Raw genomic sequence first — 57,671 nt, 5'->3', positions numbered from 1 at the left:
CGTCCGGCCCGACCTGCTGCGCAAGCACCCAGATCAGCCACGCCGCGGTGGCGTAGACCGGGAAGGCGAGCGCGCCCTTCACGGTCTCCATCCAGGCGCCGGGCCGCGGCAGCAGGCTCAACGTGCCGGGAAACGCCGTGAGCGCCAGGAACGGTAGGGCGAGGCCGAGGCCGAGGCAGGCGAAGATCAGCAGGCCGACGCCGGCGCCTTGGGTCAGCGCGAACCCCACCGCCGCGCCCATGAACGGCGCCGTGCAGGGGGTGGCCACCAGCGTCGCCAGCACGCCGGTGAAGAACGAGCCTTGATAGCCCGCGCGCCGGGTCAGCCCGTCGCCGAGCCCGGCGAGCCGCCCGCCGACATGCACGACGCCCGATAGGCTGAGGCCCACGGCGAACAGCCCGTAGGCCAGCAAAGCCACGACGACGGGCGACTGAAGCTGGAACCCCCAGCCGATCCCGGCGCCTCCTGCCTTGAGGGCAATCAGCAGTCCGGCCAATCCCAAGAAGCTCGCCAGCACACCCGCGGTATAGGCCAGCCCATGCAGGCGCACCCGCGCCCGCGCCTCGCCGGCCTGTTTCACGAGGCTCAGCACCTTGATCGACAGCACGGGGAAGACGCAGGGCATCAGGTTGAGAACCAGCCCGCCGAGCAGGGCGAGGCCGGCGGCGCTCCACAGCGTCAGGTTTTCGGAGTCTGCAGCCGGAGCGGGCGTCGGCGCCGGCACAGGGGCGGTCGCCGCCGGGGCGGCTTCCGGCTCGGGGCCGACGGCGTAGGCCTTGCGGGTGCCGGCCTCGTCGAAGGTGAGGACGCCCCCCAGCGCCTCCGGCGCGATTTTTGAGTCGCCGGGTTTCAGGACGAGGCGCTGCGCCCCGCCCTCCCCACTCGCAAAAATCTGCTCGGCGGCGTTGTCGAGGGCGCTTTCCGCGTAGGGGAAGAAGGCCGCGTTCGTGAGCGCGGGCGCGCCGGACGGCCGCTCGAGGTGCAGGGAAAAGTTCTCGCCCTCGCGGGTCGCGCGGATCGGGAACGGAGCCGCTTCGGGCAAGGCCGCGCGGGCCTCGGTGAACAGGCGCGCCTGGGCCGGATCGGGCTCTGTCGTGGTGCCGACGGGCAGGTCGAGGGCGAGTTCGGCCGAGCCCGGAATGCAGATCTCCTCGCAGACGAGGTAGGACAGGGTGCCGGACAGGGGCACGGTGCCGCCGGCCGGCAGCGTCTCGGGCACGCGCAGCGGTACGAGCAGGGTGACCTCGCCCTCGTAGCCGAAATTCATCAGGGTCTGGACCGGGATGCGCTCCGGTGCCGGCCATTGCGTCGGCCCGACGGAAAAGCCCTCGGGCAGACGCCACGCCATCTCCGGCGGCAGGCCGGAATCGCCGGGATTGCGCCAGTAGACGTGCCAGCCCGGCTTCATCGCCATGTGGAGGCCGAGCGTCACCGTGCGGCCGGGGGCCAGCGTCGCCGCCTCCGATACGAGGCGCGCCCGCACGAGATCCTTCGGGGCCTTACCCAGCTGCGCCGCGGCGAGGCCGGGGGCGGCGAGGAACAGGACCAGAAGGAGGAGGCGGAGCATGGTTTTTTCAAAAATGGCCCCGACGCCTCGGCCGGTCGGCGCAAGGTTAGCAGAGCCGTGCCGTTGACGGGAGCCGGCCCGCCCCGCGACCCCGCGAAGCGGTCCTTTCGCTATTCGGCGTCCGCGGGCGAGTGTCCGTCCATCTGTGCCAGCCGCACCGCGTGGTTGATGATCGCCATATGGGTGAAGCCCTGCGGGACGTTGCCCCGCTGCTCGCCGGTCTCGGCGTCGATCTCCTCCGCGAACAGGCCGAGATCGTTGCCGCGGGCGATGAGACGCTCGAACAGGGCGGTCGCCTCCGCCCCCCGGTCGGCCAGCGCGAGGCAGCCGACGCGCCAGAAGGCGCAGGCCGTGAAGGTCGCCTCTTCGCCCTCCAACCCGTCGTCGAGGCGGTAGCGGTAGAGCAGGTCGCCCGCCCCCAAGGCGTCCTCGATCCGCGCCAGGGTGGCGGCGACGCGCGGCGAGCGCGCGTCGAAGGCGCGAAACAGCACCGCGCGCAGCACGGCCGCGTCGAGGTCGGGCGAGCCGTAATCCATGGTGTAGGCGCCGACCGCCTCGTTCCAGCCCTCGGCGTGGTACTCGGCGCGGATCTCCGCCGCCGCCCGCTCCCACTCGGCGATCTTTTCCGGCGGGGCGAGGCGGTGCTCGGGATCGGAGCGGGCGATCTGCGCCGCGCAATCGAGCCCGACCCAGAGCATCGCCTTGGTGTGCAGGATCTGGCGCATGTCGCCCCGCAGCTCCCAGATGCCGTGGTCGGGCTCGCGGCGGCGCGCGATGATGTGGCCGGTCAGATGCGCCAGCGCCTCGGGCAGGTGGTCGTTGACCTTTACCGGCGGGTCGAATTCGACGGCTTCGAGGTAGTGGTGGAGCGCCACCAGAAACTCGCCGTAGATGTCGAATTGGCGCTGGTCGCTCGCCGCGTTGCCGAGGCGCACGGGCGCGGTTCCGCGCCAGCCGCGCAGATGGTCGAGGATGGTTTCGTCCGGCATCGGCCCTTCGAGGGCGTACATCAGCTGGAGATGGCGGCCGCGGCTCGGGTCGGCGTTGCGCAGGAAGCGCAGGAACTCGGCGGCCTCGCGGTCGTAGCCGAGATTGACGAAGGCGGTCACGGTGAAGCTCGCATCCCGCATCCAGACATAGCGGTAATCGTAGTTGCGGTTGCCCGGCACCGCCTCGGGCAGGCCCATGGTCGCGGCGGCGACGATGCCGCCGGAGGGCGCGTGGGTCAGGAGCTTGAGGGTGAGCGCGCTGCGCAACACGGTCTCGCGGTAGGGCCCGCGATAAGTGCAGCGGCCCGACCATTCCTGCCAGTATGCTTCCGTCGCCCGGAGCCACGCCTCGGTCTGGCCGAGCCCCGCATCGCCCTCCGCCCCATGGGCGAGGACGAGGTCGGCCCCCTCCCCGGCCTCCAGCCGGAACGCGGCCTCGGCCGTCCCCTCACGGACATCGAGCGGTACGGTCGCGGTGGCCCGCATGGCGTCACCGCCGCCGCGAAACAGCACCGTGCCGTCGGGTCCGGCCTCGGCCGTAGTGGCGACGCGGGCATAGTCGAAGGTCGGCCGGACGATCCAGCGGCCGGCGACGGTGCCGGCCTCGCAGGCGAGGCGGCGCACCACGCGGGCCTCGGGCCGACCGTCCGGCCCCTCCTCCGGCACCGGCTCGCGGCGGACGAGCGGCATGAAGTCGGTGAGCCGCACCCGGCCGGTCTCGGTCGCGAAGACCGTCTCGAGGATGTTGGTGCCGGGGCGGTAGCGGCGCTCGGTCCCGATCACGCCGTCGAGGGCGAGACGGCAGGCGCCGCCCCTGTCGGCGTCGAGCAGCGCCAGGAACACCGCCGGCCCGTCATGGCGGGGCCAGCACAGCCAGTCGAGGGAGCCGTCGCGGGCGATGAGGGCGGTGGTGCAGGTATCGCCGATCACGGCGTAGTCGGCGATGGGTCTGTCCGTCACGGCCTGATTTACGACCCCTTCCCGTCTGCGTCGCGCGGCAACGCTCCGGGAAGAGGCGAAGTTGCCCCCTGCGACACCCGCGCGGGGGTCAGCGGTGCCGGCGGCGATGCGGCGCGAAGCGCCGGGCGCGACCGAAGCCCTGGCGCAGCGAGCGGCGGGCGCCATAGCCGCCGGGCCGCCGGTAATTGCCGTTATTGACGCCCGCGGAGCGGTCGTTGCCGGTGGCGCTCGCCCCCGGCGACAGCCCGCTGCCGGCATTGGCGTTGCCCTCCTGGGCGAGCGCACCGCCGCTCAGCAACAGTCCGGCGGCGAGAGCGAAGGGCAGAAGGCGGGTGAGGCGCGTCATCGGGGCGGCTCCGGGGTGCCCGATCACGGGCCTGTGATCGGGTCGGAAGGGCGAACCCCGCCTCGTTGCCGGTGTTCCCGTACCGGCATTCGCTCGCTGAGCGGTTCGGCCCTCCCCCGGGCCGGCTGAGACGCTTAATTTGCTATTAGAAGCAGTATCTTGTCGCGAAATCGCTTGTCCCGGCGAAGCGCCCTGCCCTAACACCCGCCCCGTGCCCGCGAAGGGACGCATGCGCCGAGGTCCCGATGAGCCATCACCACAAGGACGCCTCTCCCGCCGTCGCCCGGGTGATCCTCGAAGGGATGGGGCCTGCGGAGCGTGCCGAGGTCGAGAAGGAGGCGCGGGCCAAGGGCGTCGATCCGGTCGAGATCGTGCGCCTCTCCCTCGATGTGCTGATCTCGGAAACCGGGCAGGCCGCCGGCAAGCCGCAATTCGTCCGGCGTTCCGGCGGCTGAGCGCACCGGCACTCAGCCGGCCGGCGGGACGAGGACGTACTTGCCGACGAACGGCTCGCTCTGGCTGTTCACGCCGGTGCAGCCATAGGGGCGTTCGCCCGCCGCCATGGTCCGGAATTTGAGGGTCGCCTTGCCGTTCAGCTTGATCGTGTAGCCCTTCTCGCTCGCCGAATGGCCCTGGTCGCCGTCCACGTGCTGGACGAGGCCGTTCTCGAACTGGCCGTCGATGGTGAGTGTCACCGGCTGGTCGGCTCGGTTGACGACGCGCAGTTCGGCGTTGGTGTCGGCGGGAAGGCGCAACTCCGCCGGGGCGCAGGCGATCTTGCCGTCCCGCTTGTCGATGGTCAGTTCCATCACCGGCTGCCCGTCGGAGGCCGGCGGTGGCAGGGGCTTGCCCTGCGCGAGGACTGCTTGGCTCGACAGAACGAGGCACAGAGTGCCCAGCGCCCAGTGCGTGTGTCGCATGTGAGGTCTCCTCTCGGTCGAGCGGGAAGCCCGGCCGCGGGGCCTACGGTTCCAGGGCGCGACGCCGCACCCGGCCGGAGCATCGGCCCGGAGGGCGGCCGCCGGCCTTCGGAGAAAGCCGGTGCGGCACGCGGAGCGAGCGCCGCGTCAGGGCCGGGAATCCTCGCCGGGACGGCGGGATCCGAGGGCGAGGAAGGCGAGCGAGCCGCCCGCGATGAGCCCGAGGAAGAAGCCGGCACCGAAATCGTTGTCGTGCTCGTGGGTTCCGAGCCAGAGGCTGCCGGCGGCGAGCGACAGGAGGAGCGTGACGAGAGCGGGATCGATCAGCCGGCGGAGACGGTGCATCCTCGACCTCTATCACACACCCATGCCACGCGCCGAGATCGGCGCATCGGGATGCGCGTCAGCCGTGGCCGAACCCCCGGCGCAGCAGCCCGCCGACGGCGGGCATGAAGCGGGCGGTCCGGGCGATGGTGTCGCGGGGATGGGAATAGAGGGCGACGATCAACGCCCGCCGCTGCTCGGGGGTGGGATCGAGCGCGAGGCCGGCGCCGTCCGCGGCGGCGGCGAGCGCGCCGATGCCCGGAAGGTGCAGGACGAGCGGCCCGCCGATCGTCGCCGCGTCGCAGGGCTCTGCGAGGGTGGCCCGCCCCGGCGCGAGCGTCGTGAGGCGGCAGGCGCGGCTCGTTCCGCCCGCTTCGATCCGGGCGTCGGCCTCGTAGCGGAACGCGAGGTCCTCGCGCGGATGCTCGAAGCAGACGAGGAAGCAGATGAAGGTCAGCACCATCGCCACGCCGGCCCAGACGAGGTTGAAATAGTCGATGTCCGAGATTTCGGCGGGCGCCGTCGGGGCGATGAAAGCCCAGACGATGCTGAAGGCCGACAGCAGGGAGAGGCCGCCGAAGGCCGCGGCCATGCGCCAGCGCACCCGCATCTGGGTGCGGTCGCCGCCCTTCTCGGTGACCTTGAACGGGCGGCCGAACGGGCTGATCGTCGCCTGGATCAGCGTCACGGTCACGGCGAGCGCGCTGATCGCGTGGGTCACCTCCATGAAGATCGGCAGGGTGCGCGCGCGCGAGACCCAGCCGCTATAGGCCCACAGGGCGAAGAGCGGCGGCGCGCCGTAGCGCAGGAAGGACAGCACGTCCGCCTCGAAGGCCGGCAGGCCGGCGATCCAGTAGATGGCCGGCGCAAGCAGCATCAGCACGATGTAGGGCTTGCAGGCCCAGTTGAGCACGCCGTGCAGGAAGTGGATGCGCTGGACCGGGGTGTAGCCCGGACCGCGCAAGGGGCCGTCGGGCAGAAGCGCGATCTGGATCGTGCCGAGGCACCACCGGGTGCGCTGGGTGATGTATTCGGGCAGACCCTCGGCCGAGAGGCCCATGCTGAGGCGCTCGTTCAGCCAATGCGTCGCGTAGCCCCGGCGGGACATGCCGAGCGACAGGTTGAGATCCTCGCAGATGGCGGCGTCGGGGAAGCCGCCGATCTCGGCCAGCCGGTCGCGGCGCACGATGAACGAGGTGCCGACGCAGAAGGCGGCGCCCCAGGCGTCCTTGGCGGGCTGGAACACGTCGAAGAAGATGCGCTGGTCGTCGACCCAGCTGTCGGAGGCCGCGAGGTTGTGCTGGATCGGGTCGGCGTTGAAGAAGAATTGCGGCGACTGCACCACCGCCGCCTTGGGGTCGTCGAACAACCCGACCATGCGCTTGAGGATGTCGGGCTGCGGCGCGAAATCCGCGTCGAGCACGAGGATCAGCGGCGCGTCGGTGCGCCCGGCGGTGTGGCGCAGGGCGTTGTTGAGGTTGCCGGCCTTGGCACCCTTGTTGTCGGGTCGGGTGATGTACCGAGCGCCGACTTCCTCGCAATAGGCGCGCAGCCAGTCGCGGCGGGTGTCGTCGCAGACCCAGACGGTCTTGGGCCCGTAATCGATGGCGAGCGCGGGCAGGATCGACTTCTCCACCACCTCGCGCGGCTCGTTGTAGGTGCAGATGAAGATGTCGACCGCCGGCCAGTCGCCGCTCGCCTCGCGGCGGGCCTGGGCCGCGTCGGCTTCAGTCGAGCGGTCCTTGAACCGCAGCAGGATCACGATGGAGAGCAGGGTGTAGACCACCGCCACCATCTCGGCGGCGAAGAACAGGTAGGCCCAGAGCGCCCCCGCCTCCGGGGTCAGCGGCGGCAGGGTGTCGCTCCAGCGCCAGCGGGCATAGGTGGCGATCAGGGCGGCCGTCAGCGTGCCGAACAGCAGGCGGTCGAGGGCGCGGTCCGGCCGCAGCAGGCCGGCCAGCGCGAACAGCCCGAGCGCGATGCCGAAGGCGAGCGCCAGCACGGATGCCGCGTCGCCGGGAGAGGGAAACATCATCGCAAGCCGGCTCCGGTGAAGGGGTTGTGGCCGAGCGCCGCGAGCGCCCCCCAGGCGGTCGCCCCGAGATGCGGGCGGCGGAAGTAGAAGAAGTCGTCCTGCGTGCTCGCCGGGCCGATCCGCAGGCCGGTGGTCACCCGGGCCTCGCGGGTGGCGTAGAGCCAGCCCGAGGGCGCCCGCTGGCCGGCGAGCGTCGCCAGGAGCGGTCGTGCCGCGGCCTCGTCCTTGACCCAGCGATAGGTCAGCGCCGCCTGCGCCGTGCCCTCGACCCAGAGGCCGTCGCGGTCGTCGTTGAAGTCGAAGCCGCCCGGCACGCGCAGCCGCGCATTCGCGCAAGCGAGCGCCCGGCGCCAAGCCTGGGGCGGATCGGCGACGCCGAGGAGGGGCCAGAACTGCGTGTCGAGCGCCAGCGCCTCGATCCCCCGCATCGTCCCTTGCGGATCCGTCCCCATCCGGAAGCAGCCGGCCCGGCCGTCGAAGGCGGCGTCGAGGAAGCCGCGGGCCGAGGCCGCCATCGCCCGGTCGGCTTGCGTGCCGAGGCGGTTGCCGAGGGCGACGATGTCGAGGTTGTGCTCGGTCGAGGCCCAGGTCAGCGGCACCTGTTCCGGGTCGTAGCCGTCGAGTCCGCCGGTGAAGCCGGGAGCGCCGCTGCGCGCGGTGCGCGCTCGGATCCAGCCGGCGAGCCGGGCGGCCCCGGCGCCGAAGCGCGCGTCGCCGGTCGCGTCGCGCAGGGTGACGAGCGCGAGGCCGACCCAGGCGACGTTGCCGGTCGCCGTGCCGTCCTGATAGCGGTCCTCGGACCAGCGCTTGGCGGCGGCGTCCCACCAGCCCGGCAGCAGGACCGGCCGGTCGCGCACCGGGCCGGCGCGGTAGGCGTTGCGCACCCGGCCGTCGGTGAAGGTCCGGTCGTGGGCGATCGCGACGAGAAACGCTTCGCCGATCTGCCGGGCGCGACGGAGGTCGCCGCAGGCGGTGAGCGCGGTGGCGGCCAGCGCGTTGTCGTAGGCGAAGGCGGTGCTGCGCAGCGGCAGCGGCACCTCCCGTTCGCCGGGCCCCGGCCCGTAGCTCGCGAGGAAGACCGGTTCCCCACCCGGCGCCGTCCTCTCGACGGCGGCGGACAGGGCGCGGCACAGGCCGGGCCCGAGATCGTCCGCCGCCCGCGTGGGGACGGACAAGCCGAGCATCAGGCCGAGCGCGGCGAGGGCGGCCCTCAGCGGCTTGCCTCCCGACCCGGACGCGCGGGGCGGTCGAGGCTCGTCCCGCGCAGCGCGTCGGGCCGGACCGGGGGCAGCGGCGGCATCGCGATCCGGCGGCCCGGCGCGGTGGCGGAAGGCGGCGCCGGGTCCTGCGTCCGGATCGAACCCGTCCGTTCGGCCGCGTTCGGCTCGCCGGCATCCGAGGTGCTCGTCGGAGCCTGTTCCGGAGGAACGGCCTCGGGAGTGGCGGCCCCGGCTCTCGGCGCGGTCCCGAGTCCCGTCTGCTCGGCTTCGCCGCCGGCTCGCGCCGGCCCGGCGACGTCCGAGCCGGCGGTGCTGAGGGTCTGCTTCAGGAAGTCGCCCGTGGAGGCAGCCATCGAACCCGCCCGATCGACCACGCTCCGGGCGAGGTCGGGCGCCGCGGAGGCGACCTTGGTCGCGAGCCCGCCGGCGCCGTCCTCTAGGTCGCGCCACACGACCGAGGTCGAGGGCACCCAGCCGGATTCGCGCGTCACCGTCACCCAGCGGCCGACGCCGCAGGCGGTCTCCGCCGTCTTCCCCGCCGACCGATCGCCCTCGGCCGTGGCGGCGGCGAGGGGTTCGGGTTTGACCAGCACGTAGAGTTCGCGCCGCTCGGTCTGCGGGAACGGCACGGCGTAGGTGGCGTCGACGGTGTCGCTGGTCTTGGGCAGGATCTCCGTCACGATGCCCCGGCGCGGCCCGTTCGGCTCGCCCGAGATCGTCACCGCGCTGCCGACCTGCAGGTTCTGGCCCTGACGGTAGGAGAAGATCGCGACGACGAAGCTGCGCTCGCAATCGACCACCGAGGCGAGGCTGTCGCCCGCTCCCACATGGCGCCCGGTGGTGGCGTTGACGTTGAAGACGACGCCCTTGGCCGAGGCCTTGATCTCGGAGGCGGCGAGCCGGTCGAGGCGCGCATTCTCGCGGGTCAGCAGCGCCTGCTGGTCCTCCATGGCGGCCTTCAGCTCCTTCTCCTCGATGGAGAGGCGCTGGGTGTCGTAGGTGATGGACATCTGCTTCTGCGACAGCTCGGCGAGGCCGCGCAGCTCGTCGCCGAGGAACAGCCCGCGCCCCAGCCCGTCGAGCTGCACCGTCTTCTGGCTGAGCTTGGCCTCGGCGGCTTTCTTCTCCTGGACGGCGGCGTTGTAGGACTGGGTCGTGGACTTGACCATGTCGGGGCTCGCCACGTCGCGGGCGACCATCCCGACCTGGCGCTCCATCAGCACCCGCTTCTCCTCGCCCGAGGCGCTGGCCGAGGCGATCTTGGCCTTCAGCTCCTCGACCTGGGCGCGCAGCACCTCGATCATCTGCCCGGACTGGTCCCGGATGGCCCGGTCGAGGGCGGCGAGATAGGCCTCGTTCGAGCGCCGCTTGTTCTCGGCGGCGAGCGCCCGCTCCCGCAGTTCGGAGACGCGGCCGGCGAGCTGGATCGCCGTGGAGCGGTCGAGGCGGTCGTTGGCGATCCGGGCGACGAGGGAGCCCCGCTCGACCACATCCCCGGCCGAAACCGGGATGGCGCCGATATCGCCCGCGATGGGCGCGGTCATCAGCGTGACCGGGGCGTTGACCACCGCGCGGTCGGATTGGTCCGCCACGAGGGGCGGCAGCACCGAGGTGCCGATCAGGATCGCCAGTACCGAGGCAAGGCCGACGCTCGACACGCGAACGAGCCGGCCGTGGCGGTGCTCGGGCGTGGACGTGAGGGTAGGCTTGGACAAGAGGCCAACTCCCGGCGTGTGGAATGGGTCGCTCAGCGGGGGTGTGCCTCCTCGGAGAGCCGACCCGTGCGACGGGGCAGGAATTGCTGCGGTGCCGAAAGGGTTGCGATTTTTTTTCGAAGAAATGGGACTTCACACGCGTCTGTGAAGACAAGATTGGTGTTGGTCAGCGGCAGCGTGCCGCATGCCATGCGATCTGTTGACCGAAATTGGGACCGACTGATCGAAATGTGTCGGAAACTTGATACAGATGTTGAAACTTAGGCAGCTTCGCTTTGGGAGGCGGCTGCGACGGCGATTTTGCGCTGCGTGAGTCTTGCGATCCGCCCCCGTATCGAGCGCTGCGGCGGGGCTCGACCGCGTGGCACCATCCGCCGACGCTGTACCGATCGGCGATGATCCTGACGCATCGCCGATTGCCCCCGCGACGGCGGGGCGGCGGGCGTCCGCCGGACGCACGGAACAGGGCCATCGGTCCTTTTCCGTGCCGCTCGGTATTACAGGCCGAGCGCCAAGCCGTCGCTGCGGGGATCGTGGGCGCCGACGAAGCCGCCGTCGTCCTCGATCCGGATCGCGCCCGGATGGCCGGCGAGCGGGCTCTGCGCCGGGATCGGGCTGATCTCGTGCCCCCGCGCCCTGAGGTCAGTGAACACCGCCTCGCCGGCATCGAGTTCGAGCTTGAGGCTGTCGCGGCTGTCGGAAAACGTCTTTCCGAGGAGGAAGCGGGGCCGGGCCAGCGCGGTCAGCGGGTCCATGCGGTAATCGATCAGGCGCGTCAGCACCGCCGCGAGCGTCTGCGGCTGCCCGTCCGCCCCTTGCGTGCCGTAGAGCAGTCTTGGGCGGCCCTGCTCGAAATACATGCCGGGATTGAGGGTGTGGAACGGGCGCTTGCCGGGGCGGGCGGCGTTGATGTGGGCCGGATCGGCGCTGAAGGCCGCGCCGCGGTTGTGCCAGAGGATGCCGGTGTCGCCGGCCACGACCCCGCTGCCCCAGTCGAAATACACCGTCTGCAAGAGGCTGACGCAGTTCCCGTCCCGGTCGGCGGCGCCGATGAAGACGGTGTCGCCGGTCTGGAACACGTGCGGCCAGGGCGCGGCCTTCGTCCGGTCGATGCCGCGGGCCTGGGCATCGAGATGAGCGGGCGACAGCAGCCGATCGACCGGAACATCGGAAAAATCCGGGTCGGCGATGAAGCGGTTGCGGTCGATGAAGGCGCGTTTCACCGCCTCGACGACGAGATGGTAGTAGTCGGCGCTGCCTTCCGGAATCGACGCCACGTCGAAGCGGTCGAGGATGCCCATGATTTCGAGGGTGGTCACCCCTTGGGTCGGCGGGCGCAGGCTGACGAGTTCGCCGCCGCGATAGGGCACGCGCAACGCACTCTCGTTGCGCGCCCGGCAGCGGGTGAGGTCGTCCGCGGTGAGCGGCGAGCCCGCCTGCTCCAGCCCGCGGGCGATCCGGCGGGCGAGTTCGCCCTCGTAGAAGTCGCGTCCGCCGTTCTCGGCCAGCGTCGTGAGCGAGCGGGCGAGATCGGGCAGCCGGACGGTCTCGCCGACATCTGGCACGCGGCCGTCGGTGGTGAAGGCGCGCACGACATCGGGCCAGTGGCCGATCTCGTTGGCGCGGAAATTCGTCCAGAAGCGCTGCGACGGCGTCATCGGGAAGCCGTCGGTCGCGTAGGCGATAGCGCGCTGAAACAACCCCTTCCACGATTGGCGCCCGCCCCAGGCCCGCTGGCTGTAGGTGAAGGCCTGCTCCCAGGTATCGACGGCGGCCGCCGCCGTGATCGCCGAGCCGGGGCCGCGGGTCGGGATCGGCCGGCCGTCCTGCGCCACCTTGGCCGCCGCCTGGCCGATGCCCGATAGGGTGAAGGCGGCGCCGTTGCGGTCGCTGACGATCATGAAGGCGTCGCCGCCGAGACCGCAGAAATGCGGATAGGTGACGCAGAGCGTGGCGTTGATGGCGATGGCCGCCTCGATGGCGTTGCCGCCCGCCCGCAACACCTCCCGTCCGGCCTCGCTGGCGAGTTCGTGCGGGCTCGTCACCATGCCGGTGGCGGACCGGGCGAGGGCCCCGCGGGTTTCAGCGAACAGAGAGGTCGGCATGGTCGAGGCCCCCAGGGCCGCCGCGGAGGTCAGGAGAAGCGCGCGCCGCGACGGGGCCGGCGCTCGATGGGCTTCGCGGCGATCCATGGCGGCTACTCCATGATCCGAGCGGCATGGGCCGCGATGGCGCCCGCGGTGGTGAGCCAGACCGTGTCGCGTTCCGCGGCGATCCGCTCCAGCACCCGGCGCAGCGGGCGCAGGCGGTGCGGCTGGCCGACGATGTAGGGATGGAGCGCGATGCCCATGACGAGGGGCGCCTTGCGCGATTGCTCCAGCATCTCCTCGAAGCCGTCGAGGATGGCCTCGGCGAAGGCCCGTCCCGTGTCCTTGCGGGCGACGACGGCCGGGATGTCGTTCAGCTCTTGCGGATAGGGCAGCGACAGGATGCGCCCGCCGCCGCGGGTCGAAAACCATGTCGGCTGGTCGTCGTGGCACCAGTCGAGCAGGTAGCGGTAGCCGGCCTCCGCCAGCAGGTCGGGCGTGACCCGCGACTGCGAGATCCAGGGGCCGAGCCAGCCCGCGGGCGCCCTTCCCTCCTCCCGCGTCAGCACGGCGGTCGCCTCGGCGATCAGCGCCCGCTCGTCCTCTTCCGGCATGTCGCCCTGGCGCTCGGCGTTGGTGCGCCCGTGGCCGACGATCTCGTCGCCCCGCGCCCGGAACGCCTCGATCAGGCCCGGGCAATCCCGATAGATGCGGCTGTTGACGAGGATGCTGGCCGGCAGGCCCAACGCGTCGAGCAGGTCGCGCAGGCGCCACGCCCCGACCCGGTTGCCCCAGTCGCGCCACGCGTAGTTCAGCACGTCCGGCTGCGGCCCGCCCGGCGCCAGCTCGGCGCCGAGGCCGGAGCCGAAATCGAAGGTCTCGAAGTTCAGCGCGAGGTAGACGGCGAGCCGCTTGCCCTCGGGCCAGTCGTAGACCGGCCGGTCCGGCAGGGCGGAATAGGCGTAGCGGCCATGGCTCGGCGCGGATGTGGTCACGGTCTGGGTCTCGGTCCTGTGGTGGAGGGGGGCTTACGCCGCCCCGAGATAGGCCGCCTCCAGGGCGGCGTCCGCCTTCAGTTCGGCCGCGGTGCCCGATGCGGCGACGCGCCCCTGCTCCAGCACGTAGCCGCGATCCGCCACGGTCAGCGCGAGTGCGGCCATCTGATCGACGATCAGGATGGTGGTGCCGGCATCGCGCAGTTCGGCGACGGTGGCGTAGAGGCTGTTGATGATCGCGGGGGCGAGCCCGAGCGAGGGCTCGTCAAGGAGTAGGATGCGTGGGCGCGCCATCATCCCGCGGGCGATGGCGAGCATCTGCTGCTCGCCGCCCGAGAGCAGGCCGGCGCGGCTGCCGGCCCGCTCGCGCAGGCGCGGGAACCGGTCGAGCAGGGCCTCGACCTCGGCCGGATCGACGCGGCCACCCCGACTCCACGCGCCGAGGCGGATGTTCTCGACCACGGTGAGTTCGGGGAAGACCTGCCGCCCCTCCGGCACCAAAGCGAGGCCGAGCCGGGCGATCCGGTGCGCCGGCAGCGCCGCAATGGCCTGATCGGCTAGCACGATCGAACCCTCGACCGGGCGCAGCAGCCCGGCGAGCGCGCGCATCGCCGTGGACTTGCCGGCCCCGTTCGAGCCCAGCAGCGCCACGGTCTCGCCGGGGCGCACCGCCAGCGCCACGTCGTCGAGCACGGGCGCGGCGCCGTAGCCGGCGGTGAGGCCGTGGGCGGCGAGCACCGCGTCGGCCGGGCCGCTCCAGGGGGCGGCGCGCGGCCGGGCCGGGGTCTCGGCGGCGCCGAGATAGGCGCGCAGCACGGCCGGGTTCCGGCGGATCTCACTGGGCGTGCCGAGGGCGATGGGGCGGCCGGCATCCATGACGAGGATGCGGTCGGACAGGCCCATCACCAGCGGCATGTCGTGCTCCACGAGGATCACGGCGATGCCGCGGCTCGCGATCCGCCGCAGCAGCGTGCCGAGGCGGTCGGTCTCGGCGCGGGACAGGCCGGCGGCGGGCTCGTCGAGGAGGAGAACGCGCGGGCCCCCGGCGAGCGCGCGGGCGATCTCGACGAGGCGCCGGTCGACATGGGGCAGTTCGGAGGCTGGACGGTCGAGGGGGCCGGCATAGCCGACGAAGGCGAGCAACGCCGCGGCGTCCTGCCGGTCTTCGGTTTGCGCCCGGCGCAGCAGGCGTCCCGGGGCGCGGGCCAGCGTCACGTTCTCGATCACGCTGAGCGAACCGAACAGCCGCGTGGTCTGGTAGGTGCGGGCGATGCCGGCGCGGGCGATGGTATGGGCCGCCCGCCCGGCCAACTCCCGATCCCCGAGGCGGATGCGGCCCGCACTCGGCCGGTAGAAGCCCGAGATCATGTTGAGGACGGTGGTCTTGCCCGCCCCGTTGGGCCCGATCACGCTAGTGACGGCGCCGGGCTGGGCTTCGAACGCGACCCCTTCCGCCGCGCGGATGCCGCCGAAGGCGATGCCGAGGCCCTCGACCGCGAGCCCCTCGCCCTCGCTCCGGTTCAGGAAGTCCGGCGGCTCGGCCCCCGCGTCGGGCCGCGCCCCGCCGCCCCGCGGCAGGAGGCGCGCAAGGCTGCCGACGAGGCCGGCGGGCACGAGCCAAAGCACCACCAGCGTCGTCAGGCCGAAGAACAGCAGGCGGTATTCGGCCAGCCCCGCGAGCGCTTCCGGCAGCAGCACCGTCACCAGCGCCCCGAACAGCGGCCCGAGCACGGTGCCGGCCCCACCGACGACGACCGCCAGCACGAACAGGATCGACTGAGTGAACGGGAACGAGCTCGGCGCGATGAACAGCATCAGCGGCGACAGCACCGCGCCAGCCAACCCGGTGAGGGCCGCCGAGATCGCGAAGGCCGCGGTCTTCACCCGCACCGGATCGAAGCCGAGGGACGCTGCGGCGACGTCCGCGTCGCGTACGGCGCGAAGCGCCTGCCCGAGACGGGCGTGGCGCAGCCTGTGGAAGCCGTAGAGGCTCAACCCCGCCAGGATCACGGCGAGAATCGCGAGATCGCGCTCGCCGAGGGCCACGCCGAACAGGCTCGGGCCGGTGGCGACCACGAGGCCGTTCTGCCCGCCGGTGAATTCGCCGCCCTCGATCAGCGCGTGCTCGACGAGAAAGCCGAAGGCGATCGTCACCATCGCGAGATAGGGCCCGCGCACCCGCATCGCCGGCACCGCGAGCGCCGCGCCGACCAGCGCCGAGAGGGCGGCGGCTGCGGGCAACGCCAGCCAGAAGCTGAACCCCTTGAGCGTCAGGATCGCGCTGGCATAGGCGCCGAGCGCGTAGAACCCGGCATGGCCGAACGAGATCAGACCGCCAAGGCCCAGGAGGACGTTGAGGCCGGTGCCGGCCAGCACCGTCAGCGCCACCAGCGCGATGACGAAGTGGCTGTAGCCGCTCGTCAGCCCGACGAGGCCGAGGCCCGCCAGCGTCAGGCCCAGGATGGCGAGCGGCATCGCGGCCGGCGCCCGGAGAAGCGCGCGCATGGTCAGACCTTGTTGACGGCCGCGCGGCCGAGCAGCCCGTTCGGGCGCAGGGCGAGGGCGAGGATGATGACCGAGAACACCACGATCTGGGTCGCGCCGGAGCCGAGCGTCGCGGTGACGCCGGCCTCGACCACGCCGTAGAGCAGGCCCGCCAGCACGACGCCGGTGGCCGAGCCGATGCCGCCGAGGATCGCCACCGCGAACGCCTTGATCCCGAACAGCGCCCCCATTTCGGCCGAGACGGAGAAGAGCGGCGCGATCAAGAGGCCCGCCGCACCCGCGAGCATCGCCGAGAGCGCGAAGGCGCAGGCGACGGTGCGGGCGACATCAATCCCCATCAGCCGCGCGGCCTCGGCGTTCTGCGCCACAGCGAGCAGCACGCGGCCGAGTTCGGTCCCGCGGAACACCGCCCGGATCGCGACCGCTGCCGCGATGCCGACCACCGGAATCACGAGCTGCAACGGATAGATGCCGGCGCCGAGCACCTGCACGGGCGCCGCGACCAGGGCGGAGGGCAGGCCGCGGGGCTCCTTGCCGAAGGTGAACAGCAGCACGTTGTCGAGGATGATGCCGCCGGCCACGGTGGCGAGCAGCCACGCATCGGAGCCGCGCACGACGAAGGGGCGCACCAGCAGGCGCTCCACCGCGAGTCCGAGCAGCGCGCAACCCGCGAGCGCGGCGGCGGCCGCCAGCGGCATCGGCCAGCCGAGCTGCACCGCGAAGACGTAGCCCAAAACAGCGCCCAGGGTGACGGCGCTGCCTTGGGCGAAGTTCACGGTGCCGGAGACCACGAAGGTGATGTGGAAGCCGAGGGCGACGAGCCCGTACATGCTGCCGAGGCCGAGCCCGCTGACGAGGGTTCCGATCAGCATGGGGACCTCCCCGCGCGAAGGCCCGTCACTTCGCCACCGCGACGATCTCGCCGTTGCGGAAGCTCGCGAAGATGTAATCCTCCGGCCTTAAAGCGTCGTGCCGGTCCGGGGCGAAGGGCGCCTCGTAGGTCTTGATCAGGCCGGCATAGGCTGGGACCTTGTAGAAGCCGTCGCGGACCTTCGGTCCTTCGGTCGAGCCGGCCGCCTGGATCGCCAGCGCGATCAGGTGGGTGGCGTCGTAGGCGTTGGCGATGCCGACGGCGGGCGTCACGTCGGCCATGGACTTGATCGCCGGGTACTTCGCCTTCAGCGCGTCGAGCACCGCCGTCGCCTTCGGGCTGTCGTTGCCGGCGAAGGTGAAGGTCTGGACGAAGTGGACCCGCGCCGCGCCCGGACCCGCGAGTTCGTCGAAGCGCCCGCCCGCCGGACCCCAGTGGGAGATCACCGGCACGGTCCAGCCCATACGGTCCAGCGACTTCACCACCTGGGCGGAGGGGCCGACATTGCCGACGAGGAACAGGGCATCGGCCCCGGCCTCCCGCAGACGGGAGAGCTGGGGCACCATGTCGATGTCGTTGGCCTCGTACTTCTCGATTCCCGCGCTCGGGAGACCCGCCGCCTTCAGCGCTGCGACGATGCCCTGCTGGTTCGACTCGCCCCAGGCGTTGTTGACGAGGATCGCGCCGGGCTTCTTCGCCCCGTAGGTCTTCACCGCGTAGGTGACGAGCGCCTCGTCCACGAGGGCATCGACCGCCGAGACGCGGAACACGTAATTGTCGGCGGCCCCGTTGCGGGTGATGCCGGTGCCGGCCGCCCAAGGGCCGACGAAGGGCACCTTCATCTGGTTGGCGATGGGCACGATCGCCATCGAGACCGGCGTGTCGAGCCCGCCGATCAGCGCCACGACGCCGGCCCGCTGGATCAGTTCGCGGGCGGCGAGCACGCCCTTCGACGGGTTGGCCTCGTCGTCGCGGGCGACCAGTTCGAGCGGGCGCCCGAGCACGCCGCCGCCCTTGTTGATCTCGTCGATCGCCAGCCCGATCCCGCGGGAGATCGCCTCGCCCGACTTCGCCGACTGGCCGCTGAGCGCGGTGACGAGGCCGAGCCGGATCGGCTCCGCGGCCCGAACGGGCGCGAGGCCGGCGAAGCCCGCCAGCAGGGCGCCGAGGGCGAGGCGCCGGGTGAGGAGGCGGGCGGCGGTGAGGCGTCGAGGCATGTCGGTCCGGTCCCCGTATCTGGTCGACCCATATCCGCAACGGCCGTGCCAGCCGGTCAGCCGTTGAATTCACTCGCGTTTTTCGAATCGCTCATGACCTGCGAAAGAAGTGTGCACAAATCTCCGCCAAAGTGCATACACTTTCTGCATGCAAGGTGGTGACGGCTCCGCCATGGTCGGCTGACAGGAATTTGGGAGATTGCGGATGGACGCGAAGGATGCGGGGGCCGCGCGCGACGCGGCGGCGGTGACGGCCTATCTCGAAGCCTCGATGGTGCCCGATCCCGAGACGGCGGCGCGCTACATGGCGCCGGGCATCGCCATCGTCTTCACCGGCGGCCGGGTGTTTCGGCATCCGCGCGAGGTGACGGCCTTCAACGCGGGCCGCTACGCCTGGGTCAAGAAGCGGATGGAGCGGCTCGACGTGGTGCCCGGCGACGGGCTGACCACGGTCTACAGCCTCGGTACGCTCTACGGCGCGTGGCCGGACGGAACCGCCTTCGAGGACAACCGCTACGTCGATCGCTTCACGGTGCGCGACGGCCTGATCGTCTCCATGGAGGTGTGGAACGACAGCGCCGAGCGCATCCTCGACCGGCAGGGCGTCTCGGCCTGATATCCCGCGTCTCGCCATGAATCCGGGATCGAAGGGCAAGCCCTTCGCGGCTCCAGGGCAGCGCCCGGTCGGCGAAGCCAATGCGGGGCTCCGCCCCAAACCCCGCCGAAGGGATGATCCCTTCGGTATCCCGGACTTCTGACGAGACGCGATATAGGAATCCTCAGCCCTCGACGTAGGGGGCGAGCAGGCGGATCAGGTCGCGTTCGCGCCGGGGCTCGGCGACGATGCGGGCGCGCTCGGCCACCGCGTCGAGATGGTGGTCCATCAGGGCCACCGCCCGTCCGGCATCGCCTGCGACCAAAGCCGCCACGATCTCCCGGTGCTCGCTCACCGCGCAATCGGACGAGTGCGGCCGGCTGTAGAGCGACAGGACCAGGGCGCAGCGGTAGCCGAGTTCGGCGACGTAGCGGGTCAGCACCGGGCTGCCGGTCATCTCGGCGAGCAGCAGGTGGAACTCGGTGGCGAGCCGGATCGAGGCCGCCTCCGGCCCGCCGCTCGCCCGCTCCTCGCCCGCGATATGGGCCTCCAGCGCGGCCCGCTGCGCGTCGCTCAAGGTGCCGGCGAGGCGCTGGACTACGAGCCGCTCCAGGCTGATGCGCACGTCGAAGGTGTCGCGCGCCTCCTCCCAGCTCGGGCTCGCCACCACGGCGATGCGGTTGCGGCGCAGTTCCACCAGCCCCTCCCCCGCGAGCTGGACGAGGGCTTGGCGCGCGATGGTGCGGCTGACGCTGAAGCGCTCGCCGAGCGCGTCCTCGGGCAGCCGGTCCCCGGGGGCGAGCGCCCTCTCCACGATGGCCCGTCGCAGCGACCGGCAGATCGTCCCGACCCGGTCGGTCGGGGGGCTCGTCTCGCCCTGTCTCATGATCGACGCAAGATCCCGTTGCAGTGCGCGCACGCGCCCGGTCCGGCCATGCACGATCGGCGCCGCCGCGTCTCGGCCCGACGGCCGGACGTGTGAAACCCGGATCGGCCGTGATTCGGAAGCCGTCGTACGCGGCCGGACCGTGCGCGTCGCGCGTTCTACGCGTCGGTGCGCCTCCGCGATGCGGCGGCGGTCGATCCGTATCGGGGCTCGGCGGGGCCGGTGAAGGGGAGGCGCAATCGCACGACGAACGGATAGACCGTCGGCAGCACGATCAGGGTCAGCCCCGTCGCGGTGATCAGCCCGCCGATCACGACGGTGGCCAGCGGGCGCTGCACCTCGGCGCCGGCGCTGGTCGAGAGCGCCATCGGCAGGAAGCCGAGCGTCGCCACGAGCGCGGTCGTGATCACCGGGCGCAGGCGCATCTCGGCGGCCCGCGTCGCCGCCTCGCGGGGATCGAGGCCGGCGCGTTCGAGATCGCGGATATAGCTCGTCAGCACCACGCCGTTCAGCACGGCGATGCCGAAGGTGGCGATGAAGCCGACCGCCGCCGAGACCGAGAACGGCAGGTCGCGCAGCCACAGCGCGAGGATGCCGCCGGTCGCCGCGATCGGCACGTTGAGGAAGATCAGCCCGGCGAGGCGGAGGTCGGAGAACATCACCACGAGCAGCACGAGGATCGCGGCCATCGCGGCGGGCACCACCACGGAGAGGCGGGCTGTCGCCTCTTGGAGGTTCCGGAACTGGCCGCTCCATTCGAGGGCATAGCGCGGCGGCAGGGCGACCTGCGCCGCCACAGCGGCCTGCGCCTGGGTGACGAAGCTCTGCACGTCGCGCCCGCGCACGTTGGCCTGGACCGAAATGCGCCGCTGCAACCGGTCGCGGCTGATCTGGGCCGGGCCCGAGGCCAGCGTGACCGACGCGACCAGCGAGAGCGGCACCAGCGCCTTGCCGCTGCCCCCCACCGGCAGCGTGCGGATGCGCTCGACGTCGCTGCGGTCGTCGGCCGAGAGCCGCACCACGATGTCCGTGATGGCGTTGTCGTCGCGGTAGACTATGCCGGCGGTTCGCCCGCCGATCGCCTCGACGGTGTCCAGCACGTCCGCCACGTTGACGCCGTAGCGGGCGGCCGCCGCGCGATCGATCTGGATCGACAGGGCCGGCATCCCGGCTTGCGCCTCCGCCTTCACGTCGGCCGCGCCCGGCACGGCAGAGACGGCCCGCACGATGGCGTCGGCCTTGTCCTTCAGCACCGCGAGGTCGTCGCCGTAGAGACTGATCGCCACGTCGCCGCGCACCCCCTCCATCAGGTCGTCCATCCGCATCTGGATCGGCTGCGAGAAGGAATAGGCGACGCCCGGCACTTCCTCTTCGAGACGTTTCTCGAAAGCCGTGACGAGGCCGTCCTGCGTCTGCGCGGTGGTCCAGGTCGCCGGGTCTGTCAGCGTGATGAAGCTGTCGGTCGATTCGACCCCCATCGGATCGGTCGGAATCTCGGCGCTGCCGGTGAGCGACACCACCCGCTTCACCTCCGGGAAGGATTTCAGCACCGTCTCGATACGGTGGACCACCTTCAGCGAGGCCTCGAGGTTGATGCCGGGCAGCTTCTCCGAGGTGACGACGAGGGAGCCCTCCGAGAGCTTGGGCAGGAACTCGCCGCCGAGGCGGGTGGCGAGGAGGCAAGTGCCGCCGAACAGGGCCAACGTCACGAGCGTCGTGATGCCCGCATGCCGCTCGGCCCCGCGCAGGACCGGCGTGTAGAGCCGGCGCACGCCGTGGACGAGGCGCGTCTCACGCTCGCCGGTCCCCGGTCCGGCCAGGACCAGGGCGGCGAGCGCCGGGATCACCGTCAGGGTCAGGACGAGGGAGCCGGCCAGCGCCAGGATCACGGCGAGCGCCATGGGTCGAAACATCTTGCCGGCCACGCCTTCGAGCGCCAGTACCGGCAGGTAGACGATCATGATGATTGCCACCGCGAACAGGACCGGCCGCGCCACCTCGGCGGCGGCGTCGCGGATCACGTCGAGGGGCGGCCGCTCGGGATGCTCGCCGCGGGCGCGCAAGACGTTCTCGACCATCACGACGGCGCCGTCGACGATCAGGCCGAAATCGATGGCGCCCAGGCTCATCAGGTTGCCCGAGAGCCCGAGCGCCCGCATCCCGGCGAACGCCATCAGCATCGAGAGCGGGATCGCCACCGCGACGACGAGCCCGGCGCGTAGGTTGCCGAGCAGCAGGAGCAGCACGACCACGACGAGGACCGCGCCCTCGACGCCGTTGTGGATCACGGTGTGGATCGTCCGCTGCACCAGCCCCGAGCGGTCGTAGAAGGGGACGATGGCGATGCCCGGCGGCAGTTCCGGGCGAAGCGCGTCGAGCGTCGCCTTCACCCGCTCCACGACCGCGCTGGCGTTCTCGCCCTGCTGCATCATGGCGATGCCGACGACCGTCTCGCCCGCCGCATCGTGCGTCACCGCGCCGAGGCGGACCTTCGGGGCCTCCACGACCTTGCCGAGGTCGGCGATCGTCACCGGCAGGCCGCCCGCCTGCGTCGCGACCACGATGGCGGCGAGATCCGAAGGGTCTTTCGCGAGGCCGAGACCGCGGATCACCTGCTGCTGGTCGTTATGCTCCAGATAGGCGCCGCCGCGGGCCAAATTGTTCTGCGCCAGCGCCGCGTAGACCTGGGCGAGCGTCACGCCGTAGCGGTGCAGCGCCTCGGCCGAGACCTGCACCTCGTAGGTCGGCAGCTCGCCGCCGTAGATGTTCACGTCGGCGATGCCGGGGGTCAGCTTGAGGCGCGGCGCGATGGTCCATTGCAGGAGGCGCTTGAGCTCCATCGGCGAGTAAGCCGGGCCCCGCAGCTCGAACTGGTAGATCTCGCCCAGCCCCGTCGCCATCGGCCCCATCTGCGGATCGCCGACGCCCGCCGGCATCATCGCCTTGGCCTGGGGCAGGCGCTGGAAGACCTGATTGCGCGCCTCGGTGAGCGGCACCCCGTCCTCGAACGTGACGTAGACTGCCGAGACGCCGAAGCGCGAGGTCGAGCGCACGGTCGTCAGCCCGGGCGCCCCGGCCATGGCGCTCTCGACCGGAAAGCTCACCAGCCGCTCGACCTCCAGCGGCCCCAGCCCCGGCGAGAGGGTGAGGATCATCACCTGTTTCGGTGAGATGTCCGGCACCGCATCGATCGACAGGCCCTCGATGTTGGCGATGCCGCCCGCAGTGCCCATGACGGCGAGCACCAGCACGAGCCAGCGGCGGCGGATCAGCAGGGCGAACCAAGCCTTCATGGCGGGCCTCAATCGGTCGCGCCGAGGAGGGAGCGCAGCAGGATCGCCTTGAGGCCGAAGCTGCCTTCCGTCGCCACGCTCTCGCCGTCAGCCACGCCCGATCTCACCTCGACCCAGTCGGCCCGCTGCACGCCGAGCGTGAGCGCCCGCTTCTCGAAGCGCCCAGGAGCCGTGCGCACGAAGGCGATGGGGCCGTCCTCGGTCTGCTGCACGGCCGCCGCCGGGATCGTCACCGCCTCACGGTGGAGGTCGGCCGCGATCTCGACGGAGACGAACAGGTTGGCGCGTAAAGATCCGTTCGGGTTGGCGATCTCGATCCGGGCCGGGGCGGTGTTGGTGGCGGGATCGACCGCGGCGTTGACCGAGCGCACCCGGCCCTCGAAAAGCGGGTGATCGGGGATCGGCGCCTGCACGGTCACCGCGTCGCCCGGCGCCACCCGCGCGATGTCGGCGCCGTAGAGGTTGGCCAGCACCAGAACCTGCGACGGGTCGGCGACCGTGAAGGCGTCGCGGCCGGTATCGACCACTTCGCCCAGCGTCAGGTTGGCGCTCGTCACCACGCCGTCGATCGGCGCGACGATGGCGCTGACGCTCGGGCCCAGGGCGGGCCGGGGCGCGAGGCGGTCGTACTGCGCCTGGAACAGATCGACCTTGGCCTGTGCCGAGAGTGTCGCCGCGTGCGCCTTCGCCAGATCGACCTGACGCCGATCGACCTCGGCCTGGGCGACGCCGCCGATCTTCAGAAGGTCCTGTCCGCGTTTCACGTTGGTGTCGGCGACTTTCTCCGTCGCCTGCGCCTCGACGAGGTTCGCGCGTGCCTCGTCGAGGCCGTTGCGCGCATCGAGCACGCCCGCCGCGTCGAGGGTCGCCAATGCCTGCCCGGCGCGCACCGTGTCGCCCGGCTGGACGTTCAGTCCGACGACGCGGCCCTGCGTGCGCGGCTTCAGCCGCGTGACCCGCCGCTCGTCGAACGCGATCGTGCCGGGCGCCCGCACCGGAAGCACGATTTTCCGTATCCTGGCCTCACCGAAGGCGAGCCCGATCCGCTTCTGTCCGGCCTCGTCCAAGGTGACGGCGTTCGGGTCGCTCGGGGACTCGGCGGGCGCCTCCTTGGGCGAAGGCTCCGCCTCCGGTGCGGCAAGGCCCAGCCGGACGAGCACCGGGGCGGCGAGCGGTTCGAGCCGAGCCACCAGCGGAGCGCGAAACATCCAGCCGAGGCCGGCGAGGGCGAGCGCAGCAGCGAACAGGACGACGAAGAGCCATGGGGGCTTGCTCCCCGGCCTCCGCCACGGCGGCGCGGGCTCCGCCGGCCCCGTGGCTTCGCGCTCGGAACGCGGATCGCCCGTGCCGACGCCTCGCGCGCCATCCTTCACGGCCATCAGCACGACCGCACCCACCCTGCTCCGTTGAGATGTCCGCTGACCTAGCCGCCCCCCCCGGCCGCGCCACTAAATTCGGTTTCATGGTCGTCCTCGCCCCGCGACAGCGGCGTTGTTTTGCGACAATCAGTCTTCGAACGGATGCGGGCGGTGGAGACCGTGGCGAGGTTGTTGCTGATCGAAGACGACGAGGAGACCGCACAGGACATCCTCGGCGACTTGCGCGGGCGCGGCCATGTCGTCGCCTGGGCGCAGACCGGCCCGGACGGGGCCGCCCAGGCGCGGGCCGAACCGTTCGACGCGCTGATCCTCGACCGGATGCTGCCCGGCCTCGACGGGCTCACGGTGTTGCAGCAGCTGCGCGGCGAGGGCCATCGCGTCCCGGCCCTGGTGCTGAGCGCGCTCGGCACCGTGGACGAGCGCATCCGCGGCCTCAGGGCCGGCGGCGACGACTATCTCGCCAAACCCTTCGCGCTGGCCGAACTCGCCGCCCGGCTCGAGGCGCTGCTGCGCCGGCCCGCCGACACCCGCGAGACGCTGCTGCGGGTCGGCAGCCTGGAGATCGACCTGATCACGGGGACCGGCCGGCGCGGCACCCGCGACCTCGACCTGCTGCCGCGCGAACTGAAGCTCCTCGAATACCTGATGCGCCGTCCCGGTCAGGTCGTGACCCGCGCGCTCCTGTTCGAGGAGGTGTGGAATTACCGCTTCACCCCGAAATCGAACCTCATCGACGTCCATCTCGGCCGCCTGCGGCGCAAGCTGGAGGCGGAGGGCGAGCCGCCGGTGATCCACAGCGTGCGCGGCATCGGCTTTTCCCTGATGCCCGATGATTGATCCGTTTCGCTCCACCCGCCTGCGCTGGGCGGCCGGGATCGCGCTCTGGTCCGTGCTGCTGGCGCTCGCGACCTTCGCCTTCGTTTACTGGCAGACCGCGAGCTTCCTGCGCGAGGAGGTGGCCGAGACGCTGCGGCTCGAAGTCCGCGCCGCCGCCGCCGACCCGGCCGCCGCCGCGGGGCGCGTCGATACGTGGATCGCCATGGACCTGCATGCGCGCCACGCCGCCGGGCTCTTCGCGGCCGACGGGCGGCGGCTGTCGGGAAACATCCTGGCCATGCCGGCGGATTTGGCGCCGGACGGCGACGCCGCCCGCGTGCCGGCGCGGGTCGATCTCGGCGAGCGTACGATCGACGACGAGATCTGGGCGGCGGCGCTGGCCCTGCCCGACGGCCGCACGGTGGTGATCGCCCACGACACCGACGAGATCGACCGGGTGCGGGCCACCAGCCTGCGGGCGCTCGGCCTCGGCCTGCTGCCGACGCTCGTCGTCTCCGGTCTCGGCGGCTGGCTGCTGGCGAGCCGCGCCCGCCGACGCTTGGCCGCGACGGAAGCCGCGCTGGAGCGGGTGATGCGGGGCGATCTCGGCCAGCGCCTGCCGGTCGGCGCCCGCGACGACGAGTTCGACCGGCTGGCCGGCAACGTCAACCGGATGCTCGACGAGATCGAGCGCCTGCTCCACGAGGTCCGCAGTGTCGGCGACGCCGTCGCCCACGACCTGCGCACGCCGTTGACGCGGCTGCGCGCCCGGCTGGAGCGCACCCGCGACGGCGCCGAAACCGTCGTCGAGTTCCGCGACGCGATCGACCAGGGGCTCGTCTGGATCGACCAGACGCTCGCCATGGTCACCGCGGTGCTGCGCATCGGCGAGATCGAGCACGGGCGGCGCTTCGCGGGGTTCGCGCCGGTCGATCTCGCGCCGCTGGTGCGCGAGGTGGCGGAGTTCTTCGAGCCGGTCGCCGAGGACAAGGAGATCGCCCTGAGCGTCACGACCGAGCCCGGCATCCCGCCGGTCGCGGGCGACCGCGACCTTCTGTTCGAGGCGGTCTCCAACCTCGTCGAGAACGCCGTGAAGTTCACGCCCCCCGGCGGGCGCATCCGCCTCAGGCTGGCGCGCTCCGGCGCCGACGGCATCGTGTCCGTCGAGGATACCGGCCCCGGCATCCCGGAATCCGAGCGCGAGCGGGTGTTCCGGCGGTTCTACCGGGCCGAGCCGGCCCGCCACACGCCGGGCCACGGTCTCGGCCTCGGACTGGTCGCGGCGATTGCCCATCTGCACGGCTTCCGCGTCGAGGCGGCGGCCTCGCCCGAGGGCGGTGCCCGCTTCGCCCTCCGCTGCCGATCCCGGCCCGGCGCCGTTCCGGCAAACATCCCGCACGAGGCCTGATCGATGTTCCGCCCGATGATCGCCGCCTTCGCCCTGATGGCGGGCTTGTCCCCCGCGCCGGCGCAGCAACCGGCACGCTCGCCCGATGCGGACCCGACCTTCGTCGAGCCGAAGGACACCGCTCACCGGCATTGCGCGGGCTCCTGCGTGAAGTCCGGCAGCTTGCAGTGGTACTGCCGGGCGGACCAGACCTGCTCGCTCGATTGCGGCACCGCGCCGCCGAAGCGGCATTGCCACGACCCGAAGCCTTGAGCGTCGGCCCGGCCGGCGGGGTCCGGCTTTTCCCTCGTCACACGGCCTTGCCGACGAGACTTCCGATCCCCGCCGTCACCGCCATGGCGAGAACGCCCCAGAAGGTCACGCGCGCCGTGGCGCGGGCGATGGGCGCGCCGCCCGCCTTGGCGCCCAGGGCGCCGAGCACGGCCAGGAAGACCAGTGAGGCCACCGACACGGTGAAGGCCGCGAGGTGGCCCGGCGAGAGCGCAGCGACCGCCAGCGGCAACGCCGCCCCGGCCGAGAACGTCGCCGCCGAGGTCAACGCCGCCTGCACCGGACGCGCCGCCGTGACCTCCGAGATGCCGAGTTCGTCCCGGGCATGGGCTCCCAGCGCATCCCTGGCCATGAGCTGCTCGGCGACCTGCAGGGCGAGCGCGTGGTCGAGACCGCGTTCGACGTAGATCCGCGCCAGCTCCTCCCGCTCGGCATCCGGATCTTCGGCGAGTTCGCGGCGTTCGCGGTCGAGGTCGGCCCGTTCGGTGTCGGCCTGCGAACTCACCGAAACGTATTCGCCCGCCGCCATCGACATCGCCCCCGCGACGAGGCCGGCGCTGCCTGCGACCAGGATCTCGCTCGTGCCCGCGGCGGAGGCCGCGACGCCGACGATGAGGCTCGCGGTGGAGACGAGGCCGTCATTCGCGCCGAGCACGGCCGCGCGCAGCCAGCCGATCCGGTCGATGAGGTGCCGTTCGGTGTGGACGGGACGCATCGTTGTCAGGTCCTCCGGGGCAGCATGCGACGCAGGACGGCGTCGTGCCAGAGATAATGGTGAACGAGCGCGGCGACGGCGTGAAACAGCGCCAGCAGCAACAGGAGGTTGGCGGCGAGGCCGTGCCACCGGGTCAGAGGCTGCCGCCACGCCGGATCGCCGAGTTGCGGCAGGCCGACCGGGCCGAGGGAGGCACCGCGCACGAAGGCGTTGGCGATGCCGAGACCGACGATGACGGCGAGGAGGACGTACAGCGCCGCATGGGTCGCCTTCGCCAAGCGATGGAGCGGGCCGCGATCCGCCACCGGAAGATCCCGGCCCCTGCCCCGGCGCCAGACGAGAAGGGCGAGGACGAGGGCCGCGAGAGCGAAGCCAAGATCGACATGGGCGGACCAGACGCCCGAGCGCAGCCCGCCCTTCGGAACGAGGTCTTCGAGGAACGTCCCGATCAGCCACAGGCCGAGAACCAGCCCTGCGGTGAGCCAGTGCAGGGCGATGGTGGGCGCATCGTATCGCCCGGTTCGGTGCAGGGTCTCGGTGGGTCGCGTCATTCTCGGCCTCCTGGTTTGGCCACCGACGCTGCCGACGGATGACGAAGGGCGACGGGACCGATGGGCCGGGCGCGCATCCGGGGGGCCGCTGCGCCGCCTCGACGGCCCTGGGCGCGGGAGACTGCGCCGGGGCCGGGATGTTTGAAACTAAATTCCGTTTCAGACGCGGCCCCCATGGTCACCGGCCCCGAAGCGGAAGTGGCGCCCGAACGGGCGCCGTTTTGCTTCTTCGTCCGGCCGCATACCGTGCGGGCCGCCGCCGGAGTTGCTTCAGTTTTTGCGCACGAGCGGCTCGACCGGCGGCGCCGGCGGCGGGGCGTTGAAGGTGTAGCGCAGGCCGCCGTAGACCGAGAGCGGCTGGGCCAGCGTCGTGGTGCGGGGATCGTTGATCGGGTAGCGGTTGGCCACGAGCCCGCCCTCGACGAAAGTGCCGAAGGTCGCGTAGCGGTTGTTGGTCAGGTTGGTGACGAGGCCGAACAGCTCCAGGCTGTCGTTGACCCGGTAGCTCGTGTTGAGCCCGAGCACGTAATAGGACGGCAGCTTGCGGTTGAGGTTCGATTCGTCGCCGCGATAATAGGCCGACGAATAGGCCTGCAGGTTCAGCCCGACCTTCCAGCCTGGCAGCAGCAGGTAGTCGAACCCGACCTTGAACTGGTGGTCGGGGATCAGCGGCACCTTGTTGCCGGGGCGCACGGCGATCGCGCCGTCCTCGCCCGCCAGCGGGTTGTTCGGCGAGGAGAGCGTGCCGCTGAACTGGAAGGTCGCGTCGATCAGCGCGTAGTTGGCGTAGAGCGAGAGGTCGCCGCGGCTGTACTCGGCGCCGACCTCGATGCCTTGGCGTCGGGTCGCCGGCACGTTGACGTAGTAGCCGCGGGCCGCATTGCCGGGAGTCGCGAGCTGGATGATGTCGTCCGACAGATCGGTGCGGAAGGCGCTGAGCTTGTAGGTGAGCGCGCCGTCGTAGACCCCCGCCACCGCGCCGCGGATGCCGGCCTCGTAGGTCCGCGCCGTGACCTGCTTGAGCGGCGGATCGGCGACCAGCGAGTTCGGCAGCAGGCAGGGCCGCTCCGGGTTGGCGCAGGCGAGTTCCAGCGGCGTCGGCGCGCGGTTCGATTCGGAATAGCTGCCGAACAGCGAGAGTTCCGGCAGGAACCGGTAGGTCAGGCCGGCGATCGGGTTGATCTTGGTGAAATAGTGAGTGCCGTTCACGTCCGGCGAGAAGCCGGTGAGATCGCGCGTCGTCACCCGCGCGAAGTTGAGCCGCGCGCCCGCAGTCAGCGCGAGGCTGTCGGTGAGGTCGAGGGTGTCGGTGGCGTAGAGGCCCATATACAGGTTCGAGCCGATCACGCTGCTCGGCGCGATGCCGAGCGCGCCTTCCGTGCGCAGGAAGTCCGTGCCGAGGCCGGGCACGGCGCCGTAGAACGAGTTGCCCGGATTCGTCGTGACGAGCAGGTTCGGGTTGATGACGGCGAGCGCACTCGAGGACTTGAAGGCATAGTCGGCGACATCGATGCTGCCGCCGATCACGAAGCTGTTGGTGAGGCCGAACAGCCGGTCCCGGTTGGCCGCCTGGAGCGAGCCGCCATAGCCGGCAGCCTCGGTCCGGGTGATGTCGATGGTGCCGTAGGGGACGCCGTCGCGGTAGGGGATGAGCTGCCCGTTGCGGCCGCGGATGCGGAACTGGTCCTGAGCGATGGTGTCGGCGAAGCCGTCGCGCTCGAAGCAGAGGGCGCCGGGCGTGGTCGAATCCGGCCCGCATTCCTCGAAGTTGCCGTCGTTGCCGTCAACGTAGGAATTGCTGAAGCGGCGGAAGTAGGCGTTGCCCGACAGGTCCCAGGTCGGCGAGAGATCGACCCGGCCCGTCACCTGCAGCGTGCCCATCTGCGTCGTCGTGGTCTGCGGGAAGGTGAAGATCGCCCGCGGATCGACATGGGTGAAGTCGACCGGCGCCGCGGAGGCCGCACCGAAGAAGGTGCGGGCGAAGGCGCCGATGACGTGGAACTCGCTGTCCTGCGCCCGGTAGCCGAGATCGGTGTAGATGCGTCCGATCGTGCTCGGGCTCTCGTAGCGCCAGCCGCGGTCGTTCAGCCCGTCGCCGTTGAAGTAGAAGCTGAACGGCCCGCTGATCTGGCCGTGCTGCAACCCGCCGGCGATGCGCCCGTCCGAGCCGCCGAGTGCGGTCACTTCGGTGCCCTGCCACGTGAAGCCGTTCTTCATCTGGACGTTGATCGCGCCGCCCAGGGCGTTGAGGCCGAAGACGGGGTTGCCGGTGACCACGTCGATGCGCTGGATCGCCGAGGGCGGGATCAGGTCGAACTGGACGATGTCGCCGAAGGCCTCGTTGATGCGCACGCCGTTCTGATAGACGGCGAGCCCCTGCGGCACGCCCTGAACCGGCGAGGCGGTGAAGCCGCGGTAGTTGATGTCGACGCGGTTGGAATTGCCCTGGGCGTCCGAGATGTTGAGCCCGGGGGTGCGCCGGGCGAGGGTCGTCACGACGTTGCCGGTGGCGCGGTCGGTCTCGAGGTCGGCGGCGGTGACGCTCTCCACCGTACTCGGGATCTTGTAGAGCGGCTGGGCGCCGCCGCGCAGGCGCGGCTCGGCCGGGGACGGCAACGGCAGGGCCGGACCGTTTGCGGGCGTCGCCGGAGGGCTTGCGGTGCCGGCGCCGACCGGCGTGGTGGCGACGACGCTGATCTCGTCCAGCGTGACCTGCTGCTGCGCGTGGCCCACGCCCGGCAGGAGCGCGACCGACACGAGAAGAGCGCTGCGTAGCATCCGCATGTGGCGATCCGACCCGGCAGACTGGCCGGGCCGTTCTGCGGGCCCGAGCGTGACGGTTCGTGATGTGCGGGAGATCGCCGTCGCGGAGCAAGGCGCGCACGATCACATCCGGGAGGATAGTCCCGGGGAATTGCGTGATTGCCATGGGATGTGATCGGCAAGACACGCAGGAAAGGCCGTGGCGATATGGCAATTTCGGAGGTGGCGATACCCTCCAACGCATCGGGAGCCGCGGTCCTGCCCGCCGATCGTTCCGGAGCATTGTGCAAGACATCGTATCCAGCACGATGCTCTCGATTGTTGTGCCGCACCGACTTTTCTCAAAAGTCGGTTCCCGCTTCGTCAGACCGATGCATCAGATCCGTATCCGACCCGACTGCATCGGTTCAAAGTCTCCTAGGTTCTGTCGCTCATGGTTGCGACGAACCGCTTCTGCGTTTGTCGAAATACATTCCGCGAGGACGACGCTTTACTTGAAGAAGTCGAGAAAGCCGCCGGGCTCCGCGTAGACGCCCGGGGCGGCGGTCGAGGCCTGCCACGTGATCGTGCCGATCAGGGCCGAGCCGCACCAGCGCGAGGTGCCGCCGTTGATGAAGCCGCGGTAATCGCCGGTGAAGGTGAAGCATTCCGACGGCGTCAGGCTTGTGTCGTGGTAGCGGAAATCGAGCAGCAGGTTCTTGTAGAGGTAGGATACGCCGACATTGCCGTAGAGGTAGCTCGGCAGGTTGACCGAGGGGAACCGGCCGGTGACCGGATTGAACGGACCGGTGGCCGAGGTTTTGGCGGCGCCGAGCGTGAAGTAGCCGAGTTCGCCCGAGATCGAGAAGCCGCCGGCATAGGCATCGGGCAGGAACGAGAACCAGGACGCCGGCAGCGTGTAGGCCGCCGTGCCCGAGGCGTAGGTGCCGATCGCGTGCGTGCCGAAGAAGTTCGGCGAGTGGTAGACGTTGGCGCCGAGCACGAGGCTGTCGGTCGCCTGATAAAGGACGCGGGCAGCGCCTTCGTAGAAGTCTGAATTGGCCTGCGTCAGCGGGAAGAAGTTATTTCCGTCAAACCCGAGGATGCGTTTCTCGTTCGGGTAGAAGTAGTACAGGAAGCCGAGATCGAAAGTGAACTTGTCCCAGGTCGGCCGGATGCCGGCCATCAGGTCGAACTCGAAATCCGGCTGGGTTGGCAGGCGGGTCTGCAGCGTCGCGAAGGCGGTGTAGAAGAAGTTGTTGAAGAAATTGACCTCGAAGTAGCTCTGGTAGCTGCCCTGGAGGTTGGATTGCGACACGCCACGGAAATTATAGTCGCTGGCGTAGCGCGAGAAGAACGAGAACCCGACCAGATTGTCGGACACCTTGGCCGCGGCCGGCATTTCCTTCGGAGCGGCGAGATCGGCGGCCTCGGCCTGGGCACAGAACAGAGTTCCGACCGCGACCAGGGTACGGGTAAGCGAAATTTTCGTCATGATGGCAGACCCCAGCACTGCACGAACACAGCATGTCGACCGGAGCCGGTCGCCAACATCCTGTTTCGGATCTCGTATGCAGGTCTGATTGTCCGCGGAGTCGGATAATCCACTCAAGTGTGAAAATTGGGCAATTGCCTCAAATTTGTCGCTGCTGCTGCCTTTCCTGTGGAGTATAGCGCTTTTGCAACAACAACTCGGTGGCTTTGACGGAATTGGATTGAAAACGACCAGAGCCCCGCGCGACCCGATTGTTGCAGGCCGGCAGGGTTCAACTCTCGATCCGCTCTTCAGGCCGGCAATCCGGCCGGAAGACGACTTTTCAGGCTGGCATGCCCGCCGTCTCGACGGTTTCGGTCGGCGATGTCGGACGCGGCGGCGGGGTGCCGAGCGCCGGCTCGGCCCGGACGCGTGTCTTCTCCGGATCGTAATGGGGGAACGGCACGACGCTTGCCGCCAGGCGCTTGCGGTGGCCGTCGAGCTTGCCGATCTCGACCGCCGTGCCGATCTTGGCGGCGGACAGATCGAGGCGGGCGAGCGCGATGGTCTTGCGCAGGACCGGCGAGCGCGCGGCACTGGTGATGACGCCGACCTGGGCCCGACCGATGTAAACCGGATCGCCATGGCCGACCGCCTCGTTGCCGATGAGGTCGAGTCCGACGAGCCGGCGCTGCGGCGCCGCGCGCCGCCGGGCGAGTGCCTCCTGGCCGGAATAGGCTTCCGATTTCGCCGCCGCGACGGCAAAGCCGATGCCGGCCTCGAACGGATCGGTCTGATCGCAGAACTCGTACTCGGCGAAGACGAGACCCGCCTCGATGCGCAGCATGTCGAGGGCGGCGAGCCCCGCCGGGACGAGGCCGTGCGGCGCCCCCGCCTCCATGACCGCCCGCCAGACGGCGGGGCCTTGCCCGGGATGGCACCAGACTTCGTAGCCGAGTTCGCCGGTATAGCCCGTGCGCGAGACCACCACGGGCACGCCGGCGAGCCGCCCCACGGTGAAGCGGAACCACTTCAACTCCGAAATACTCGGCTGATGCGGCGGCGTGACGAGAATCGGGTGCAGGACGTGGCGGGCGCGGGGCCCCTGGATCGAGAGGTTGTGGAGCTGATCGGTCGATTCGCGGACCCAGACCTTGAGGCCGTGCCGCTCCGCCATCTCGCGCAGCCAGGGCCCGCAATAGGCATCGCCGCAGACCCAGCGGAAGTTGTTCTCTCCCAGACGGAACAGCGTGCCGTCGTCGATCATGCCGCCATGCTCGTAGCACATCGCGGCGTAGACGATCTGGCCGATGGCGAGCTTGCGCACGTCGCGGGTGATGGCGCGCTGCATCAGCGCCTCGGCATCCGGGCCGGTCACCTCGAACTTCCGCAGCGCCGAGAGGTCGAGCACCACGGCGCGCTCGCGGCAGGCCCAGTATTCCTCGATCGGCCCGGCGGCGGAGAAGCAGCTCGGCAGCCAGAAGCCGCGGTAATCCTCGAACTTGCGCGTCAGGGCGGCGGTGGCGGGGTGGAAGCCGGTCTCGCGGGTCAGGCGCGGCTCGGAATCGGGCATGGTGCGATGGCTCATTCCGCGGGGAAAGTCGCAGGCCGCGTCGTAGACCCGCACATGGATGTCCGTCGGCTCCCAGCCGTTGGCCGGGTCGATGTCGTCGGCGCAGGACGAGGTGGCGCAGACGAGGTCGGTCAGCGCCCGCAGCAGCACGTAATCGCCGGGGCGCGACCACGGCTCGTCCATGTCGATCCGGTCGTGGGGGCCGGGGATCGTGTTGTAGAAGAAGTTGATCGCCGGCCAGCCCTTGCGGGATGCGATGCCGTGCCGGGTCAGCACCGCATTGAAGTTGTCGGTGCAGTTCGAGTGGCCGGGATAGCCCATGTCCTCGTAATACTTCGCCGAGCAGGCGAGCATGAAGGTGTCGTGGCGGCCGACCGTGTCCTGCACCACCTCGACCAGCGGCACCATCCGGGCGTCGAAATACTTGGCGTGGAGGCCCGGCTTCGGCGAGGAGGTGCCCATCAGGGTGTGGGTCGTGGTGGCGTCGAGGCCGAACTCGCGGCCCTCAGCCAGCTCGGCGGCATCGAAGGCGAGGAAGTCGGCGCATTGGCGCCCGTCCACATCGATGATCTGGATGAACTGCCCGGCGCGCACGGTGAAGGCGCGGGCGGTGGCGGCATCGATCCGGATATCCTGGAGCGGCGGCGCCAGCGGTGGCGGCGCCTGCCCGGCAGTCGATTGCGTCGAGCGGATCGTCAGGCGGAGCGCCGTCGGGACGTCCTGCGCCTCGGGCGCCATCGCCCGGCCGGGGGCGGCGACGAGGCAGAGCGAGGCCTGCGCCGCGATGCCCTCCCAGACGGCGCCGGCTTGCGTCTCTCCGGCCAGGACCGCCAGCCCCGCGAGATCCGAGGGCGCGACATCGCCCGCCGCGAGGGTGGCGCGGGCCACCTCCGCGCCGTCGATCCCATTCGCGAGAAGGGATTCCAGGAACGGCGCCTCGCCCGCCGGCTCGAAGGTGCCGGCGCGGGCGTAGAGCAGCGCGCCCTGCAGCCCCTCCGGATCGACGATCCGCAGCACGTCGCCCGCCGTCACCGCGACGACGCAGCATCCGCCGCCCGGCACCTGGATCGCGCGCTCGCGCGCCGAAGCCGGGGCGGGCTGAAACCACATCTGGTTCATCGCATCCCTCTCTCGGGCCCGCGCCCTACTCGGCCGCCTGGGGCAGGCCCATGAAGGCGGGAAGCGAGTCGTCGAGCGCCTTCATCCACGTGGTGTGATGGCGCGGCGACAGCGTGCCGGTGATGGTCGAGGGATAGGACCGGTCGCGGTAGGTCAGGATGCCTTCCATCTTGTGGTGCTCCCATTCCTTGAACAAGGCCGCCACTCGGTCGACGTCGAGATGCGGGTAGTCGGTCGCGGCGAGGAGTTCGCGCACGTACTCGGTCTGGAAGTCGATCGCCTCGAACGGGTTGGTCAGCGTGTCCTGATACGCCAACCACTTGGCGATATCGGCGGCCTGGTCCTCGCGGCTCGGCAGATCGAGCCGGCCCATCATCACGTCGCGGGCGTACCAAGCCTGCGCGTCGAACATATTGAACGTGTAATACTGATCCTGCATCCCGATATAGATCAGCTTCGGGTTGTCCTGCCAGAAGATGCCCTTATAGAGGCCAGCCGGATAGAGGCAGTTCTTGGTCTTGAGCCGCAGTTCGTCGGGCAGGAACGGATAGCTGTGCTGGTAGCCGGTGCAGAGGATCACGGCATCGACCTCGGCCGACGAGCCGTCCTTGAAATGCGCGACCTTGCCGGTGAACTTCGTCAAGAGCGGGCGCTCCTCGAAGCCGGGCGGCCAGTCGAAACCCATCGGCTTGGTGCGGTAGCTGAAGATGATCGATCGGGCGCCGTACTTGATGCACTGCGTGCCGATATCCTCGGCCGAGTAGCTCGATCCGACCAGCAGCATCCGCTTGCCGACGAACTCGTCCGCCACACGGAAATCGTGGGCGTGCATGACGCGGCCGGGGAACTGGTCGATCCCCTCGAAATGCGGAACGCTCGGCACCGAAAAGTGACCGTTGGCGACGACGACGTGATCGAACTCCTCGGTCTGGTGCTCGTCCTTGATCAGATCCTTGGCCGTCACGGTGAAGCGGCCGGTCTCCTGCGAATACGAGACCCAGCGCACCGGCGTGCAGAAGCGGACGTATTTGCGCACGTCGCTGCGCTCGACCCGGCCGGCGATGTAATCGTGCAGCACGGCGCGGGGGGGATAGGACGGGATCGGTCGGCCGAAATGCTCCTCGAAGGAGTAGTCGGCGAATTCCAGACACTCCTTCGGACCGTTCGACCAGAGATAGCGGTACATGCTGCCGTGGACCGGCTCGCCGTTCTCGTCGAGGCCGGTGCGCCACGTGTAGTTCCAGAGGCCGCCCCAGTTCGACTGCTTCTCGTAGCAGACGAGTTCGGGCACATCGGCGCCGGCCCGGCGGGCCGCCTCGAAGGCCCGAAGCTGCGCCAGCCCGCTCGGGCCGGCGCCGATGATCGCGACACGCTTCGTCATGATGGCTCTCCCTGTTGAGCAGGCGGGATCAGGCGCGCTCGTCGAGCGGGTGGGTGCGCAGGCGCATCGGGTCGTAGAAGGGCGTGCGGACCACGTTGGCGGTGAGCGTGCCCTTGTCCGTGCGGATCTCGACCGCGGTGCCGAGGCCCGCGAGATCGGGCGGCAGGTGGGCGAGGCCGAGCGACTTCATGAGGTGGCGGCTGTAGGTCGAGCTGTTGAGCGTGCCGACCTCGCGACCCTCGTGGAAGATGCGCGAGCCCGGCGGCACCGCCTCGTCGTCGAGCACTTCGAGGCCGACCTGGCGGAAACGCTCCCTGCCCCTCTTGGCCGCGAGCGCCGCCTTGCCGCGGAAGTCCGGTTTGTCGAGATCGACCGTCCAGTCGGCCCCGACCTCCCAGGGGGTGGTGTCGGGCAGCGGCATGTCGAAGGGGAAGAACAGGAGCGCACCCTCGACGCGGACGATGTCGAGGCAGGTCCAGGAGGCGGCGCAGATGCCGAACGGCCTGCCGGCTTCCATGATCGCGTCCCAGATCGCGACCGCGTCCCTGGCGGCGCAAAAGACCTCGTAGCCGCGCTCGGCCGAGTAGCCGCCCCGCGCCAGCGACACGTCGAAGCCGAACAACGTCGTGCGGGCGTGGCGGAAGTATTTCAGGCCGGCGAGGTCGAGCGGCGTGTGGGGTTTCAGGATGTCGAGGGCCAGCGGACCCTGGAGCGATAGGATGTGGACGTCGTCGTCCTTGGCGACCGTCACGTCGCGCCCTTCGGTGAAGCGCGGCAGCGCATCCTCCAGGCTGCCGCCGCCATGCGAGAGGCGGAAGGCGTGGAGGCCGTCACGGTAGACCAGCACGTCGTCGATCAGCGCGCCTTCGTCGTCGACGATGTTGCTGATCGCCGATTCGCCGGGCTTCAGCCTCGACACGTCGCTCGTCAGCATGGCGTTGAGCATCGCCTCGGCATCGGGGCCGCTCACATTGATCATGCGCAGGCCGGACACGTCGAACAGGCCGGCCTTGGAGCGGACGATCGTCGTCTCCTCGTAGGGATCGGTGGCGTAGGTCTGAGGGATCGGCATCCCGTTCCACTCGGCGTCGAGCTTGGAGCCCAGCGCGAGATGACGGTCGTTGAGGGCGGATTGCCGGGGAAAGTCTTTGTAGCTCACGTCTTTTGCCCCTTCTGACGTTCAGAATGTTCCGGCCGCGCCGGGGATGAGCCCGGTGCGGCGTCGGATCGTCGGGCGGCCGGCACGAGTCCCGGCGCAGAGAAGGGCCGCCGGGGGTGCAGGCTCGCGAGGGGATTGCGCCCCCTCGCCGAGTTTTTCTTGGCAGGAAATTTTTAGACCTGGCCGGAATAATCGGGCAATGGTGACTGTTGGCACCATTCGGTCGAGCCGCGCGGCGTGATTGTGATGGGGATGCCGGCAGAGGCGCCTCATCCGCATGCGTCTTGCTTAAACGCGAGGCATGAAGCCGGGCCGGGCGGCGAAATCAGTCGTCCGGTCGGCGACGACCGGGATACGAATCGGAGGCACCGTTCCTTGCCGCCATCCCCTTCCGTGATGTCCGGGCCGGCCTTGGCCGACGGTGTGCGCAGAACCGAGCCCGTCCGGCTGACCGACGCGGAATGGTTCGCGCAGCTCGGCGAGGTCGCGGCCTCGATCGGCTCGGACAGCTTTCACCGCAAGCTGCTGCATCTGGCGGGCCTCTGCATCCGCCACGATTCGAGCTGGATCATCCGCTATTCGCGGGTCGCGCCGCCGGACGTGCTCTACACCTCGAGCGTGCCGGACGAGATCGTCGCCTTCTACGACGAGAAGGGCCAGTATCTCGATCCGTTCTCGGCCCGCTGGAAACGCAACGGGCAGCCGGGTGTCGTGACCCTGTCGGAGATCGCCGCGGAGGGACCGGAGGCGATCCTCTACACCAAGATCTTCACGCCGACGGCCAACATCGCCGACGAGATCGGGATGTTCTTCTCCACCGTCGGGCATTGCTGCTTCGGGCTCTTTTTGGAGCGCGAAAAGGGCAGCTTCTCCAAAGCCGACATCGCGCGGGCCAAGCTGATCTTCCCGGCCCTGGAAGGCTATCACCGCAGCCATCTCGGGCAGCTGTTCAACCAGCTGCGCACCGGCGGCCCGGGCGTCAGCGAGGTCGTCACCCGCCCGACCCTGATTCGCGACCGGCACGCCGTCGAGGTGTTTTCCAACGCCTCCTGGCGCGAGGCGGTGGCCGCGGACGGCTCGATCCTGCCGCTCATCGCCGCCCTCGACGGCGCGGAGGGCCTGACGACGCTGCAAGGGCGCGACTACCTCCTGAAGAGCGAGCCGTTCGACCGGGATTTCCCCCTGGCACCGGGCGGGCGCATCTTCACGCTGGAGGCCAAGCGGGACCTGGGGACGGCCGCACCCGCCGACTCGGTCGAGTATCGGGCCGCCGCGCAGATCCTCCAGGCGCTGACCCCGCGTGAGCGCGACATCCTCACGCTCACCATGAAGGGGCAGGCCACGGGGCAGATCGCGCAAGGATTGGCGATCAGCAAGGGCACGATCAAGAACTGCAAGCTGCGGATCTACCGCAAGGCGGAAGTGACCTCGGAGCGCGATCTGGTGAAGAAGTTCAGCCCGTTCTTTCCGTCGGCCTGAACGCTTCCGCTTCTCGAACTGATCGCTTCGGTCTCAGCCGCTTCCTCCCTCTCCCCGCACGCGGGGAGAGGGGATGCGCGTTAGCGCTGTGATCGATCCTATGTCACTCCTACAGCGTGAAGAACCAGTTCGAGATCAGCAGCACCGCGACGCCCGCGACCAGCGTCAGGTAGGGCAGCATCCCGGCCCGCTTGGCGCTCCGCGCGCCCGCCGGGCCGACACGGAGATCCTCGAAGGTCTCGTGGGGAAACTTGCCGCCGTCCTGCACGTAGTGGCGGAACAGGAACACCGGCAGGATCAGCGCCGCGGTGATCAGCCCGGCCCAGAGGGCGACCGGATTCCACACCTTCGCGCCCGCGCCCATGAAGACCACGTTGACGAAGGCGAAGACGCCGCCGAGCACCAGCACGATGCGCGGCGCCCGGTACGGACGCGGCACTTCGGCCGAGTCGATGCGGTGGATCCAGGCGGCGTTGAGGTTGAGGAAGTTGAAGATGATGTAGCCGCAATTCGACACGGCGAGGATGAAGAAGAAGCTCGTCACATCGGCGCAGGCGATGGCCAGCACCAGGAGGTTCACGCCGAGATCGGTCCACATCGCCGCGGTGGGCGCGCCGTGCTCGTTGGCGCGGGAGAGGTAGCGCGGCAACCAGCCGTCGATCGAGCCCTGATAGAGGGTGCGCGAGGAGCCGGCCATCGCCGTCATGATGCACAGGATCAGGGCGAGGATCATCAGCATCACGAGGACGCTCTCGATGATCGGACCGCCGCCGACCATGTGGGCGAGCGCCGCCGCGACGCCCGAGCCGTCCACCACCGAGGGCTCCAGCATCCCCTCGACGCCGAGCATGCTCTGAAAGGTGAAGGGCACCAGGGTGAACAGGGCGAGGCAGAGCAGGCCCGAATAGAAGATCGCCTTGAAGGTGTCGCGGCTCGGATCCTTGAATTCGCTGGTGTAGCAGATCGCGGTCTCGAAGCCGTAGGTCGACCACGCGGCGATGAACATCCCGCCGAGCACCAGGGTCCAGCCGGTGACGTTCCAGCTGCCCGGCTCGGGCGCGGCGGGGGCAGCGAGCGGCACCAGCGGCGTGAAGTTGCTCCAGTTCACCCCGTGCAGCAGCAGCGGCACCACGCCGACGATGAACATCGGCACGATCACGAGCAGGCCGATCCACTTCTGCACGTTGGCGGTGCCGAGGATGCCCCGGTGCTGCACGGCGAAGACGGCGAGCATCAGCACGGCGCCGATGACGAAGGCCGCGTTGAGCGAGAGCGAGACCGGTCCGAGCGTCGTGGAGAACAACGTCCAGGTCCGTAAGGACGGCGAGACCGCCGCCACCGCCGCGGCGAGTTTTTCCGCCTCCGTGCCCTGGAGACTCGCGCCCTGCGCAGCCAGCCACTGCACCACCGCGGGCGAACCCGCCGTCGGCGCGGGCGCCAGAGCGTTGATGATGTAGGAGGCCGCGATCGAGCAGCCGAGGGACAGCACCGGGCTCCAGGCGAACCAGTTGCACCAGACCGAGAGCGGCGCAATCAGCTTCGAGTAGCGCACCCAGGCCGCCGCGCCGTAGACCGAGGCGCCGCCCGACTTGTTGGGAAACAGCCCGGCGATCTCGGCGTAGGTGAAGGACTGGATGAAGCCCATCAGCATCGACAGGGTCCAGATCAGGAAGGCGAGCTTACCGGTATTGCCGGCGATGCCGCCGACCGAGAACAGCACCAGCGCCGGCACGCCGCTCGCGACCCAGAAGGCCCCGGTCCAGTTGATGCTGCGGTGAAGCTGCCCCGGCTCCGCCGTCGGGGCGATAGGGACCGTCGGCGCGACCGATGGGGACGACGTGATTCCAGCACTCATCGTGGGTTCTCCCGAACAGGATAGGAGTGACCGGGAGCCCGCGGCTTCCGGATCGGGTCGTCTCGATGGGTTCGGCCGCACGGGTGGAGCGGGCGACCGCCGCCCGGCCGCGGGGAGCGGCAGGACATTCGGCGCGCGTCGGCCGCCGCCCTCAGGCGGAACGTCGAGGGAAATTCAGTCGCATGGGGCCGTTCCACTCGGCATCGACTGCCGAAGGCTGCTCGAAAACGAGGATGAACGAGAGATCGTCTTCCGAGGAAGCGACCCGCGGCGTCGGCGGCCCTTCATTTCCGGACGCGCGAACCTCGGCGGGGCGCATCCCGCTTCAGTTCTCGATGGGAATATTCATTTCCTCATGGGCTAGGGCTGTCAAGCAGATTCCCGAGCCGCCATGGGGTCTTGTGCTCCTCATGCCGTCGAATTGAGCAGAGTGGAGAATGTCGGGGCAATCTGCTCAGTGAGAGTCCGGGCGAGCGGCCGGGATGACTGCGTCTCTCAGATTTTCACCGATCCGAATCGGGCCGCAAGTCCATGGCCGATCCCGCGGATCGGGCGGAGATGCCCGAAACACCTCCGCATTCATCGCGCGGGCGATTGACATTCTCATTCTCTTTGAGAAATTATCGTTCTCACAAAGAACTTCGACGGTGGAGCGCGACGGTCTCCGCCGCTCCCGCCCGGCGCATCGGCCGGGCCGATGCCTTCCCCCTCCATCCGCAGGGTTTACGATGACCGATCAGGGCATCAAGAGCCGACCGATCTATGCCGCCCTGCGCCGCGATCCGTCGGGGCGGCGCCACCTCTACGTTTCGGCCGGTGCCGAGCCGCCGCCGCCCGCCCTGTGCGACGGCCCGCTCGAAGGATGGAGCGTCGGCCCTCCAACCGCCGAGGGCACCCGCACCCCGCCCGAGCGCGAGGGCGAGCGCCGCTTCCGCTCGGCGAGCCAGCTCAAGGCGACGCTGGCCCGGCGCCTCGCCACCGAGCGGATGGGCCTTCGCCTCTACGCCGAGGGGCCGGAGGATTTTCTCTGGGACGTGTTCGGGATCGCGCAGGAACACGGCCTCGGGCGGCAGGAAGTGTTCCTGAAACAGGCCGGCACGCTCGCCCGCCGGGTCCAGTGCGTCCACTGCAAGACTCTCAACGAGGGCGTCTCGACCACGATCGTGCGCTGCGCCGGCTGCGGCGCGAATCTGTTCGTGCGCGATCACTTCTCGCGCCGGCTCTCGGCGTTCCAGGGCGTCAAGGTCGACGCCGAGCAGCCGGGCGACGTGCCCCCGGCGGAGCGGGCCTATCCATGATCCTCGACGCGCCCCTGACGGCCCGCGTGGCCGGCATCGACCCTCTGAGCCCGACGCTGAAGCGGGTGCGGTTCGTGCCCGAGCGCGGGCGCTTCCCCACCGCGGCGCCGGGCGCCCACATCCTCGTCACCCTGCGGGGCCCCGAGCGCATTTGGAAGAACGCCTATTCCCTGGTGACGCCACCGGAGCAGCGGGATTCTTACGCCATCATCGTGCGCCGGGTGGAGGCCTCCCGCGGCGGCTCGCACTTCTTGCATGACCATCTCAAGCCCGGCGATCCCGTCGAAATCGGCCCGCCGACGAGCCTGTTTCCGATCGCGAGCCTGGCCCGCCGCCACATCCTGATCGGCGGCGGCATCGGGCTCACGCCGTTCCTCTCGTACCTTCCGGTGCTGCGGGCTCGGGGCGCCGCGTTCGAGCTGCACCAGTATTGCACCGACGACGAGAGCGAGGTCTTTGCCGGCCTCCTCGCCGAGGCGGGCGGCATGGCGATGATCCATGGCCGAACCAACCGGCGCTCGGTCGCCGGCATCCTCGCCGACCAGCCGCTCGGGACGCATGTCTATACCTGCGGCCCGGAGCGCCTGATGGCGGCGGTCGAGGCGGCGGCTTTCGCGGCCGGCTGGCCGAGCGGGGCGATCCACAAGGAGAGTTTTGGGAGCGCCGAGGGCGGCGCACCCTTCACCGTCACCCTCGCCCGTTCCGGCCGCACCGTTCCGGTTTCGGAATCGCAGAGCCTGCTCGAAGCCCTGGAGACGGCGGGCGTCGAGGCGCCCTGCCTGTGCCGCGGCGGCGCTTGCGGCGTCTGCCTCACGCGCGTGATCGATGGCGCGATCGAGCACCGCGACCACGTGCTGACCGAGGAGGAGCGCGCGGGCGGCCGCCTGATCGCCACCTGCGTCTCGCGGGCGCGCTCCGACGCGCTCGTACTCGATCTGTAATTCCAGACTGCGATGACCTTTCTCGTCGCAGCCTGCCCGCGCGACGGCGCGGCAGCAGGCATCCGCCGGGCATGCCGATAAAATGCCGAGGAGATTCTTCGATGAATATCCAGTTCCGCAAAGACGAGCGCTTCCGCGAAAGCTTCTCCTACGTCAACAGCGATGCCGGCGTGCTGCGCTTTCCCTTTCCGTTCGGCGAAGACAGGTACATGTACTCGGTCAACATCGAGCCCCACACCCGTGGCGGCCCGAATCCGGCCTTTGCCCATGCCTTCGACATCGACGAGCATTACGTCGCCGAGTGCCGCGAGCGGGCGCTGGTGCTCGCCGACGATCCCGGCCGCTGCCAAGTGCTGCCGCACATGATGCCGGCGCAGTGGGACACGCTCGAATTGCTGATGGAGAGTTTTGCGGCCGATTATCCGGAGCATTTCAGCCTGGAGAAGAACGGCGACACTTGGCGCTGGATCAACCGCCCGCTCGGCATCGAACAGACCTTCGTGTTCGGAAGGCCCGAGACGCTGCCCTGCCCGCCGTTCGAGTACATCACCCGGCAGGCGCAAGGGGACTTCACTCTGCAGGATCAGCGCGACGACAACCTCTTCGTCGATGGCGGCATGGTGACGACGCAGGCCGACTGGTCGCTCGACTTCGACATCGGCATGAGTTTCCACGAATGGCACGGGCCTGTGCCGCTCGCCCACGACATCGGCGTGTTCGACCGGGCGCTTCGCTTTCTCCTCCGCCTGCAATACGGCCATCCGGTCCGACGCCTGAACTGGACCATGACGATCAACCCGCGTCTCGACACCTCGCCGGAGAACTACCCCGATTGGGGCCCGGACCGGACCACGGTGACGCCGGACAACGTCTCCGAAAAGGTGCATCTGCGGGTCGAGCTGCAGACCCTGTTCCGGCTGCCGCGTTCCAACGCGATCCTCTTCGGAATCCGCTGCTATCTGCTCAGCCTCAAGGACATCGAGCGCGTGGAGAAGTGGCGCAAGCGCCTGAACCGGGTGCTGACGACGCTGCCGCCCGAACTCGTCGAATACAAGGGCCTCACCCGCTACCGCGACACGGTCCTCGCCCATCTGGCACCACGCGACGACGGCGCCCCGCTTTCATCGGGCATCCAGCCGGACCAGACGACGCTGCCCCCATCAGCGCTGAGCAACCAACGATAGGGAGGCACCGGTTCTGTGGCGCCGCCTGACAAGCTCGTGGCGCTTGGTTGCCGTCAGGCTAGGATCGACCGCCAGCGGCTGGGCTTTGCGGCGATCCTCGAAATGGTCAGCTGCGACAACCCAGTTCTGGGCGATTTGACCCGAGGGTTCCAATGCTCGGGAGAGATCGGTCGGATCGCGGCCTGCAGGGATCAGGCCGACCGCCTGCCAGCGGAAGTCACAGGATATGATGGGGCTTGAGCCTCGGACAAACACGTCACGCGAGAGCGTTCCCAGTGTTCACAGAACCGAGGAACTCGCAAACAACCACGAAGCGATTTTTGATCAAGCTATCCCTGGCCCGGTGAACCGTGGCTGACGCATTTGCGGCGGTTCGGAGGCTCGCGGAGCGGCCTGCGCCCGGAGGTGACGCCGCAGGCTTACGAAGACAACCCTGAATAGACGTAACCTTCATCGGGATGGTCCGCTGCCCCCTCCTGCAGGCCGAACCGTGACGTGTTTGCCGCAACGCCGGAGGCATTTCGCCCGAACCGGCACGCAGTGGCCCGGGCGCGTTGTGGTGTACGCCCGCCTCGATTATAGCGCTGCCCGAGATCGCCGCTGACCGGCAGGGAGCGCGAGGGCGTGAGAATGGCGAAGGTCACGATCGAGGACGGCTACAGGCCCTCCGACGACGAGCCCTTCATGAATGAGCGGCAACGGGAGTATTTCCGGCGCAAGCTCCTCAGCTGGAAGAGCGAGATCCTGCGTGAGGCGCAGGACACCCTGACCGCGTTGCAGAGCGAGAACGAGAACCATCCCGATCTCGCCGACCGGGCGTCCTCGGAGACCGACCGCTCCATCGAGCTCCGCGCCCGCGACCGCCAGCGCAAGCTGACGAGCAAGATCGACGCGGCGCTCGCCCGCCTGGAGGACGGCTCCTACGGCTTCTGCGAGGAGACCGGCGAACCGATCTCCCTCAAGCGCCTCGACGCCCGCCCCATCGCCACCCTCTCGCTCGAAGCCCAGGAGCGCCACGAGCGCCGCGAGCGGGTCTACCGCGACGATTGATCGACGGCCTCGCCGTCACCTCGCTATTCGGCCGTAACGGCTTCTTCCATAAGCGCGCTTCCGACGGCGGGCCGAAGCATCAGCGATGCCCGGCATCCAGCCGCAGGAACGAGCGCACGGGCCCGAGATCGCTGTCGGAGCGCGTATCCACCGAGAAGCGACCGCGCACCGGCGCCGCGGTCCCGTGTGTCCCGGTTTCAACGCCGGCGGCGACCCGCCCCGACACGCGCAGGCAGGTGGAGGTGCCGGGAATCCGCGCGAACCCCGCGCCCTGCCCGGGACAGGCCTCCATCGGCGCCTCGGACGGCAACGGCGCCCGCTCCAGAGCGATCGCCGCCCCCGGCATCAAGCCGAGCCCGACCCCGACGATCGCCCGCTGCACCGATCGCTTCATGGCCGAGGTCCCCCGCGATATCCCTTCCGCCCTTGTAGCGGCGGCCGGTGCGGTGCGGGAAGATGCCGAGGCGGCGTTCGGTCCATCGCCAGAGGCTGTGATCGGAGGGCGCCCCTGTCCGCTCACGGCGCCGGCGCCGTCCCCTCGGCCGCCTCGTAGCACGCCTGCGACAATCCTTGCGCCTGCGCCCGCTGCTCGGCCGTGTAGGGCGCGCCGAGCCCCCAAAGCCCCTCCCGCCGCAGGGCCCGCTCGGTGCAGCGCGCCGCGACCCGGCAGGATTCCGCGCCGCCGCCGGTGCGAACGCAGTTCGCCGCATAGGTCGCCCGAAAACTCGCGGCGCCCGCCCGCGGATGCGGGCCGGTGAGGCTCACCACACCGTAGAGGACCGCCAGCAGGACCGGCTGGTGGATCAGATAGATCGCGAGGCTGTGGCGCCCGGCCAAAGCCGCCGCCCGTGCCGGGCCGCTGTGGGCGCGCCAGCGGGCGAGGCGTCCGGTAAGGGCCGCCGGTCCGCCGAGCCGTGCGAGGGCGATGCCGGCGAGCACGATCCCGAACCAGGGAAACAGCGGCACCCAATCGTTGGTGTCCGGCCGCAGCCGCCCGAGCCCGAGGAAGAACAGCTCCGGCGCGTCGAGCAGCGGATGGGCGATCAGCGAGGGGGCGAGCAGCACCGCCATCGCGGTGAGCGCCGTGAGCCACACCGGGGCGAACACGAAGGGCAGGCCGAGCAGGCTCGACAGGGCGATGCAGTGCAGGATGCCGAAGAAGATGTAGCTGTCGGGAAAGGCGAAATAGGTCGCGACCGTGATCAGCGCCGCCGCGCCGCCGATGCGGGCGATCCGTGCGACGAAGCGGCCGAACCGCACGCCCCGGCCGTTGGCCAACACGAGCCCGATGCCGACCAGCAGCAGGAACGAGCCGGCGATCACATGGGCCGCCAGCCGGCCCGGCGGCGTCAGGGCAAAGTTCTCCGGCGTCAGCCTGAGGAAACCGAGGTCCCATAGGGTGTGGTAGCTCGCCATCGCGGCGAGCGCGACGCTGCGGGCGACGTCGAGGGCATCGATGCGACCGCGCGGCGCGGCGGCGGTAGGCGAAGAGACGAGCATGCGGCGGCCCTACCATCTCGCTCCGGCCGGAGCGAGGATGAGGCATGTCGTCGCCTGCCCGATCCTTGGCCAACCTTGCGCGACTTCAGTGAGGCGCCGCCGCCATGGCGAGCAAAATTGCATCCGCCGAATGTCCCGTTGCCGGTCAAACGGGCTTTCCGGGTGTCGGGACTTTGTTAACGTAGCCGCGGAATTGCGCGGCGCGATTCGGCACGGGTTGCTTACATGTCGAACGATTACGGAGCCGGTCCGGGTCTCGCCCGGTCTACGGAGTCCCCGGATTCCGCACGGGACCTCGACCATGGGCCGGAGGCCGAGCCGCCGCTCGACCTCGTGGAGATTTCGGGCCGCATCAAGTGGTTCGACGTGTCCAAGGGCTTCGGCTTCATCGTGCCGGACGACGGCTCGCCGGATGTCTTGCTGCACATCACCTGCCTGCGCCGCGACGGGCACCAGGCCGCGAGCGAGGGTGCCCGGATCGTGGTCGAGGCGGTGCGCCGCGCCCGCGGCTGGCAGACCTTCCGGGTGATCTCCCTCGATCAATCCACGGCTTTGCACCCCTCCGAACTGCCGATGCCGCGCACCCACGTCTCGGTGACGCCGACGAGCGGCCTGGAGACCGCGGTGGTGAAGTGGTTCAACCGCCTGCGCGGCTTCGGCTTCGTCAGCCGCGGCGAGGGCACGCCGGACATCTTCGTCCACATGGAGACCCTGCGCCGCTACGGCATCGCCGAGCTGAAACCCGGCGAGACGGTGCTGGTGCGTTACGGCGACGGCTCGAAGGGTGCTATGGCGGCGGAAGTCCGCCTCGTCGACGGGGCGCTTCCGGCCTCCCACTGACGAGGTGCTTTCGTGCGCGTTCCCTCGAAGACCGTTCTCGCCTGCCTCGCGGCGCTCGCCCTGCCGCTCGCCGCCGCCCGCGCCGAACAGCCGGCCGCCGCCGCCGAACAGGCCCCGACCGAGCCGCTGGCCATCGCCACCAAGGACGGCCGCCGCGCCTTCGACGTCGAGGTGATGCGCAACGACGCACAGCGGGCCAAGGGCCTGATGTATCGCCGCACCATGGCGGCGGATCACGGGATGCTGTTCGACTTCGAGCGCCCGCTGCCGGTCAACATGTGGATGAAGAACACCTACCTCCCCTTGGACATGGTATTCATCCGCTCCGACGGCTCGATCGCCCGCATCGCCGCCGACACCGAGCCGCTGTCGACGCAGATCATCCCCTCGGGCGAGCCGGTGCTCGCCGTGCTCGAACTGAACGCCGGCACCGCGGCCAAGCTCGGCATCCGGGCCGGGGATCGGGTCGAGCACCCGCTGTTTCGGCGCTGACGCCTTGGCGGAGCCCGAACCGACCTCCGCCTGGGACGACGCCCTTCGGGCTCTCGCGCTGTTCGCGGCCGACCCGCACGGCCTCGGCGGCCTCGTGCTGCGCGCCGGGGCCGGCCCGGTGCGCGACCGCTGGCTCGCGCTGTTGCGGGCGCAGGTCGCCGGCCCGATCCGCCGCCTGCCGCCGGGCATCGGCGACGACCGCCTGATCGGTGGGCTCGATCTGCCCGCGACGCTCCGCGCCGGCCGTCCCGTGGCCCAGAGCGGCCTGCTCGCGGAGGCCGATGGCGGCGTCGTGGTCGTGCCGATGGCCGAGCGGCTGGAGCCGGGCATCGTCGCCCGCCTCGCCTCGGCCCTCGATGCCGGCATCGTGGCCCTGGAGCGCGACGGCCTCGCCGCCCGCCTGCCGGCCCGGATCGGTCTCGTGCTGCTCGACGAGGGGATCGAGGACGAGGCGGTCGCCGAGGCGCTGGCCGACCGGCTGGCGTTTCGCATCGATCTGACCGGCGTCAGCCTGCGTGAGGCAGAAATCACCGCCTCCCTCGCCGACGCACATCCTCATCCGGAGGTGCCGAGGCGAAGCGGAGAGCTCGAAGAAGGGCTCGAAGTATCGCAAGGCCGGCTGGGGGCCCCCTTCGAGGCCGCCGAAGCCAAATCTCAGGACGGGGGGGAGGACGGGAAGGTTGCAGGGCATCTCCCTGCCGAAATCCGGGACGATCCCGTCGCGATCCTCTGCACCGCCGCCGCGGCGCTCGGCATCGCCTCCCTGCGGGCGCCGCTCCTGGCCCTGCGGGCCGCCCGGATCGCCGCGGGCGGCACACCCGACGACGCTGCTCTGATGGAGGCCGCCCGCCTCGTCCTGGCCCCGCGCGCGACGCGGCTTCCGGCGCCCCAACCGCCGCCGGATGGCGAGGAGCCCCCCCCGGGGGAACAGGCGGAACCGCCACCGGACAAGCAGACCCAGCCGGACGATGCGTCAGCCCCGGAGACGGAGACGGAGACGGAGGCGGAGGAAGCCTCCCGAACCCCAAAAAGCCTCGACGAGGTCGTGATCGAGGCCGCCCAGGCGGCGATTCCGAAGGATCTGCTGGCGCGACTGCTCGCGGGCGGCCCCTCGCTCCGCAGGGCCGAAGCCGGCCGCAAGGGCGCGGCGGCGGCCTCGCAGCACAAGGGGCGGCCGGTGGGAAGCCGGCCCGGGGATCCGCGCCGCGGGCGGCTCGATCTGATCGCGACCCTGCGCCAAGCGGCCCCCTGGCAGGGCCTGCGCCGGGGGCCGGGCGAGACCCGCCGCGTGATCGTCGCCCCGGAGGATTTCCGCATCCGCCGCTTCCGCCAACACAGCGAAACCACGGCGATCTTCTGCGTCGATGCTTCGGGCTCCGCGGCTCTGGAGCGGCTGGCCGAGGCCAAGGGCGCGGTCGAACTGCTGCTCGCCGAAGCCTATGTCCGGCGCGACCGGGTGGCCCTGGTGGCCTTCCGCGGCGCGGGCGCCGAAATCCTGCTGCCGCCGACGCGCTCGCTGGTGCGGGCCAAGCGCGCCCTCGCGGGCCTGCCCGGCGGCGGCGGCACCCCGCTCGCGGCGGGGCTCGATGCCGCGATGGCGCTGGGGCTCGCCGTGCGCCGGGCCGGCGGCACGCCGGTCGTGGTGCTCCTCACCGATGGGCGCGCCAACGTCGCCCGGTCCGGTCTGGGCGGCCGGGCGCTCGCGGGCGAGGAAGCGCTCGCCGCCGGCCGGGCGATCCGGCATCACGGCCTGCGCACCCTGGTCATCGACACCGGCGCTCGGCCCGACGGAGCGCGTGCCCTCGCGGAGGCCGCGCAGGCACGCTACTGCCCGCTGCCGATGGCGGATGCCGGGAGCGTCCGCGCCGCCGTGCGCGCGGCGACCGCGTGAGCGCAGGGTTCTTCATGCCGCTTTTCGAAGACGACCGCCCCGTTTGGGAGCGCGATGGCCGCGACTGGCCCCATCGCGCCGCCAGCCGCTTCGTCGAGGCCGCCGGCCTGCGCTGGCATATCCAGGAATTCGGCGCCGCGGAAAAACCCGGCCTGCTGCTCCTGCACGGCACGGGTGCTGCCACCCATTCCTGGCGCGGCCTCGCGCCGCTGCTGGCCGCGCGCTACCGCGTCATCGCCCCCGACCTGCCGGGCCACGGCTTCACCGATCCGCTTCCCGCCCGCCGCCTGTCGCTGCCCGGCATGGCCGAAGCGGTGGCCGGGCTGACCGATGCTTTGGGGGTTTCGCCTAAGCTCATCATCGGCCATTCGGCCGGCGCCGCCGTGCTCGCCCGGATGTGCCTCGATCGGCGCATCGCCCCCGACCTCCTGGTCGCGCTCAACGGGGCGCTGACGCCGTTTCCGGGGCTTGCGAGCGTCCTGTTCCCCAGCATGGCCCGGCTGCTGTTCGTCAATCCGGTGACGCCAAAGATCTTCGCCTGGAGCGCCGACAAGGCGGCGGTCCGCCGGCTCATCGACGGCACCGGCTCGCGCCTCGACCAAGCCGGGCTCGACCTCTATCGCCGCCTCTTCACCCGCGCCGGCCACGTCTCCGGCGCGCTCGGCATGATGGCGAATTGGGACCTCGCGGCGCTCGACCGCGATCTGCCGGGGCTCGCCACCCGCACCCTCCTCGTCGTCGGCAGCGAGGACAAGGCGATTCGCCCCGACACCGCCTTCGCGCTGCGCAGCCGCCTTCCCGCCGCCCGCATCGAACTGGTGCGCGGGCTCGGCCACCTCGCTCACGAAGAAGCGCCGGGGCGCATCGCCGAGATCATCGTTGCGGAGGCCGCCGCAGGCACCTGATCACCGTGGCCGCCAAAGCTCCGCGTCCCAAGGACGGAGGGATGCGGCGCCAAGCTGGATCGGTCGGGACGCGCTTCAAACACCCCTTGCGCGCCTCGCGCCCCGGTGGTTAGTGTCAACTCATGTTGACACTCGCCGTCAAGCCGATGGACGTGGGAGGCCCGGATACCCGGCCGCACGCGGTCGTGATCGGCTCAGGCTTCGGCGGGTTGGCGGCGGCGGTGCGGCTCGGGGCGCGGGGCTACCGCGTCACCGTGCTAGAGCGGCTGGAGCAGCCCGGCGGGCGCGCCCGCGTCCACCGGCAGGACGGTTTCACCTTTGACGCCGGCCCGACCATCGTCACCGCGCCGTTCCTGTTCGAGGAGCTGTGGCGCCTGTGCGGGCGCGAGATGACCCAGGACGTGGCGCTCGTGCCGATGCGCCCGTTCTACCGCATCCGTTTTGAGGACGGATCGAGCTTCGCCTACAGCGACGACCGCGCGGCGATGCGCGCCGAGGTCGCCCGGTTCTCGCCGGACGATGTCGAGGGCTACGAGCGCTTCATGGCCCATAGCGAGGCCGTCTGCCGCGTTGGCTTCGAGGAGCTCGGCCACGTCCCGTTCGATCGGTTCGGGAGCATGCTGCGGATCGCGCCGGACCTCCTGCGCCTGTCCGGCCATCGCAGCGTCTACGACGTGGTCGCCCGCTTCCTGCGCGACGAGCGCCTGCGCACGATCTTCAGCTTCCATCCGCTGCTGATCGGCGGCAATCCGTTCCGGGCGAGCGGCATCTACTGCCTGATCGCCCACCTCGAACGCCGATGGGGCGTCCACTTCGCCATGGGCGGGACGGGGAGCTTAGTCGACGGCCTCGCCGGGTTGATCCGGGGCCAGGGCGGCACCATCCGCTGCGGCGCCGACGTGGCGCAGATCCGTGTCGAGGGTGGGGCGGCGACCGGCGTGACGCTGGTGGGCGGCGAGACGATTCCCGCCGACATCGTCGTCTCGAACGCCGATTCGGCCACCACCTACCGGAAGCTGCTCGGCGGCACGACCCGCCGCTGGAGCAGGCGGAAGCTGGAGCGCGCCGCCTCCTCCATGGGGTTGTTCGTCTGGTATTTCGGCACGAACCGGAAGTTCGGCTCCGTCGATCACCACACGATCCTGATGGGCCCGCGTTATCGCGAACTCCTCGTCGACATCTTCGACCGCAAGCACCTAGCGGAGGATTTCAGCCTCTACCTCCATCGCCCGACCGCGACCGACCCGCTGCTGGCGCCTGAGGGGTGCGACGCCTTCTACGTGCTCTCCCCGGTGCCGAACCTCGCCGGCGGCCAGGATTGGGCGGCGCTCGCCGAGCCGTACCGCCAAAAGATCGAAAGATATCTCGAAGCGACCGTGATGCCGGGCCTGTCCGAATCGCTCGTGACCTCGAAGGTGACGACGCCGCAGGACTTTTGCGACGATTTCCTGAGCTTCCGCGGCTCCGGCTTCGGCCTGGAGCCGGTGCTGACGCAATCCGCGTGGTTCCGACCGCACAACCGGTCGGAGGACGTGGCCAATCTCTTCCTCGTCGGTGCCGGGACCCATCCCGGTGCCGGCCTGCCGGGCGTGCTGTCTTCCGCACGCGTTCTCGATGCCGTGGTGCCGGATGCGCGCGTTCCCGTCTGAAGCCTCCCTCGCCGCCTCGGAGGCCGACCACGCCGCCTGCCGGGCGGCGATCCGCACCGGCTCGAAGAGTTTTTACGCGGCCTCCATGCTGCTGCCGGCCAAGGTGCGGCGCCCGGCCTATGGGCTCTACGCCTTCTGCCGCCTCTCCGACGACGCGGTGGACGAGGCGGGCGGCGACCGCGCCGCCGCGCTCGCCCGTCTGGAACGCCGCCTCGCCTTGGCCCAGGCCGGGCGCCCCGAGAACCACCCGGCCGACCGGGCGCTGGCCGACGTACTCACCGCCCACGCCATCCCGGAGGCCTTGCCCCGCGCGCTCCTCGAAGGTCTCGCCTGGGACACTCGAGGGCGCCGCTACGCCACGCTCTCCGAACTCTCGGCCTACGGCGCCCGCGTCGCCGGGGCGGTCGGGGCCATGATGAGCCTCGTCATGGGCGTGCGCGATCCCGCGGCCCTCGCCCGCGCCTGCGACCTTGGCGTGGCCATGCAGTTCACCAACATCGCCCGCGATGTCGGCGAGGATGCCCGCGCCGGCCGCCTCTACCTGCCCCTCGATTGGCTCGAGGAGGCCGGCCTCGATCCGGCCGCCTTCCTGGCCGACCCGCAGGCGACGCCCGCGCTGCGCCGGATCGTGGCGCGCCTGCTAGCGGCGGCCGAGTCGCTTTACGCCCGGTCCGAGCCCGGCATCGCCATGCTGCCGCTCGGCTGCCGCCCGGCGATCCGCGCGGCGCGCCTGATCTACGCCGAGATCGGCCGCGCCGTGGAGGCGAACGGCCTCGATTCGGTCAGCCGCCGCGCCCGCGTGCCGGGTTCCCGCAAGGCCGCGCTGCTCGCCCGCGCCGCCCTGCCGACGGTCACCGCCGCCGAGGCGCTCGCCGCGCCCCTGCCCGAGACCGCCTATCTGGTCGAGGCAGTGCAACGCCATCCCGTGCCGCCCGCCGCCTCCGGTCTGCCGCCGTGGTGGGACTTCTCCGGTCAGGCGGTGCGCGTCCTCGACCTGATCGAGACGTTGGAGGAACGCGACGCCTTCCGCCGCTCTGCGCCCTCGTGAGCGACCACGGCTTCGCCGCACTCGATATCGGCCTCGCCTTCGGGGCGATCCTGGGGATCGCGGTCTGGCAGCTCGTCAGGGTGAAGCGCTCGATCCGCAGCGACCGCGAGCAGGCGAAGGACGACGCGGGCGAGCCGTAGGCTTTTTCGCCCGTTTGCGGCAGCAAGCGCCGGTTTCAGGGAAGAATCCGCCCCCGATCCTGGGCAGGCTCGACGCGTCTTCGCGCCGTCCGGCCTTGCCTCGGAGGATCGTCGTGCCCACAGCTTCGCTCAAGCGGGAATCCGTCTCCGCCGTTCTTCCCTTCCTCCTCCCGGCCGAGAGGCGCGTCTCCATGCCCCCACCCGAACCCGCGGTCGATGCGCCGGCCTATCGCGAGGCCATGGCGCGGATCGCGAGCGCGGTGCATCTCGTCACCACCGACGGACCCGGCGGCCGGGCCGGCTTCACGGCGACCGCCGTCTGCAGCGTCAGCGACAGCCCGCCGACCCTGCTGGTCTGCCTCAACCGCTCGGCCTCCGCCTATCCGGCGTTCCGGGCCAACGACGCCGTCTGCGTCAACACCCTGTCGAGCGAGCAGCGGCCCGTTGCCGAGGCGTTCGGCGGCGCGCTGCCGCGCTCCGAGCGCTTCGGTACCGCCCGCTGGGAGACGCTCGCGACCGGCGCGCCGACCCTGCCCGGCGCGCTCGCCGTGTTCGATTGCCGCGTCGTCGAGCGCTCCACGGTCGGCACGCACGAGATTTTGCTCTGCGAGGTCGTGGCCCTGGCGCTGCGCCCGGAAGACGTCGGATCCGGCGCAAGCCTGCTCTATGCCGCGCGGCGCTACCGCACCTTGCCGCCGACGGACGGGTCCGGTTCCGATTGATCGCTCGTGATTTGACTTCGCCATGACGGTGAGCCGAGGGGATCGAAGGAGGCCCGTCGGGGGTTGAGGTCGGCGCCTGCTTTTCCCGTGGACGGCCGGACCGTTCGGGGTTAATTTTTCGTTCGCTTCATCGCAGGACGCGAAGGGGGCCGGCGAGCCCCTTCCTTCCGTCAGCCCGAGGGCGTGTCCATGTCGAGCGGCCGCTTTTCGTTGTGTCTCGCTCTTGCCGCCTGCCTCGCTTCCGGGGCGGCCTCGGCCGAGGGTGACGGCGAGGGAACGAGCTGGACCGATCCGCCCGCCCGCACCGCTCCGCAGGAGGTGGCGAAGCCCGCGGAACCGAAGCCGCCGGAGCCCGCCCGGACCGAGCGGGCACCGGAGCCGGAGCGGAACGCGCCGACGCAGGCTCGGCAGGACCCACCCGCGCCGCCTCGATCCTCGCCCCCGCAATCCTCGCCGCCGCCCGTCGCCCCGACGCAGGCCGAGCAGCGCCAGGAGCAGATCCGGCGCGCCGTTGCCCGCTCGACGGCGGAGCGTGAGGCCGAAGCCCGCGGCGTCCGCATGCCGCGGCGCAGCGTGGTCGAGCGTCCGGCGATATCGCAACGTTCGGTCGAACGCCCGCGGCGCATGAGCGAACGGCTGCCGCCGTCGTACCTGCGGGGGCGTCAGGCGTCCCGGCCCCGCAGCATCCGCCGCCCGGTCTACGGCTATGCCGATCCGATGCCGGCCTACGAGCGCTACGGAGCCGGTCCCTCGGCCTATGACGGGCCGGACGCCCAGGCACGCCGTATCGCCCAGGCGCGGTCGGCGGGATACCTCGTCATGCGCTCGCGCAGCTACGCCTACCCGGACGGTATCGTGGTGCGGCGCCTCTCGCCGCTCGGCGGCGACGACTTCTACGATTGAGTATCGGCCCGAAAGCCGACGCGGCACGGCAAACGCGCATATGAAAAAGGGCGCCGCACTCCGTGAGTGCGGCGCCCTTTTGAGGTCGGCGGGACGATCGACCGTCTCAGCGGATGCGGCCGGGTCGGGTCGGCTCGAACACGATGCGGCGGTGATAGGCGCACCAGCTCTTGCCGTCGGCCACGGGCGCGCCGCAGCAGACGGCCTGATCGCTCGGTTCGCCGATGATGAACTTGCAGACGAAGGCGCCGGACTGCGCGAACGGCACCCGGAAGTCGGCGGACGGCTCCGCGATCGGGTTGGCCTCACCGATCTGCGGCAGGCGGAAAAGCTGGTTCATCGGATCGACACTCGGTATTGTGAGACTCGCTGACGTCGGTGCGAGGGCGGGGCGATGCCCGCTGGGGAGGGAGTCACGGCCGTCCTTGTTCCTCCGGAACGCCGAAGCCCGCAGACCATCGGCCGAGGCTACGCAGTCGCGGAAGGAAAAGTCGAATCGGGCAGACCGTTGATCGGTCGTAAGTAAGCCGCTTTGCGTCACAAGCAAGCCCCGCCTCGGTCGCAGGCGCCCTGCGCACAGAGCAAATGTCCGAGTCCGGTTGGTTTCTCGACCGATGGTAAAGCGCCTTTTCCGAAGGACGCCACCCGAAGAGGTCGCGAGCCGGAAGGTGGGCCCCTTCGGCACTCGGGCCGTCGGCCCGGGCCTCTCGTGAGGCCCGGGCATTTCCCCGCGTTTCCTTGCGACCCCGGAACCGGGATGGTATCCGCGCCACCATCTGGAGAGGTTTTCGGCACGGCATGCGCGCTCTCGTCACAGGCTCGGCAGGCTTCGTCGGCCACGCCCTCAGCCGCCGCCTGCTGAGCCGAGGCTGTCGCGTCACCGGCTTCGACGGGTTCTCGGACTATTACGACGTCGAGCTGAAGCGGATGCGCCACCGCGACCTCGCGCGCTTCGACGGGTTCACGGAAGTCGAGGCGCAGTTGCAGACGCCGGGCGCGCTGATCGACGCGTTTGCCGCGGCCAAGCCGGACCTCGTCTTCCACCTCGCGGCCCAGGCGGGCGTACGCTACAGCCTGATCAATCCGGGCTCCTACGTCGATGCCAACCTCGTCGGCACCGCCAATCTGCTGGAGGCGGTGCGGGCGCATCCGGTGCGCCACCTGATGGTGGCCTCGACGAGTTCGGCCTATGGCGGCAACACCCAGATGCCGTTCCGCGAGACGGACCGCTCGGTCACGCCGCTGACGCTCTACGCCGCCTCCAAGATCGCCACCGAGGCGATGGCGCATTCCTACGCGCACCTGTTCTCGGTGCCGACGACGGCGTTCCGCTTCTTCACCGTCTACGGGCCCTGGGGCCGGCCCGACATGGCCCTGTTCCTGTTCACCCAAAAGATCCTGGCGGGCGAGCCGATCGAGGTGTTCGGCGAGGGCGCGGCCGAGCGCGACTTCACCTATATCGACGATCTCGTCGATGCGATCCTGCGGCTGTCGGAATGTCCCCCGCCCCTGCCGTCGCAGGGGGCTCCGGTCGGCGAGGCCGACAGCCTGAGCGACGTCGCACCCTACCGCCTCGTCAATATCGGCGGCGGCCGCCCGGTGCGGCTCGATGCGATGATCGCCGCCCTGGAGATGTCCCTGGGCCGCAAGGCCCACCGCATCCTCAAGCCGTTGCCGCCGGGCGACGTGGTCCGCACCCATGCCAGCACGGAACTCCTCGAAACCCTGATCGGGCACGTACCCGAGACGCCGCTGGAGACCGGCATCGCCGCCTTCGTGGCGTGGTATCGGGAGCATTACCGCGATGCCTGATCCGGGAGGCGAACGGACCGTCCCGTATTGACACGGGGGCGGGGTTCGGAAATCCCCGCCCCATCGCGCGGCCCCGATGCACCGGGATCGTCGGCGCACGACGTCACCGATCGCGCCGGCAGCGGTCGCAATCCGTTCGGCCGGCCCGAACGACACGCCAGAGAGGATCTTCGATGCGGATAGCGATGATTGGTTCGGGCTATGTCGGTCTCGTGTCGGGGGCGTGCTTTGCGGATTTCGGTCACGAGGTGATCTGCGTCGACAAGGACCCGCAGAAGATCGCGGCGCTGGAGGCGGGCCGCATGCCGATCTACGAGCCGGGTCTCGAGACGCTGGTGGCCGACAACGTCCGGGCCAAGCGCCTGTCCTTCACCACGGACCTGAAGCCGGCGGTGGCCGGCGCCGATGCGGTGTTCATCGCGGTGGGCACGCCCTCGCGGCGCGGCGACGGCTTTGCCGACCTGTCCTACGTCTACGCGGCGGCGCGTGAGATCGCGCAGGCGGTGACCGGGTACACGGTGGTGGTGACCAAATCGACCGTGCCGGTCGGCACCGGCGACGAGGTCGAGCGGATCATCCGCGAGGCCAACCCGCACGCCGAGGTCGGGGTGGCCTCCAACCCCGAGTTCCTGCGCGAGGGCGCGGCGATCGGCGACTTCAAGGTGCCCGACCGCATCGTCATCGGCGCCGAGGACGAGCGGGCGGCGGAGGTGATGCGCGAGGTCTACCGGCCGCTCTACCTCAACGCGGCGCCGATCCTCGTGACGGGCCGTCGCACGGCGGAGCTGACCAAGTACGCCGCCAACGCGTTCCTGGCGACCAAGATCACCTTCATCAACGAGATCGCGGA

At 70.4% G+C, this 57,671-nt stretch carries 48 protein-coding genes (1 of these 48 running past the window's edge); 21 read left to right on the top strand and 27 right to left on the bottom strand.

What is annotated here, in order from left to right; translation table 11 throughout:
- The 3 genes from BM140_RS19635 to BM140_RS19625 form a co-directional block, all read right to left on the bottom strand.
- Positions 1–1,567, bottom strand: the 5' portion of a protein-coding gene (locus BM140_RS19635) for a protein-disulfide reductase DsbD family protein (RefSeq protein WP_091950243.1). It extends 545 nt beyond the left edge of the window; 1,567 of the gene's 2,112 nt are visible here — the first part of the coding sequence; it begins with the start codon at positions 1,565–1,567; the stop codon falls past the left edge of the window.
- A 110-nt stretch (positions 1,568–1,677) separates the two neighbouring features.
- Positions 1,678–3,516, bottom strand: a complete 1,839-nt coding sequence (locus BM140_RS19630) for a glycoside hydrolase family 15 protein (protein WP_091950241.1) — start codon at positions 3,514–3,516, stop codon at positions 1,678–1,680.
- An 88-nt stretch (positions 3,517–3,604) separates the two neighbouring features.
- Positions 3,605–3,862 (bottom strand): hypothetical protein, encoded by a 258-nt coding sequence (locus BM140_RS19625; protein WP_091950239.1) that lies wholly within the window; start codon positions 3,860–3,862, stop codon positions 3,605–3,607.
- A gap of 245 nt (positions 3,863–4,107) precedes the next feature.
- Between BM140_RS19625 and BM140_RS19620 the strand changes: the two genes are divergently transcribed.
- Complete coding sequence (locus BM140_RS19620) at positions 4,108–4,317, top strand: hypothetical protein (RefSeq protein ID WP_091950237.1); 210 nt, start codon at positions 4,108–4,110, stop codon at positions 4,315–4,317.
- Between the two features lie 12 nt (positions 4,318–4,329).
- Here BM140_RS19620 and BM140_RS19615 read toward each other — a convergent pair whose 3' ends face one another.
- From BM140_RS19615 to BM140_RS19570, 10 genes are all read right to left on the bottom strand, one after another.
- A complete protein-coding gene (locus BM140_RS19615) occupies positions 4,330–4,782 on the bottom strand; it encodes a cupredoxin domain-containing protein (RefSeq protein ID WP_091950235.1) in 453 nt (150 codons plus the stop codon).
- Positions 4,783–4,929: 147 nt separating this feature from the next.
- Positions 4,930–5,127, bottom strand: coding sequence for a hypothetical protein (locus BM140_RS19610; protein ID WP_091950233.1), 198 nt, complete (start codon positions 5,125–5,127; stop codon positions 4,930–4,932).
- Positions 5,128–5,185: 58 nt separating this feature from the next.
- Complete coding sequence (locus BM140_RS19605; RefSeq protein ID WP_091950231.1) at positions 5,186–7,141, bottom strand: glycosyltransferase family 2 protein; 1,956 nt, start codon at positions 7,139–7,141, stop codon at positions 5,186–5,188.
- A complete protein-coding gene (locus tag BM140_RS19600) occupies positions 7,138–8,325 on the bottom strand; it encodes a hypothetical protein (RefSeq protein WP_091950229.1) in 1,188 nt (395 codons plus the stop codon). Before BM140_RS19600 ends, BM140_RS19605 begins: the two co-directional genes overlap by 4 nt.
- Positions 8,326–8,351: 26 nt before the next feature.
- Complete coding sequence (locus tag BM140_RS19595) at positions 8,352–10,076, bottom strand: HlyD family secretion protein (RefSeq protein ID WP_091950227.1); 1,725 nt, start codon at positions 10,074–10,076, stop codon at positions 8,352–8,354.
- A 497-nt stretch (positions 10,077–10,573) separates the two neighbouring features.
- Positions 10,574–12,268, bottom strand: coding sequence for a gamma-glutamyltransferase family protein (locus BM140_RS19590; RefSeq protein ID WP_091950224.1), 1,695 nt, complete (start codon positions 12,266–12,268; stop codon positions 10,574–10,576).
- A 5-nt stretch (positions 12,269–12,273) separates the two neighbouring features.
- On the bottom strand, positions 12,274–13,158 hold the full coding sequence (locus tag BM140_RS19585; protein WP_091950222.1) for a polysaccharide deacetylase family protein: 885 nt from the start codon (positions 13,156–13,158) through the stop codon (positions 12,274–12,276).
- A gap of 33 nt (positions 13,159–13,191) precedes the next feature.
- Entirely contained in the window at positions 13,192–15,663 is a 2,472-nt protein-coding gene (locus BM140_RS19580) for a branched-chain amino acid ABC transporter ATP-binding protein/permease (protein WP_091950220.1), read from the bottom strand.
- Between the two features lie 2 nt (positions 15,664–15,665).
- Positions 15,666–16,535, bottom strand: a complete 870-nt coding sequence (locus BM140_RS19575; RefSeq protein ID WP_091950217.1) for a branched-chain amino acid ABC transporter permease — start codon at positions 16,533–16,535, stop codon at positions 15,666–15,668.
- A gap of 25 nt (positions 16,536–16,560) precedes the next feature.
- Complete coding sequence (locus tag BM140_RS19570; protein ID WP_091950215.1) at positions 16,561–17,751, bottom strand: ABC transporter substrate-binding protein; 1,191 nt, start codon at positions 17,749–17,751, stop codon at positions 16,561–16,563.
- A gap of 205 nt (positions 17,752–17,956) precedes the next feature.
- Between BM140_RS19570 and BM140_RS19565 the strand changes: the two genes are divergently transcribed.
- Positions 17,957–18,367: a nuclear transport factor 2 family protein gene (locus BM140_RS19565; protein WP_091950213.1), complete on the top strand. Its 411-nt coding sequence runs from the start codon at positions 17,957–17,959 to the stop codon at positions 18,365–18,367.
- A 163-nt stretch (positions 18,368–18,530) separates the two neighbouring features.
- Here BM140_RS19565 and BM140_RS19560 read toward each other — a convergent pair whose 3' ends face one another.
- The 3 genes from BM140_RS19560 to BM140_RS19550 all read right to left on the bottom strand — a co-directional run bounded on the left by BM140_RS19560 (position 18,531) and on the right by BM140_RS19550 (position 23,922).
- Complete coding sequence (locus BM140_RS19560) at positions 18,531–19,232, bottom strand: GntR family transcriptional regulator (protein ID WP_091950212.1); 702 nt, start codon at positions 19,230–19,232, stop codon at positions 18,531–18,533.
- A 158-nt stretch (positions 19,233–19,390) separates the two neighbouring features.
- On the bottom strand, positions 19,391–22,525 hold the full coding sequence (locus tag BM140_RS19555) for an efflux RND transporter permease subunit (RefSeq protein ID WP_091950210.1): 3,135 nt from the start codon (positions 22,523–22,525) through the stop codon (positions 19,391–19,393).
- Between the two features lie 8 nt (positions 22,526–22,533).
- Positions 22,534–23,922 (bottom strand): efflux RND transporter periplasmic adaptor subunit, encoded by a 1,389-nt coding sequence (locus BM140_RS19550; protein WP_342030034.1) that lies wholly within the window; start codon positions 23,920–23,922, stop codon positions 22,534–22,536.
- Between the two features lie 141 nt (positions 23,923–24,063).
- On the opposite strand from BM140_RS19550, the gene BM140_RS19545 reads away from it, so the two are divergent.
- The 3 genes from BM140_RS19545 to BM140_RS19535 are packed head-to-tail and all read left to right on the top strand — an operon-like array spanning position 24,064 to position 26,380.
- Complete coding sequence (locus BM140_RS19545) at positions 24,064–24,741, top strand: response regulator transcription factor (protein WP_091950296.1); 678 nt, start codon at positions 24,064–24,066, stop codon at positions 24,739–24,741.
- Positions 24,734–26,128: a sensor histidine kinase gene (locus tag BM140_RS19540; RefSeq protein WP_091950208.1), complete on the top strand. Its 1,395-nt coding sequence runs from the start codon at positions 24,734–24,736 to the stop codon at positions 26,126–26,128. Before BM140_RS19545 ends, BM140_RS19540 begins: the two co-directional genes overlap by 8 nt.
- 3 nt (positions 26,129–26,131) lie before the next feature.
- Entirely contained in the window at positions 26,132–26,380 is a 249-nt protein-coding gene (locus BM140_RS19535) for a hypothetical protein (RefSeq protein ID WP_091950206.1), read from the top strand.
- 37 nt (positions 26,381–26,417) lie between these two features.
- Here the strand turns inward: BM140_RS19535 and BM140_RS19530 are convergent, their stop codons facing one another.
- The 7 genes from BM140_RS19530 to BM140_RS19500 all read right to left on the bottom strand — a co-directional run bounded on the left by BM140_RS19530 (position 26,418) and on the right by BM140_RS19500 (position 37,112).
- Positions 26,418–27,113: a VIT1/CCC1 transporter family protein gene (locus BM140_RS19530; protein WP_091950204.1), complete on the bottom strand. Its 696-nt coding sequence runs from the start codon at positions 27,111–27,113 to the stop codon at positions 26,418–26,420.
- A 5-nt stretch (positions 27,114–27,118) separates the two neighbouring features.
- Positions 27,119–27,664 (bottom strand): cytochrome b, encoded by a 546-nt coding sequence (locus BM140_RS19525; protein ID WP_091950202.1) that lies wholly within the window; start codon positions 27,662–27,664, stop codon positions 27,119–27,121.
- Between the two features lie 270 nt (positions 27,665–27,934).
- Positions 27,935–30,448, bottom strand: coding sequence for a TonB-dependent receptor (locus tag BM140_RS19520; RefSeq protein ID WP_091950200.1), 2,514 nt, complete (start codon positions 30,446–30,448; stop codon positions 27,935–27,937).
- A gap of 469 nt (positions 30,449–30,917) precedes the next feature.
- Positions 30,918–31,901, bottom strand: a complete 984-nt coding sequence (locus tag BM140_RS19515; RefSeq protein ID WP_244535516.1) for a TorF family putative porin — start codon at positions 31,899–31,901, stop codon at positions 30,918–30,920.
- 322 nt (positions 31,902–32,223) lie between these two features.
- Positions 32,224–34,572 carry a trimethylamine N-oxide demethylase gene (locus tag BM140_RS19510; RefSeq protein ID WP_091950198.1) on the bottom strand — a complete coding sequence of 783 codons (2,349 nt, stop codon included), beginning with the start codon at positions 34,570–34,572 and terminating at the stop codon, positions 32,224–32,226.
- Positions 34,573–34,597: 25 nt separating this feature from the next.
- Positions 34,598–35,953, bottom strand: coding sequence for an NAD(P)-binding domain-containing protein (locus BM140_RS19505; protein ID WP_091950196.1), 1,356 nt, complete (start codon positions 35,951–35,953; stop codon positions 34,598–34,600).
- A gap of 28 nt (positions 35,954–35,981) precedes the next feature.
- The gene (locus BM140_RS19500; protein ID WP_091950194.1) at positions 35,982–37,112 is read right to left on the bottom strand and encodes an aminomethyl transferase family protein; all 1,131 of its coding nucleotides are present in this window, start codon (positions 37,110–37,112) and stop codon (positions 35,982–35,984) included.
- Between the two features lie 423 nt (positions 37,113–37,535).
- Here BM140_RS19500 and BM140_RS19495 point away from each other — a divergent pair, with 423 nt between their 5' ends.
- A complete protein-coding gene (locus tag BM140_RS19495) occupies positions 37,536–38,591 on the top strand; it encodes a helix-turn-helix transcriptional regulator (protein ID WP_244535515.1) in 1,056 nt (351 codons plus the stop codon).
- Positions 38,592–38,700: 109 nt separating this feature from the next.
- Here the strand turns inward: BM140_RS19495 and BM140_RS19490 are convergent, their stop codons facing one another.
- Complete coding sequence (locus BM140_RS19490) at positions 38,701–40,446, bottom strand: trimethylamine N-oxide permease (protein ID WP_091950190.1); 1,746 nt, start codon at positions 40,444–40,446, stop codon at positions 38,701–38,703.
- A 728-nt stretch (positions 40,447–41,174) separates the two neighbouring features.
- On the opposite strand from BM140_RS19490, the gene BM140_RS19485 reads away from it, so the two are divergent.
- From BM140_RS19485 to dksA, 4 genes are all read left to right on the top strand, one after another.
- The gene (locus BM140_RS19485) at positions 41,175–41,744 is read left to right on the top strand and encodes a dimethylamine monooxygenase subunit DmmA family protein (protein WP_091950188.1); all 570 of its coding nucleotides are present in this window, start codon (positions 41,175–41,177) and stop codon (positions 41,742–41,744) included.
- On the top strand, positions 41,741–42,685 hold the full coding sequence (locus tag BM140_RS19480; protein ID WP_091950186.1) for a PDR/VanB family oxidoreductase: 945 nt from the start codon (positions 41,741–41,743) through the stop codon (positions 42,683–42,685). Before BM140_RS19485 ends, BM140_RS19480 begins: the two co-directional genes overlap by 4 nt.
- Before the next feature lie 101 nt (positions 42,686–42,786).
- Entirely contained in the window at positions 42,787–43,869 is a 1,083-nt protein-coding gene (locus BM140_RS19475; protein ID WP_091950184.1) for a heme-dependent oxidative N-demethylase family protein, read from the top strand.
- Positions 43,870–44,499: 630 nt separating this feature from the next.
- A complete protein-coding gene (dksA, locus tag BM140_RS19470; protein WP_091950182.1) occupies positions 44,500–44,919 on the top strand; it encodes an RNA polymerase-binding protein DksA in 420 nt (139 codons plus the stop codon).
- 79 nt (positions 44,920–44,998) lie between these two features.
- On the opposite strand, the gene BM140_RS19465 is transcribed toward dksA, so the two are convergent.
- A complete protein-coding gene (locus BM140_RS19465) occupies positions 44,999–45,313 on the bottom strand; it encodes a porin (protein ID WP_091950180.1) in 315 nt (104 codons plus the stop codon).
- Between the two features lie 122 nt (positions 45,314–45,435).
- Positions 45,436–46,419, bottom strand: a complete 984-nt coding sequence (locus BM140_RS19460) for a heparan-alpha-glucosaminide N-acetyltransferase (protein ID WP_091950178.1) — start codon at positions 46,417–46,419, stop codon at positions 45,436–45,438.
- 225 nt (positions 46,420–46,644) lie between these two features.
- Here BM140_RS19460 and BM140_RS19455 point away from each other — a divergent pair, with 225 nt between their 5' ends.
- The 9 genes from BM140_RS19455 to BM140_RS19420 all read left to right on the top strand — a co-directional run bounded on the left by BM140_RS19455 (position 46,645) and on the right by BM140_RS19420 (position 55,009).
- Positions 46,645–47,259: a cold-shock protein gene (locus BM140_RS19455; RefSeq protein ID WP_091950176.1), complete on the top strand. Its 615-nt coding sequence runs from the start codon at positions 46,645–46,647 to the stop codon at positions 47,257–47,259.
- A 12-nt stretch (positions 47,260–47,271) separates the two neighbouring features.
- Positions 47,272–47,751 (top strand): DUF192 domain-containing protein, encoded by a 480-nt coding sequence (locus BM140_RS19450; protein ID WP_091950173.1) that lies wholly within the window; start codon positions 47,272–47,274, stop codon positions 47,749–47,751.
- Positions 47,752–47,755: 4 nt separating this feature from the next.
- Entirely contained in the window at positions 47,756–49,642 is a 1,887-nt protein-coding gene (locus tag BM140_RS19445) for a magnesium chelatase subunit D (protein WP_091950171.1), read from the top strand.
- Between the two features lie 14 nt (positions 49,643–49,656).
- Positions 49,657–50,547 (top strand): alpha/beta fold hydrolase BchO, encoded by an 891-nt coding sequence (gene bchO, locus BM140_RS19440; RefSeq protein WP_091950169.1) that lies wholly within the window; start codon positions 49,657–49,659, stop codon positions 50,545–50,547.
- A gap of 122 nt (positions 50,548–50,669) precedes the next feature.
- A complete protein-coding gene (locus BM140_RS19435) occupies positions 50,670–52,196 on the top strand; it encodes a phytoene desaturase (RefSeq protein ID WP_091950167.1) in 1,527 nt (508 codons plus the stop codon).
- Entirely contained in the window at positions 52,177–53,244 is a 1,068-nt protein-coding gene (locus BM140_RS19430) for a phytoene/squalene synthase family protein (protein ID WP_091950164.1), read from the top strand. Before BM140_RS19435 ends, BM140_RS19430 begins: the two co-directional genes overlap by 20 nt.
- Complete coding sequence (locus BM140_RS25960) at positions 53,241–53,384, top strand: hypothetical protein (protein WP_165616502.1); 144 nt, start codon at positions 53,241–53,243, stop codon at positions 53,382–53,384. Before BM140_RS19430 ends, BM140_RS25960 begins: the two co-directional genes overlap by 4 nt.
- Positions 53,385–53,575: 191 nt before the next feature.
- Entirely contained in the window at positions 53,576–54,106 is a 531-nt protein-coding gene (locus tag BM140_RS19425; RefSeq protein WP_091950162.1) for a flavin reductase, read from the top strand.
- 189 nt (positions 54,107–54,295) lie between these two features.
- Complete coding sequence (locus tag BM140_RS19420; RefSeq protein WP_091950160.1) at positions 54,296–55,009, top strand: hypothetical protein; 714 nt, start codon at positions 54,296–54,298, stop codon at positions 55,007–55,009.
- Positions 55,010–55,115: 106 nt separating this feature from the next.
- Here BM140_RS19420 and BM140_RS19415 read toward each other — a convergent pair whose 3' ends face one another.
- On the bottom strand, positions 55,116–55,349 hold the full coding sequence (locus BM140_RS19415) for a hypothetical protein (RefSeq protein WP_091950158.1): 234 nt from the start codon (positions 55,347–55,349) through the stop codon (positions 55,116–55,118).
- 458 nt (positions 55,350–55,807) lie between these two features.
- Here BM140_RS19415 and BM140_RS19410 point away from each other — a divergent pair, with 458 nt between their 5' ends.
- Positions 55,808–56,821, top strand: coding sequence for an NAD-dependent epimerase/dehydratase family protein (locus BM140_RS19410; protein ID WP_091950156.1), 1,014 nt, complete (start codon positions 55,808–55,810; stop codon positions 56,819–56,821).
- A 173-nt stretch (positions 56,822–56,994) separates the two neighbouring features.
- Positions 56,995–57,671 (top strand): UDP-glucose dehydrogenase family protein (locus BM140_RS19405; protein ID WP_131803897.1); only part of this gene is annotated, 677 nt, incomplete at its 3' end.

Origin of the sequence: Methylorubrum salsuginis (assembly GCF_900114375.1) — a bacterium.
GTDB lineage: Bacteria > Pseudomonadota > Alphaproteobacteria > Rhizobiales > Beijerinckiaceae > Methylobacterium > Methylobacterium salsuginis.
The sequence above is the reverse complement of the archived record's forward strand: the minus strand, read 5'-3'. Positions and strand labels throughout refer to the sequence as shown.

Bases quoted from the DNA above. Each gene is read 5' to 3' on its own strand.
- BM140_RS19625 (WP_091950239.1), bottom strand. From the start codon at position 3,862: ATGACGCGCCTCACCCGCCTTCTGCCCTTCGCTCTCGCCGCCGGACTG.
- BM140_RS19620 (WP_091950237.1), top strand. From the start codon at position 4,108: ATGAGCCATCACCACAAGGACGCCTCTCCCGCCGTCGCCCGGGTGATC.
- BM140_RS19615 (WP_091950235.1), bottom strand. From the start codon at position 4,782: ATGCGACACACGCACTGGGCGCTGGGCACTCTGTGCCTCGTTCTGTCG.
- BM140_RS19610 (WP_091950233.1), bottom strand. From the start codon at position 5,127: ATGCACCGTCTCCGCCGGCTGATCGATCCCGCTCTCGTCACGCTCCTC.
- BM140_RS19605 (WP_091950231.1), bottom strand. From the start codon at position 7,141: ATGATGTTTCCCTCTCCCGGCGACGCGGCATCCGTGCTGGCGCTCGCC.
- BM140_RS19600 (WP_091950229.1), bottom strand. From the start codon at position 8,325: ATGCTCGGCTTGTCCGTCCCCACGCGGGCGGCGGACGATCTCGGGCCC.
- BM140_RS19590 (WP_091950224.1), bottom strand. From the start codon at position 12,268: ATGGATCGCCGCGAAGCCCATCGAGCGCCGGCCCCGTCGCGGCGCGCG.
- BM140_RS19580 (WP_091950220.1), bottom strand. From the start codon at position 15,663: ATGCGCGCGCTTCTCCGGGCGCCGGCCGCGATGCCGCTCGCCATCCTG.
- BM140_RS19575 (WP_091950217.1), bottom strand. From the start codon at position 16,535: ATGCTGATCGGAACCCTCGTCAGCGGGCTCGGCCTCGGCAGCATGTAC.
- BM140_RS19570 (WP_091950215.1), bottom strand. From the start codon at position 17,751: ATGCCTCGACGCCTCACCGCCGCCCGCCTCCTCACCCGGCGCCTCGCC.
- BM140_RS19565 (WP_091950213.1), top strand. From the start codon at position 17,957: ATGGACGCGAAGGATGCGGGGGCCGCGCGCGACGCGGCGGCGGTGACG.
- BM140_RS19560 (WP_091950212.1), bottom strand. From the start codon at position 19,232: ATGAGACAGGGCGAGACGAGCCCCCCGACCGACCGGGTCGGGACGATC.
- BM140_RS19555 (WP_091950210.1), bottom strand. From the start codon at position 22,525: ATGAAGGCTTGGTTCGCCCTGCTGATCCGCCGCCGCTGGCTCGTGCTG.
- BM140_RS19540 (WP_091950208.1), top strand. From the start codon at position 24,734: ATGATTGATCCGTTTCGCTCCACCCGCCTGCGCTGGGCGGCCGGGATC.
- BM140_RS19535 (WP_091950206.1), top strand. From the start codon at position 26,132: ATGTTCCGCCCGATGATCGCCGCCTTCGCCCTGATGGCGGGCTTGTCC.
- BM140_RS19530 (WP_091950204.1), bottom strand. From the start codon at position 27,113: ATGCGTCCCGTCCACACCGAACGGCACCTCATCGACCGGATCGGCTGG.
- BM140_RS19525 (WP_091950202.1), bottom strand. From the start codon at position 27,664: ATGACGCGACCCACCGAGACCCTGCACCGAACCGGGCGATACGATGCG.
- BM140_RS19520 (WP_091950200.1), bottom strand. From the start codon at position 30,448: ATGCGGATGCTACGCAGCGCTCTTCTCGTGTCGGTCGCGCTCCTGCCG.
- BM140_RS19515 (WP_244535516.1), bottom strand. From the start codon at position 31,901: ATGACGAAAATTTCGCTTACCCGTACCCTGGTCGCGGTCGGAACTCTG.
- BM140_RS19510 (WP_091950198.1), bottom strand. From the start codon at position 34,572: ATGAACCAGATGTGGTTTCAGCCCGCCCCGGCTTCGGCGCGCGAGCGC.
- BM140_RS19505 (WP_091950196.1), bottom strand. From the start codon at position 35,953: ATGACGAAGCGTGTCGCGATCATCGGCGCCGGCCCGAGCGGGCTGGCG.
- BM140_RS19490 (WP_091950190.1), bottom strand. From the start codon at position 40,446: ATGAGTGCTGGAATCACGTCGTCCCCATCGGTCGCGCCGACGGTCCCT.
- BM140_RS19485 (WP_091950188.1), top strand. From the start codon at position 41,175: ATGACCGATCAGGGCATCAAGAGCCGACCGATCTATGCCGCCCTGCGC.
- BM140_RS19480 (WP_091950186.1), top strand. From the start codon at position 41,741: ATGATCCTCGACGCGCCCCTGACGGCCCGCGTGGCCGGCATCGACCCT.
- BM140_RS19475 (WP_091950184.1), top strand. From the start codon at position 42,787: ATGAATATCCAGTTCCGCAAAGACGAGCGCTTCCGCGAAAGCTTCTCC.
- dksA (WP_091950182.1), top strand. From the start codon at position 44,500: ATGGCGAAGGTCACGATCGAGGACGGCTACAGGCCCTCCGACGACGAG.
- BM140_RS19465 (WP_091950180.1), bottom strand. From the start codon at position 45,313: ATGAAGCGATCGGTGCAGCGGGCGATCGTCGGGGTCGGGCTCGGCTTG.
- BM140_RS19460 (WP_091950178.1), bottom strand. From the start codon at position 46,419: ATGCTCGTCTCTTCGCCTACCGCCGCCGCGCCGCGCGGTCGCATCGAT.
- BM140_RS19455 (WP_091950176.1), top strand. From the start codon at position 46,645: ATGTCGAACGATTACGGAGCCGGTCCGGGTCTCGCCCGGTCTACGGAG.
- bchO (WP_091950169.1), top strand. From the start codon at position 49,657: ATGCCGCTTTTCGAAGACGACCGCCCCGTTTGGGAGCGCGATGGCCGC.
- BM140_RS19435 (WP_091950167.1), top strand. From the start codon at position 50,670: ATGTTGACACTCGCCGTCAAGCCGATGGACGTGGGAGGCCCGGATACC.
- BM140_RS19430 (WP_091950164.1), top strand. From the start codon at position 52,177: ATGCGCGCGTTCCCGTCTGAAGCCTCCCTCGCCGCCTCGGAGGCCGAC.
- BM140_RS19425 (WP_091950162.1), top strand. From the start codon at position 53,576: ATGCCCCCACCCGAACCCGCGGTCGATGCGCCGGCCTATCGCGAGGCC.
- BM140_RS19420 (WP_091950160.1), top strand. From the start codon at position 54,296: ATGTCGAGCGGCCGCTTTTCGTTGTGTCTCGCTCTTGCCGCCTGCCTC.
- BM140_RS19415 (WP_091950158.1), bottom strand. From the start codon at position 55,349: ATGAACCAGCTTTTCCGCCTGCCGCAGATCGGTGAGGCCAACCCGATC.
- BM140_RS19410 (WP_091950156.1), top strand. From the start codon at position 55,808: ATGCGCGCTCTCGTCACAGGCTCGGCAGGCTTCGTCGGCCACGCCCTC.